Source organism: Streptomyces sp. NPDC030814 (assembly GCF_055572155.1).
Genome location: NZ_JBVIDX010000039.1, coordinates 1 through 50,827 on the forward strand (window position 1 = coordinate 1; position 50,827 = coordinate 50,827).

At 72.4% G+C, this 50,827-nt stretch carries 42 protein-coding genes and 2 pseudogenes; 24 read left to right on the plus strand and 20 right to left on the minus strand.

Annotated elements, in window-relative coordinates:
* Positions 1-115 precede the first annotated feature (115 nt).
* A complete protein-coding gene (locus ACZ43N_RS40285; RefSeq protein ID WP_468104493.1) occupies positions 116-1,417 on the minus strand; it encodes a TerD family protein in 1,302 nt (433 codons plus the stop codon).
* Between the two features lie 317 nt (positions 1,418-1,734).
* Between ACZ43N_RS40285 and ACZ43N_RS40290 the strand changes: the two genes are divergently transcribed.
* From ACZ43N_RS40290 to ACZ43N_RS40310, 5 genes are all read left to right on the plus strand, one after another.
* Positions 1,735-2,184: a DUF6643 family protein gene (locus tag ACZ43N_RS40290; RefSeq protein WP_468104495.1), complete on the plus strand. Its 450-nt coding sequence runs from the start codon at positions 1,735-1,737 to the stop codon at positions 2,182-2,184.
* Between the two features lie 54 nt (positions 2,185-2,238).
* On the plus strand, positions 2,239-3,063 hold the full coding sequence (locus ACZ43N_RS40295) for an MOSC domain-containing protein (protein WP_468104496.1): 825 nt from the start codon (positions 2,239-2,241) through the stop codon (positions 3,061-3,063).
* Positions 3,064-3,313: 250 nt separating this feature from the next.
* Positions 3,314-3,937 (plus strand): Rv1733c family protein, encoded by a 624-nt coding sequence (locus ACZ43N_RS40300; RefSeq protein WP_468104497.1) that lies wholly within the window; start codon positions 3,314-3,316, stop codon positions 3,935-3,937.
* Between the two features lie 111 nt (positions 3,938-4,048).
* Entirely contained in the window at positions 4,049-6,493 is a 2,445-nt protein-coding gene (locus ACZ43N_RS40305; protein WP_468104499.1) for a right-handed parallel beta-helix repeat-containing protein, read from the plus strand.
* 131 nt (positions 6,494-6,624) lie between these two features.
* Positions 6,625-8,130, plus strand: a complete 1,506-nt coding sequence (locus ACZ43N_RS40310) for an alpha/beta hydrolase (RefSeq protein ID WP_468104500.1) — start codon at positions 6,625-6,627, stop codon at positions 8,128-8,130.
* On the opposite strand, the gene ACZ43N_RS40315 is transcribed toward ACZ43N_RS40310, so the two are convergent.
* Entirely contained in the window at positions 8,091-10,571 is a 2,481-nt protein-coding gene (locus tag ACZ43N_RS40315; protein WP_468104502.1) for a hypothetical protein, read from the minus strand. The genes ACZ43N_RS40310 and ACZ43N_RS40315 overlap by 40 nt on opposite strands.
* 290 nt (positions 10,572-10,861) lie before the next feature.
* Here ACZ43N_RS40315 and ACZ43N_RS40320 point away from each other — a divergent pair, with 290 nt between their 5' ends.
* Positions 10,862-11,689, plus strand: coding sequence for a DeoR/GlpR family DNA-binding transcription regulator (locus ACZ43N_RS40320; protein WP_468104504.1), 828 nt, complete (start codon positions 10,862-10,864; stop codon positions 11,687-11,689).
* A gap of 74 nt (positions 11,690-11,763) precedes the next feature.
* On the opposite strand, the gene cds1 is transcribed toward ACZ43N_RS40320, so the two are convergent.
* Positions 11,764-12,897: an L-cysteine desulfhydrase Cds1 gene (gene cds1, locus ACZ43N_RS40325; RefSeq protein ID WP_468104506.1), complete on the minus strand. Its 1,134-nt coding sequence runs from the start codon at positions 12,895-12,897 to the stop codon at positions 11,764-11,766.
* 358 nt (positions 12,898-13,255) lie between these two features.
* Between cds1 and ACZ43N_RS40330 the strand changes: the two genes are divergently transcribed.
* Positions 13,256-13,579 carry a hypothetical protein gene (locus tag ACZ43N_RS40330; protein ID WP_468104508.1) on the plus strand — a complete coding sequence of 108 codons (324 nt, stop codon included), beginning with the start codon at positions 13,256-13,258 and terminating at the stop codon, positions 13,577-13,579.
* 272 nt (positions 13,580-13,851) lie between these two features.
* Positions 13,852-14,385 carry an ATP-binding protein gene (locus ACZ43N_RS40335; protein ID WP_468104509.1) on the plus strand — a complete coding sequence of 178 codons (534 nt, stop codon included), beginning with the start codon at positions 13,852-13,854 and terminating at the stop codon, positions 14,383-14,385.
* A gap of 65 nt (positions 14,386-14,450) precedes the next feature.
* Here ACZ43N_RS40335 and ACZ43N_RS40340 read toward each other — a convergent pair whose 3' ends face one another.
* From ACZ43N_RS40340 to ACZ43N_RS40350, 3 genes are all read right to left on the minus strand, one after another.
* Positions 14,451-14,759 (minus strand): SHOCT domain-containing protein, encoded by a 309-nt coding sequence (locus tag ACZ43N_RS40340; RefSeq protein WP_468104511.1) that lies wholly within the window; start codon positions 14,757-14,759, stop codon positions 14,451-14,453.
* Positions 14,760-14,945: 186 nt separating this feature from the next.
* A complete protein-coding gene (locus tag ACZ43N_RS40345; RefSeq protein WP_468104512.1) occupies positions 14,946-16,193 on the minus strand; it encodes an ROK family protein in 1,248 nt (415 codons plus the stop codon).
* Between the two features lie 51 nt (positions 16,194-16,244).
* The gene (locus tag ACZ43N_RS40350) at positions 16,245-16,919 is read right to left on the minus strand and encodes an alpha-ketoglutarate-dependent dioxygenase AlkB family protein (protein WP_468104514.1); all 675 of its coding nucleotides are present in this window, start codon (positions 16,917-16,919) and stop codon (positions 16,245-16,247) included.
* 67 nt (positions 16,920-16,986) lie between these two features.
* On the opposite strand from ACZ43N_RS40350, the gene ACZ43N_RS40355 reads away from it, so the two are divergent.
* A complete protein-coding gene (locus ACZ43N_RS40355) occupies positions 16,987-18,141 on the plus strand; it encodes a methyltransferase (protein ID WP_468104516.1) in 1,155 nt (384 codons plus the stop codon).
* Between the two features lie 36 nt (positions 18,142-18,177).
* Here ACZ43N_RS40355 and ACZ43N_RS40360 read toward each other — a convergent pair whose 3' ends face one another.
* The 3 genes from ACZ43N_RS40360 to ACZ43N_RS40370 all read right to left on the minus strand — a co-directional run bounded on the left by ACZ43N_RS40360 (position 18,178) and on the right by ACZ43N_RS40370 (position 21,005).
* A complete protein-coding gene (locus ACZ43N_RS40360; RefSeq protein ID WP_468104518.1) occupies positions 18,178-18,951 on the minus strand; it encodes an AraC family transcriptional regulator in 774 nt (257 codons plus the stop codon).
* Between the two features lie 122 nt (positions 18,952-19,073).
* Positions 19,074-19,934: a class II fructose-bisphosphate aldolase gene (locus tag ACZ43N_RS40365; protein ID WP_468104519.1), complete on the minus strand. Its 861-nt coding sequence runs from the start codon at positions 19,932-19,934 to the stop codon at positions 19,074-19,076.
* Between the two features lie 183 nt (positions 19,935-20,117).
* Positions 20,118-21,005, minus strand: a complete 888-nt coding sequence (locus ACZ43N_RS40370; RefSeq protein WP_468104521.1) for an SIS domain-containing protein — start codon at positions 21,003-21,005, stop codon at positions 20,118-20,120.
* Positions 21,006-21,150: 145 nt separating this feature from the next.
* Here ACZ43N_RS40370 and ACZ43N_RS40375 point away from each other — a divergent pair, with 145 nt between their 5' ends.
* Positions 21,151-21,930 carry a DeoR/GlpR family DNA-binding transcription regulator gene (locus ACZ43N_RS40375; protein WP_468104523.1) on the plus strand — a complete coding sequence of 260 codons (780 nt, stop codon included), beginning with the start codon at positions 21,151-21,153 and terminating at the stop codon, positions 21,928-21,930.
* Between the two features lie 148 nt (positions 21,931-22,078).
* On the opposite strand, the gene ACZ43N_RS40380 is transcribed toward ACZ43N_RS40375, so the two are convergent.
* The gene (locus tag ACZ43N_RS40380) at positions 22,079-23,074 is read right to left on the minus strand and encodes an Lrp/AsnC family transcriptional regulator (protein WP_468104525.1); all 996 of its coding nucleotides are present in this window, start codon (positions 23,072-23,074) and stop codon (positions 22,079-22,081) included.
* Positions 23,075-23,294: 220 nt separating this feature from the next.
* On the opposite strand from ACZ43N_RS40380, the gene ACZ43N_RS40385 reads away from it, so the two are divergent.
* Together ACZ43N_RS40385 and ACZ43N_RS40390 are read left to right on the plus strand one after the other, a co-directional pair.
* Positions 23,295-24,626, plus strand: coding sequence for an Nramp family divalent metal transporter (locus ACZ43N_RS40385; protein ID WP_468104527.1), 1,332 nt, complete (start codon positions 23,295-23,297; stop codon positions 24,624-24,626).
* A gap of 146 nt (positions 24,627-24,772) precedes the next feature.
* A complete protein-coding gene (locus ACZ43N_RS40390) occupies positions 24,773-26,215 on the plus strand; it encodes an amidase (RefSeq protein WP_468104558.1) in 1,443 nt (480 codons plus the stop codon).
* 106 nt (positions 26,216-26,321) lie between these two features.
* On the opposite strand, the gene ACZ43N_RS40395 is transcribed toward ACZ43N_RS40390, so the two are convergent.
* The gene (locus tag ACZ43N_RS40395; RefSeq protein WP_468104529.1) at positions 26,322-27,296 is read right to left on the minus strand and encodes a hypothetical protein; all 975 of its coding nucleotides are present in this window, start codon (positions 27,294-27,296) and stop codon (positions 26,322-26,324) included.
* Between the two features lie 222 nt (positions 27,297-27,518).
* On the opposite strand from ACZ43N_RS40395, the gene ACZ43N_RS40400 reads away from it, so the two are divergent.
* The 6 genes and pseudogenes from ACZ43N_RS40400 to ACZ43N_RS40425 all read left to right on the plus strand — a co-directional run bounded on the left by ACZ43N_RS40400 (position 27,519) and on the right by ACZ43N_RS40425 (position 34,648).
* Positions 27,519-29,783, plus strand: coding sequence for a heavy metal translocating P-type ATPase (locus tag ACZ43N_RS40400; RefSeq protein ID WP_468104531.1), 2,265 nt, complete (start codon positions 27,519-27,521; stop codon positions 29,781-29,783).
* Between the two features lie 1,002 nt (positions 29,784-30,785).
* Positions 30,786-31,034, plus strand: a complete 249-nt coding sequence (locus ACZ43N_RS40405) for a hypothetical protein (protein WP_468104532.1) — start codon at positions 30,786-30,788, stop codon at positions 31,032-31,034.
* 195 nt (positions 31,035-31,229) lie between these two features.
* Positions 31,230-32,427, plus strand: a pseudogene (locus ACZ43N_RS40410) (MFS transporter).
* 178 nt (positions 32,428-32,605) lie between these two features.
* Positions 32,606-32,797: a putative ATP-grasp-modified RiPP gene (gene tgmA, locus ACZ43N_RS40415; protein WP_468104534.1), complete on the plus strand. Its 192-nt coding sequence runs from the start codon at positions 32,606-32,608 to the stop codon at positions 32,795-32,797.
* Between the two features lie 16 nt (positions 32,798-32,813).
* Entirely contained in the window at positions 32,814-33,797 is a 984-nt protein-coding gene (tgmB, locus tag ACZ43N_RS40420; protein ID WP_468104536.1) for an ATP-grasp ribosomal peptide maturase, read from the plus strand.
* Positions 33,798-33,883: 86 nt separating this feature from the next.
* A complete protein-coding gene (locus ACZ43N_RS40425) occupies positions 33,884-34,648 on the plus strand; it encodes a maleylpyruvate isomerase family mycothiol-dependent enzyme (protein ID WP_468104538.1) in 765 nt (254 codons plus the stop codon).
* Between the two features lie 10 nt (positions 34,649-34,658).
* Here the strand turns inward: ACZ43N_RS40425 and ACZ43N_RS40430 are convergent, their stop codons facing one another.
* Entirely contained in the window at positions 34,659-35,324 is a 666-nt protein-coding gene (locus tag ACZ43N_RS40430; protein ID WP_468104540.1) for a response regulator, read from the minus strand.
* The gene (locus ACZ43N_RS40435) at positions 35,321-36,580 is read right to left on the minus strand and encodes a sensor histidine kinase (protein WP_468104541.1); all 1,260 of its coding nucleotides are present in this window, start codon (positions 36,578-36,580) and stop codon (positions 35,321-35,323) included. The genes ACZ43N_RS40430 and ACZ43N_RS40435 overlap by 4 nt, the downstream gene beginning before the upstream one ends.
* A 168-nt stretch (positions 36,581-36,748) precedes the next feature.
* Between ACZ43N_RS40435 and ACZ43N_RS40440 the strand changes: the two are divergent.
* A pseudogene (locus tag ACZ43N_RS40440) lies at positions 36,749-37,201 on the plus strand (IS200/IS605 family accessory protein TnpB-related protein); the annotation flags it as partial.
* A 62-nt stretch (positions 37,202-37,263) separates the two neighbouring features.
* On the opposite strand, the gene ACZ43N_RS40445 reads toward ACZ43N_RS40440, so the two are convergent.
* Complete coding sequence (locus ACZ43N_RS40445; protein ID WP_468104543.1) at positions 37,264-37,956, minus strand: TetR/AcrR family transcriptional regulator; 693 nt, start codon at positions 37,954-37,956, stop codon at positions 37,264-37,266.
* Between the two features lie 197 nt (positions 37,957-38,153).
* Here ACZ43N_RS40445 and ACZ43N_RS40450 point away from each other — a divergent pair, with 197 nt between their 5' ends.
* Entirely contained in the window at positions 38,154-38,603 is a 450-nt protein-coding gene (locus ACZ43N_RS40450; protein WP_468104544.1) for a nitroreductase family deazaflavin-dependent oxidoreductase, read from the plus strand.
* A 100-nt stretch (positions 38,604-38,703) separates the two neighbouring features.
* Here ACZ43N_RS40450 and ACZ43N_RS40455 read toward each other — a convergent pair whose 3' ends face one another.
* A complete protein-coding gene (locus ACZ43N_RS40455) occupies positions 38,704-39,909 on the minus strand; it encodes a geranylgeranyl reductase family protein (protein WP_468104545.1) in 1,206 nt (401 codons plus the stop codon).
* Between the two features lie 182 nt (positions 39,910-40,091).
* Between ACZ43N_RS40455 and ACZ43N_RS40460 the strand changes: the two genes are divergently transcribed.
* Entirely contained in the window at positions 40,092-41,447 is a 1,356-nt protein-coding gene (locus tag ACZ43N_RS40460) for a M20/M25/M40 family metallo-hydrolase (protein WP_468104546.1), read from the plus strand.
* Between the two features lie 99 nt (positions 41,448-41,546).
* On the opposite strand, the gene ACZ43N_RS40465 is transcribed toward ACZ43N_RS40460, so the two are convergent.
* The 3 genes from ACZ43N_RS40465 to ACZ43N_RS40475 all read right to left on the minus strand — a co-directional run bounded on the left by ACZ43N_RS40465 (position 41,547) and on the right by ACZ43N_RS40475 (position 44,186).
* Positions 41,547-42,584: an NUDIX hydrolase gene (locus tag ACZ43N_RS40465; protein ID WP_468104547.1), complete on the minus strand. Its 1,038-nt coding sequence runs from the start codon at positions 42,582-42,584 to the stop codon at positions 41,547-41,549.
* A 167-nt stretch (positions 42,585-42,751) separates the two neighbouring features.
* The gene (locus tag ACZ43N_RS40470) at positions 42,752-42,997 is read right to left on the minus strand and encodes a hypothetical protein (protein ID WP_468104548.1); all 246 of its coding nucleotides are present in this window, start codon (positions 42,995-42,997) and stop codon (positions 42,752-42,754) included.
* 256 nt (positions 42,998-43,253) lie between these two features.
* Positions 43,254-44,186 carry an ROK family protein gene (locus tag ACZ43N_RS40475; RefSeq protein WP_468104549.1) on the minus strand — a complete coding sequence of 311 codons (933 nt, stop codon included), beginning with the start codon at positions 44,184-44,186 and terminating at the stop codon, positions 43,254-43,256.
* A 314-nt stretch (positions 44,187-44,500) separates the two neighbouring features.
* On the opposite strand from ACZ43N_RS40475, the gene ACZ43N_RS40480 reads away from it, so the two are divergent.
* Positions 44,501-45,550 carry a LacI family DNA-binding transcriptional regulator gene (locus ACZ43N_RS40480; RefSeq protein WP_468104550.1) on the plus strand — a complete coding sequence of 350 codons (1,050 nt, stop codon included), beginning with the start codon at positions 44,501-44,503 and terminating at the stop codon, positions 45,548-45,550.
* Positions 45,551-45,553: 3 nt separating this feature from the next.
* Positions 45,554-46,390, plus strand: a complete 837-nt coding sequence (locus tag ACZ43N_RS40485; protein ID WP_468104552.1) for a hypothetical protein — start codon at positions 45,554-45,556, stop codon at positions 46,388-46,390.
* Here ACZ43N_RS40485 and ACZ43N_RS40490 read toward each other — a convergent pair.
* The gene (locus ACZ43N_RS40490; RefSeq protein ID WP_468104553.1) at positions 46,336-48,189 is read right to left on the minus strand and encodes a serine/threonine-protein kinase; all 1,854 of its coding nucleotides are present in this window, start codon (positions 48,187-48,189) and stop codon (positions 46,336-46,338) included. The two genes, ACZ43N_RS40485 and ACZ43N_RS40490, sit on opposite strands and share 55 nt — an antisense overlap.
* Positions 48,190-48,304: 115 nt before the next feature.
* Positions 48,305-49,609: a DUF6986 family protein gene (locus ACZ43N_RS40495; protein ID WP_468104555.1), complete on the minus strand. Its 1,305-nt coding sequence runs from the start codon at positions 49,607-49,609 to the stop codon at positions 48,305-48,307.
* Between the two features lie 189 nt (positions 49,610-49,798).
* On the opposite strand from ACZ43N_RS40495, the gene ACZ43N_RS40500 reads away from it, so the two are divergent.
* Positions 49,799-50,704, plus strand: coding sequence for an endonuclease/exonuclease/phosphatase family protein (locus ACZ43N_RS40500; RefSeq protein ID WP_468104556.1), 906 nt, complete (start codon positions 49,799-49,801; stop codon positions 50,702-50,704).
* Positions 50,705-50,827: the final 123 nt, after the last annotated feature.

Below are 50,827 nucleotides of genomic sequence, written 5' to 3' on the forward strand. Positions count from 1 at the left end.
TGTCGCAATCCACACCAGGCCAGAAGGCCCTCACCCATTTCAAGATCGGTCAGCCGTGAGCCCTGTCACCGTCCACAACCTCCCGGGACAGAACAACTAGCCCCATCCGGGGCGGCTACTTCCTGCCGGGTGTCCAGTTCATGCCCCACCCGTAGGCGTAGTCGACCGTGCGCTGGGGGCTGACGCCGCGCTCGGGGACGAGGTAGCGGGCCTCGCGCCGGACGATGAGGTCGCCGCCCTGGTTGGTGATCAGGGCGAGGGCGCAGACGGTGGAGGGGACGGTGCACTCGTCGAGGGAGAAGTCGACGGGCGCCCCGTGCTGGGGCTGGAGCGTGACCGTGGCATGGAGGTCGGCGAAGGAGCGGGCGCCCTCGTAGATGGTCACGAAGATGAGGATGCGCCGGAAGGCGTTCTTGTGGTCGAGGTTGATGGTGAGGTTCTCACCGCTCGTGACGGCGCCGGTCCGGTCGTCGCCGTCGAGGTGGATGAACGGGGGCCGGTGCAGCGCCCCGAAGGCGTTGCCGAGCGCCTGGACGACGCCCTTGCTGCCGTCGGACAGTTCGAACAGGGCGCACAGGTCGAGGTCGAGGTCCGCGTGCATGGCGACGGCCCGGCCCAGTTTGCTGCCCCAGCCGGTGAACTGCTTGCGCACCTCCCAGTTGAGGTTGACGCGCATGGCGCCGGAGGTTCCGCCCTGCTTGGTCAGCGAGACCGCCGGCGTCTCCTTGGTGAGCGTGACCTTGGTGAGGCGCACGGGAGCGGGTGGCGTCGCGGGCGGGGCCGGGGGCGCGGGCAGCACCGGAGGTGGCACGGTGACGGGCGGGGACACCGGCGTCGGAGGGGAGACGGGCGCCGGAGGTGATACGGGCGCCTGCGGAGCCGCGGCGTGCTGGGGTTCGTCCACGGTGATGCCGAAGTCGGTGGCGAGCCCTTCGAGCCCGCTGCTGTAGCCCTGGCCGACGGCACGGAACTTCCAGGCGCCCTGCCGGCGGTAGAACTCACCGAGCACGAAGGCCGTCTCGACACCGGCGTCGGCGCTGTCGAAGCGCGCGACCTCGGTGCCCGCCCGCTCGTCGAGCACGCGAATGTACAGACCGGGCACCTGCCCGAAGGTTCCGCCGTCGGCCGACGCGGCGAGGACCACGGTCTCGACGGCGGGCTCCACGCGCGCGAGGTCGACGTGCAGCGAGTCGGTCACCTGTCCGCCGGTGTCCCGTTTGCCCTCGTGCCGGACGGCGCCGGAGGAGTGCGCGGGCTGGTTGTAGAAGACGAAGTCCGCGTCGGAGCGGACCTTTCCACCAGCCAGCAGCAGCGCCGAGGCGTCGGCGTCCGGCACGCCGGGGCCGGAACGCCAGCCCAATTCCACGCGTAGTGCGGTCGTCGGCACCGCGACGTTCGATCCTTTCGGCATTGACATGTCCGCCCCCATCAGAAGGTCACCCCGGAGGGTCATCGCCAGGCCGCGTCCCACGCAGTCCGCCCGAACCGTCCGGCCCGCTTGTCGGCGCCAAACCTATTCCCCCGGCGCCCGAACCCCCAGAAGCCGTAGCGAAAGATCAGTGGCCAACCTCCGGTAACCCGCTCGAAAGTCGGCCTTTACACGATCGCAGTGCTTTTCGCTGCCCTTTTTCGCCGAGTTCGCTCGCATTGGGGATCCAGCGTCACTGCCGACACGGAAAACAACCCTCTTATCGGTCTCCCCAACCAGCACATCGTGGGCTTAACTTATGTGCCATGACCTCCCCCCGCTCCACCTACGGCGGCGGTTACTACTCCGCCTCGTCCTTCGCGGACACCCCGATCTACGACTCCCTCGTTGCCGAGCGGGGAACCCCTCAGATCGCGCCGATCCGAGTCCCCGCCGCCTACGACACGCCGGGCAGCAATCTGCCCGCGCTCCCGTCGGCGCTCCCCGCGCTGCCGGCGGGCCCCTCCCACCCCTCCCCCGCCTACGGCTATCCGCAGGCCCAGCAGCCGTCGCCGCTGCAGCAGGCGCCGACCGCGTACATCCCGCAGCAGGCGGCGGGTCCGCGTGGTTACCCCGGCGCCCAGCCTCCGCAGCAGCAGCGCCCGATGGGCGCCGGCACGGGATACGAGGCCATGCGCCCCGCCGCCCCGCGCCCGGCCCCCACGGCCCCGTACCAGCAGGATCCGTACAACGGCCAGCAGTACCGCGGGTACTGAGCCGGCTGGAACATTCCGCGTGGGGCTGTCACCGCCTTTTGGCAGGATGACCCCATGGGGAATCCGTCACTGCACTCGATCCACGTCCACCCGCTGAAGGCGGCCAGGGGCTTCGCCCCCGAGGAGGCCGTCGTGGAGCCCTGGGGTCTGGCGGGCGACCGCCGCTGGGTGCTGGTCGACGACTCGGGCAAGGTCATCACGCAACGTCAGCATCCGCGCATGGCGTTGGCCGCCGCCGGGCTGGAGCCCGGCGGCGGCCTCTTGCTGTCCGCGCCCGACTGTGAACCGCTCACCGTCCCCGTGCCCCAGCCCGATTCGACGACCACGGTGGAGATCTGGCGGGACAAGGTCGAGGCGGTCCCCGCCGACCCCGCCGCGCACGCCTGGTTCACCGCCTACCTGGGCGTCCCGGTACGCCTGGTCCACCTGGACGACCCCGCGACCCGCCGCCCCATCGACCCCGACTACGCCCGCCCCGGCGAGACGGTCAGCTTCGCCGACGGCTACCCCCTGTTGCTCACCACCCTCGCCTCGCTCGACGCGCTCAACTCGCTCATCGGCCGGGGCGACCACCCAGAGGAGGGCCCCCTGCCCATGAGCCGTTTCCGGCCGAACCTGGTGGTGGACGGCACACAGGCGTGGGCCGAGGACGACTGGCGGCGCGTCGCCGTCGGCGACGTCACCTTCCGGGTCGCCAAGATGTGCGGGCGATGCGTGGTGACCACCACCGACCAGGACACCGCCGAACGCGGCCGGGAACCGCTGCGCACCCTCGCACGGCACCGGCGGTTCGGCGACAAGCTGGCCTTCGGGCAGAACCTGGTTCCGGAATCCGGCGGCACGGTTCGGCTCGGCGATCCGGTGCGCGTGCTCGAATAGCCCCGCGCGTCAAGGGTGTTCACGCGTCGGGATCCAAGCGGACGTGTGGGAGTACCATCCACCTTGAAAATTCAACATCTGGATTCGGTTGACGGTCCGGGGAACACAGGCGGCCGGCCCAACCGTTGGGCCTCTGTGAGAAGTTCATGAGAAGGCCGGTCGAAGAGGTGATTTCGCTCTCTCTTCACCGGTACCGCACATGGGGGTCCCCGCTGGGGGTTATCACGGACGCGGAAGGGGGCGTGGGACAGTGCGGGCAATCGGCGGGCTGGGGGCGGTCGGCGGACTGTGGCGTTGGCGCCACAATCCCCTGCGCCGGACGACCGACCTCGTCGAGGCATGGGTGGCGTTCGCGGCCCTCCTGCTGATCGTCGTCGTCGCCCCGCTCGTCGGCGCCGTCGTCGGAACCACCGCACAGAGCTCCCTGCAGCAGTCCGTACGGGAACAGCGGGCGGCCCGGCACCTGGTGGCGGCCACCGTCGTCAGGAGAATCGCCGGCTCCCCCCTCGATCCCGACCCCGAGACGGCGACCTCCCGCGACCGGCACAGCCGCGTGGTCGCCGACTGGACCGGCCCGGACGGCACCGACCGGCACGGCACGGTCGTGGCCGGCCTCAAGGACCCGCAGCCCGGCGACCGCTTCGCGCTGTGGACGGACGCCCGGGGCCGCACGGTCGGCCGGCCGCTCGACAGCGCGACCGCGACGACGCACGCCGTACTGGCCGGATTCGGTTCGACGGTGCTGGCCGCGGGCCTCATCGAGGGCTGCAGACGGCTGATCGTCTGGCGCATGGTCCGCCACCGGTACGCGTGTTGGGACCAGGCATGGGACAAGGCGGGGCCGGACTGGGGCAGGACGGGCACGGGCAGCTGACGGCCTTGCGACTCCGGTCAACTCCTCCTGCCCGCGCACGCTACGGTGGACCGACCAGCCGAACTGTTCGGCATCGACCCGCGTTCCACGAGGTGGGGGCACAGCAACGCCATGGCACAGGGCACGGTCCAGGTGACGCACACCGGTACATCGCGGTGGCGGCGCCGCACGGGTGAGTACACATCGCTCGCCGCGGCCCTGGAGGCCGCGAGCGACGGCGATGTGCTCACCGTCGCTCCCGGTACGTACCGGGAGAACCTCGTCGTGCAGCGAGGGGTTACGCTGCGCGGCCCGGAGGGATCGCCCGGCTCCGTGCGGATCGCGCCCGTGGACGGGGTACCGCTGACGGTCTCCGCCTCGGCCGTGGTGCAGGACCTGCATGTGGAGGGCCAGGACGCGGCGGCGCCTGCGCTGCTCGTCGAGGACGGCACACCCGAGCTGATGGACCTCAGGATCGTGACCCGCTCCGCGGTCGGCATCGAGGTGCGCGGCAGCGCGCGCCCGACGGTGCGGCGGTGCACGGTCGACAACCCGGCCGGGATCGGTATCGCCGTGGTCGACGGCGGCGGCGGGGTGTTCGAGGAGTGCGAGGTCGTCGCGGCCGGGCAGGCCGGTGTCGCGGTGCGCGGCGGCGGCCATCCGCGGCTCGACCGGTGCCGGGTGCACCACGCCTCCGGCTCGGGCCTGACCGCGACCGGCGAGAACTCCGCGCTGGAAGCCGTCGGTTGCGAGATCTACGAGGTCCGGGGCAGCGGCGTCCAGATCACCGGGCGGGCCACCGCCCATCTCACCGACTGCGATGTGCACCGTACGACCGCGGACGGCGTCACGCTCGACACGGACGCCGTGCTCACCCTGGCGGACTGCCGCATCCACGACATCCCGGAAAACGCGGTGGATCTGCGCTCCCGCTCCGTGCTCACGCTGACCCGCACCACGGTGCGGCAGTTCGGGCGCAACGGGTTGTCGGTGTGGGACCCGGGCACCCGCGTGGACGCCAACCAGTGCGAGATCTTCGACAGCACGGGCGACTATCCGGCCGTCTGGGTCAGTGACGGGGCCACAGCGGTCCTGGAGTCCTGCCGGGTGCACGACGTACCGGACGCCCTGTTCGTCCTGGACCGGGGGTCGCGCGCGGACGTCGTGGACAGCGATCTGTCGCAGGTGCGCAACACGGCCGTGTCGGTGAGCGACGGCGCCACCGCACAGCTCGACGACTGCCGGATCCGGGACGCGGCGACGGGCGCCTGGTTCCGCGACCACGGCAGCGGCGGCACCCTCAACGGCTGCACCCTCGACGGCACCCAGACCGGCGTGATCGTCACCAAGGGCGCGGACCCCACCATTGAGCGCTGCACCGTCACCTCGCCCGCCGAGGCGGGCTTCTATGTCTCGGCCGAGGGCCGCGGCAGCTTCCTCGACTGCCGGGTGACCGGCAGCGGCGGCTACGGCTTCCACATCATCGACGGCTGCCGCGCGACGCTGCGCAAGTGCCGTACGGAGCGCTGCGCGCGCGGCGGTTACGAGTTCGCGGAGGGCGGCCCCGGCACCGCCGGCAGCGGGCCCGTGGTCGAGGACTGCACCAGCGACGAGAGCGGCGGCGTGCGGCCCCCGGTGGCGCACGAGACCGTCACCGAGACCGCGCCCCGCTCCCCCGGTCTGCTGGGCTCCATTCCGGGCCAGCGCACCACCGAACCGCAGCCGCCGGCGCTCACCACGCCCGCCACGGAGCCCGAACAGCCGGCCCGGACCTCCAAGGCCGTGCTGGGTGAACTGGACGCGCTGGTCGGTCTGGACAGCGTCAAGCGCGAGGTGCGCGCCCTCACGGACATGATCGAGGTGGGCCGCCGCCGCCAACAGGCCGGGCTCAAGGCCGCGTCGGTCAAGCGGCATCTGGTGTTCACCGGCTCCCCGGGGACCGGCAAGACCACCGTCGCCCGTCTCTACGGCGAGATCCTGGCCTCCCTCGGCGTCCTGGAGAAGGGCCACCTCGTCGAGGTGTCCCGCGTGGACCTCGTGGGCGAGCACATCGGATCGACCGCCATCCGCACCCAGGAGGCGTTCGAGCGGGCCCGTGGCGGGGTGCTGTTCATCGACGAGGCGTACGCGCTGTCTCCCGAGGACTCCGGGCGTGACTTCGGCAAGGAGGCCATCGACACACTGGTGAAGCTGATGGAGGACCACCGGGACGCGGTCGTGGTGATCGTCGCGGGCTACACGGCCGAGATGGAGCGCTTCCTCACCGTCAACCCCGGTGTGGCGTCCCGCTTCTCCCGCACGATCACCTTCGACGACTACATGCCGGAGGAGCTGCTGCGCATCGTGGAGCAGCAGGCGGAGGAGCACGAGTACCGGCTGGCGCCGGGCGCGGGCGAGGCGCTGCTGAAGTACTTCACGGCGCTCCCGAAGGGGCCCGCCTTCGGCAACGGCCGTACCGCGCGGCAGACCTTCGAGGCGATGGTGGAACGGCACGCGAGCCGGGTCGCCCAGGTCGACGAACCCAGCACCGACGACCTGACGTTGCTGTACGCGGAGGATCTGCCGGACCCGGCGTAGCGGAGCCCCGGCGCGTGGCGTGGTGCTGTCGGAGCGCGTCCCCCTGAGGTGAGCCCCAGGGGGAAAACCCCACCACCGGTGTGGTGCCGGCCGGATGGGGCCGGAGCGCTCCGGCCGACAGCATGATCCCCATGACGCATCGCACTCGACGAGCCCTGGTCCTCGCCCTGTCCGTCTCGGCCGCGGCCACCACGCTGACCGCCGTCGCCGGCCCGGCGGCCGGCGCGCCCCCCGCCCCGCCGACGCTCACCTGGCGCCCCTGCGCACAACCCACCGGCCCCGCCGGGCAGGAGTGCGCCACGCTGCCCGTACCGCTCGACTACCGGGACCCGGACGGCCCGCAGCTCGCCCTCGCCGTCTCCCGGCTGCGCAGTGAGCATCCCGAGGGACGGCGCGGCACCCTGCTGATGATCCCGGGCGGACCGGGCGGTTCGGGTGTCCGGCGTCTGGCCCAGCAGGGGCAGGCGCTGCGCGGGCAGCTCGGGGGCGCGTACGACATCGTCAGCCTGGACCCGCGTGGTGTGGGCGGCAGCACACGGGCGAGCTGCCGTCTCCCCGCCGAGGACCGGCACCTGGTGACGCTGCGGGCCTGGCCCGCGCCCGACGGCGGCATCGGCGAGAACGTCGCCCGGGCCCGGCGTACCGCCGAGGCGTGCGCGACGAACGGCGGGGCCGTGCTGCGCAGCCTCACCACCGCCAACGAGGTGCGCGACATCGACCGTTTCCGGTGGGCCCTGGGCGAGGAGCGGCTGTCGGCGTACGGGGTGTCGTACGGGACGTACGTGGGGGCCGTCTACGCGCAGAAATACCCGGAGCGGACCGATCGTTGGGTCCTGGACAGCAACGACGACCCTGATCCGCGCCGGGTCGCCCGGCGCTGGCTGGAGAACATGGCGCGGGGTGCGGAGGACCGGTTCCCGGACTTCGCCGCCTGGGCCGCCGACCCGGCCCGCGCGCCGGGGGGCCTGCGGCTCGCCGAGCGGCCGGAGGACGTTCGGCCGCTGTTCCTGTCCCTGGCGGCCGAACTGGACCGGACGCCACGGGAGACGACCACGCGGGGGGTGCCGCTCACGGGCAACAGGCTGCGCCAGGCCATGCAGCTCGCCCTCTACAACGACACGTCCTTCGACGATCTGGCCCTGCTGGTACGGCAGGCCGGTGACCCGAAGGCGACGCCGGTCCTGCCGCCCGATCTGGCCGGGCCGCTGAGCGACGAGGACGCGGCGGCCGTCATGGCGGTGATCTGCAACGACGTGCGCTGGCCGGCGTCGGTGCCGGCGCGCGAGCGGGCGGTGGCCGAGCACCGCGTCCGGTATCCGCTCACGGCCGGGATGCCGGTGAACATCACCCCGTGCTCCTTCTGGAAGGACCGGCCCGCCGAGAAGCCGACCCGGATCACCGACGACGGCCCTTCCAACATCCTGATGATCCAGAACCGGCGGGACCCGGCGACGCCCCACGTCGGCGCGTTGCGGATGCGGGCGGCCCTCGGTGACCGGGCGCGGCTCGTCACCGTGGAGCGCGGCGGTCACGGCGTCTACCTGGGAACGGGCAACGCGTGCGGCGACCGGACGGTGACCACGTTCCTGCTCACGGGTCAGCGGCCCGGGCGGGACGTGTCCTGCCCGGACGAATGATCCGGGCCCGGAATCGTGCCGTCGGCCGCCGTCGTGTGCCGGCCTTCGCGGGGGCCCGGTACGTCGGGGCCGATACGGGCCAGCAGCCGCTGCCGCTCGACGGCGAAGGCCGGGTCCGCCTGGTAGTCGGAGTGGCCGAGGATCGGGGCGGGCAGGGGGTGGCCGGCGGTGCGGCCGTACGCGAGGGGGTCCTTGAAGGGCTCGGCGTCCACCTCCGGCCCGCACCGGCCCGGCAGCCGTACTGGGCCGCCGATGGGGTCGGTGAGGCGGTACAGGTTGCGCCAGCAGTCGACCTCGCGGTGCAGGGAGACAAGGGACTCGGGGCCGAAGTGTGCCGGGAACCAGCGCCCGTACAGTCGCTCCAGGGGTGAGCCGTACGTCAGCAGCGCGACCCGGCTGCGGACCGACGGGGTCAGCTGCCAGGCGGCGGCCGCGGCGAGGACGCTGCCCTGGGAGTGTCCGGAGATGACCAGCCGTCCGCCCGTGGCCCGCGTCCAGGTGGCCATCCGCCAGGTGAGGTCGGGCACGGCGCGCTCGGCGTAGCAGGGCGGTGCGAAGGGGTGCGCGGCGCGCGGCCAGAAGGTGCCGACGTCCCAGAGGATGCCGATCGTGCGGCGTGCGGAGGCGTCCTTGTAGGCGCGGCGGCCCCAGGTGACGAAGAGCAGGACGCCGACGCCGATCAGCCAGGACCCGAGGGCCTGCGCGGTCTGGGCCGCTCCCGCCACGAAGGCGTAGGAGTCCCGTGCCGCCCGTGCCGGCGGCTGCCCCGTGGCGATCGCGCCGGCCAGGGCCGCGGCGCCGAGCAGGAGCGTCACGGTGGAGATGATGCCGATGACGCGGGGTGCGCGGTCGGTGAGGGCGGCCATGGCACGGGCGCGGGCGATCCGCCGGGTCCGGGCGGCGTCGCGGGGCTCGGGACCGTCGTCCGGGCCGCTGTCGCGCCGTCGTGCCGCGTCCCCCAGGCCGTACTCCTCCTCCACCGCCGCTGTCTCCTCGCGCCGCAGTACCCGGGTGCGGCGGGCCAGCCAGCCGAGCAGGGTCACCACCACCAGCAGCAGGGGCGGGATGACGGAGGCCTGCCAGGTGAGGAGGATCGGCGGCCCGGGGAGGGCGTCGCCGGTGCCGCCGAGCCAGTCGGCGACGCGCTGGGCGACTCCGGCGGACATGACACCGCCGAGGGCGCAGGCCAGCATCGCGACGGCGGGGCCGCCCAGGCCGTACAGCGCGGTCCGCGGGTCGGGGCGGGAGCGGTAGAGGACACGGGCGACCACGCCGAGACAGATGACGAGGACGCCCTGGACCAGGGTGATCCCGCCGAATGTCAGGTCACCCGGCAGCCTGCCCGCCGACCTCCAGCCGGGGCGTGACCAGCCGGCGTACACCACGGCGAGGGCGAACACGACGATCGAGACCGCGGGCAGGCCGCGTACCAGGTGGCCGTCGAGTTCCCGGTCCAGGCGCTTCTCGGAGCGGCCCCTGCGGCACACCACCCACACCACGACGACGGCGAGCAGGGCGAGTGTCGCGTTGAACATCCACCCCAGCAGTTCCAGGACGGCTGGGCCGCCCGGTCGGCGGTCCTCGCGGGCGGCGGACGTGCCGACGGCCGCGGCGACCGTCAGGAAACCGGCCGCCGTGTGGGCGGCACGGAGCCGGGCCACGAGGCGGCGCCCGTACCAGAAGCCGGGGCGGCCGAGCGCGACGGGCTCGGCATCGTCCTCGGCGGGGCGGCCGTCGGCGCGGTCGATGGGACGCTGCGATTCGTACTCGCTCCAGGTGCGGTGGGACAGGTACCACAGGAGCGCGGTCAGGGCGGCGGGCACCAGGGCGGCCAGGGCGAGGCGGCGGCCAGGGCTGCTCCACCAGCCCTGGCGGGAGAGATCGGGGGAGAGGAAGCCGAGCCAGGTGTGCGCCTCGGCGCACGCGCGTGTGCCCGCGCACTGCCAGGCGGTCAGGTCGAGGGCGACCTCGCAGGCCGCGGCCACGAGCAGCACGGTGAGGGTCAGGCCGGTGAGGCGCACCAGGAGGCCGTGGAGACGTATCGTCCGCCGTCTGTTCCGGGCGGTGGGGCGCATCCAGTGGGCGAGGTTGACGACCATGAACGGCAGCAGCAACAGCCACAGGGCGCGGGAGCCGTTCCCGGAGGTGAGGTTGCACCAGACGTAGGCCTCGGGCACGGGTCTGCCGCGGTGGTCGGCCGGGCGGGCCTCAGCGTCGGCGTCGTCGATGCGGCGGAAGACGGCCGCGGTGTCGTCGCCGGTGACGCGGACGGTGCGTGGGTCGTCGAGCATGCGTTCGGGGGTAGTGCCGCCTACGCCGTGGACGAGCAGTTCGAGGGCGGTGCCGTCGTCGGAACCGGGCCGGCCGGTGGCGCTCTGCCCGCCCGCCGTGGAATGTCCGGGATGTTCGCTGTGCTCGGCATGCTCCGTTGCACGATCCACTGGTCCGCTTCCCCCGTGATGCGCCGCAAGGCAGGTGTGATGTGCAGGCACAGATGATCGCCGCTGAGCGGTGCTCGTACACCTGTGGGCACCGAATCTCCCCGATCCGTGTGATAGTGACGGGCGCGAGAGGCCGATACGGGCTGCTCGCGCGCGTGGAGGTAGTGGCGCGACCAGTGGTGTGGCGTGCGAATATGGGACGTCCTCGGGACGGGGGGCGGGGGAATGTCCGTGTCGGAGGGGGTATGGGAGCGTGTCGGGCGTGATGGGGCGAAAGGACCGGAGCGAGCGTGAGTGAGAATCAGAACCTCCTCGCGGAGCAGCGGCGTGCCCTGATCCTCGACGAGGTGCGTCGCAGAGGCGGGGTGCGGGTCAACGAGCTGACCCGGAAGCTGGGCGTTTCGGACATGACGGTCCGCCGTGACCTGGACGCACTCGCCCGCCAGGGCGCCGTGGAGAAGGTGCACGGCGGCGCGGTGCCGGTGGCCGAGGCGAGTACGCACGAGCCTGGTTTCGAGGCGAAGTCCGGGCTGGAGCTGAGCGCCAAGGAGGACATCGCGCTGGCCGCCGCCGAGTTGGTGGCACCGGGTTCGGCGATCGCCCTGTCGGGTGGCACGACGACGTACGCGCTCGCGCACCGGCTCGTGGACGTGCCGGACCTCACCGTGGTCACGAACTCGGTGCGGGTCGCCGACGTCTTCCACGCCGCGCAGCGCACGACGGGCCCTCGGCAGGGGGCGGCGACGGTCGTACTCACCGGTGGGGTACGGACACCGTCCGACTCGCTCGTGGGGCCGGTGGCCGATCAGGCGATCGCGGCGCTCCACTTCGATGTGCTGTTCCTCGGTGTGCACGGGATATCGGTCGAGGCTGGGCTGTCCACGCCGAACCTGGCGGAGGCCGAGACCAACCGCCGGCTCGTGCAGTCGGCGCGGCGGGTCGTCGTGGTGGCCGACCACACGAAGTGGGGGACGGTCGGATTGAGTTCGTTCGCCGCGCTGGAGCAGGTGGACACGCTGGTGACGGACGCGGGGCTGGCCCCGCAGGCGCGGGCCGAGATCTCCGAGCACCTGCGGCGCCTGGTGGTGGCCGGGGAGGACGAGGACGGCGACCTCTGAGGACGCCGGTCACGGTCCCGTTGACGGCGTCGCTCCGGGACCGCAGGTCGGCTGCGGCGGTCGCGTCGCCCGCGTCACTGAGGGGGTGCTGCCCACACCCCGGTCTCCAGGAGGGACTCGATGGCCGTCGCGTACGGGGCGATGTCCAGGCCCTGCTCCCTCAGCCACTCGTCGGAGTAGTACTTGTCGAGGTAGCGGTCGCCGGGGTCGCACAGGAGGGTGACGACGCTGCCCTGCCGGCCCTCCGCGACCATCTCGGCGATGATCTTGAGGGCGCTCCACAGGCCCGTTCCGGTGGAGCCGCCGGCCCTGCGGCCGATGGCCTGTTCCAGGGCCCGTACGGCGGCGACACTGGCGGCGTCGGGGACCTTCATCATGCGGTCGATGGCGCCGGGGACGAAGCTGGGCTCCATACGGGGGCGGCCGATGCCCTCGATGCGGGAGCCGCAGTCGCAGGTGACGTCGGGGTCACCGGTGGTCCAGCCCTCGAAGAAGCAGGAGTTCTCGGGGTCGGCGACACAGATACGGGTGTCGTACTGCATGTAGTGGACGTAGCGCGCGATGGTCGCGGAGGTGCCGCCGGTGCCGGCGGTGGCGACGATCCAGGCGGGCTCGGGGAAGCGCTCCAACTCCAGTTGGCGGAAGACGGATTCGGCGATGTTGTTGTTGCCGCGCCAGTCCGTTGCCCGTTCGGCGTAGGTGAACTGGTCCATGTAGTGGCCGCCGGTCTCCACCGCGAGGCGGGCCGACTCCTCGTACATCTTCCGTGAGTCGTCCACGAAGTGACAGCGACCGCCATGGAACTCGATGAGGCGGATCTTCTCGGCGCTGGTCGTGCGTGGCATGACGGCGATGAAGGGGACGCCGATCAGTTTGGCGAAGTACGCCTCCGAGACGGCGGTGGAGCCGCTGGACGCCTCGATGACGGGGCGGCCCGGCCGGATCCATCCGTTGCACAGACCGTAGAGGAAGAGGGAACGGGCGAGGCGGTGCTTGAGGCTGCCGGTGGGGTGGGTCGACTCGTCCTTGAGATACAGGTCGATGCCCCATTGCTCGGGCAGCGGGAAGCGCAGCAGATGGGTGTCGGCGGAACGGTTGGCGTCGGCCTGGACACGGCGGACGGCTTCCTTGAGCCAGGTCCGGTACTGGGGGTCGCTGTGGTCGACGTCGAGGGTCGCGCCAGGGCGAGTGGTCTGGGGGGTGCTCACGGCGTGCTCCTCACAGGGTGCGCCGACGGCGTGTCGCGGCGTCGGACGTCCCGATGATAAACACCTTCCGCACGCTTCTCACCTGCATAAACATGCCTTTGAGCAACCCAAAGGCACTCCTGTGGCGGCAGTGCGCGGGGCGCATGGGGGGCGCATGCCGCGCGTGCGCCGGAACCCCGCCCCCGTCCCACCGTGCGCACTGGTGCTCCACGGCTGGGACGTGCAGACTTCACCGCACGGGCCTGGTCGGTTCCCTCGGGGGAGTGGCGCGGCGAAACGCGCCGTCCGGGCACACTGGATCACGGTCCCGTACGGATCACGACAGAGGACAGCCGAAGCGCATGAGGGGGCGGGGCACATGGCGGAGCCGGAGTTCACGGCCACGGGCGTGCGGATCGGGAAGAGGCTGCGGCAGCTCACCCGGGCGGGCCAGGTCAGGATCGAGGACGGCCGGCTTCAGTTGCTGACCAGTTACGGCAGCGAGATCGACAGCGCCCCGGTGCAGGCGGTGCGCGCCTCGAAGCCCTGGTTCGCCCACGAGGACCGGGCGTTGGCCGATGTCAACGGCACCCGCTACACCCTCACTCTGAACGAGCACGACCCGGCTCCGGGGAAGCCCGGCCCGCCTTCGGCCCGGCGGTTCATCGAGGCGGTGCGCAAGGCGGCGGGGCGCAGCGGCTGACGGACCGCGAGTTGCGGGACCCAACCCCCTGGGTCACGCTGGTCTCACGTAACTCTGGGTTTACCGGCGATAACGCTGCGAACCAGCCCGCCGGCCACGACAGCGGGCGGCGATCGGTACGCAGCCACCCCACGAGCAGACGGCAGCCCCAGGCGGCCGTCCACCAGGCGGCAGTCGTAGGCGGCCGCCCCACAGCAGGCGGCGTTCTTCGCCCAGCCACCTCGCTGGATCCGTACTCCGATCTTCCGGACTCACATCGGGGAGTCGCAGCCGTGATCAGCCAGCAAAGCAGGCACTGCACGGTGGAGCTCCAAGCCCTGCCGTCGCGGATCGGCCAGGTCCGCAGAATCGTATCTGCGCAATTGCGCTACTGGCATCTGGATCCCTTGATAGAGCGGGCCGCGCTCGGTGTGACCGAGCTGCTGTCCAATGTCCACCGGCACGCGGAGCCGGACAAGTTGTGCACCGTGGAGATGGAGTTGCTCCTCGGCCGGCTCACGGTCTCGGTGCAGGACAACGACCCCCGCCTCCCGGTCGTCCAGGACGCGGAGCTCTTCGCCACCAGTGGACGTGGGCTCGCGATGGTCGCCGCGGTGAGTGAGAGCTGGGGTGTCCGGCCGCACGGCGAGTCGGGGAAGGTCGTGTGGTTCACGCTGCCGGTCTCCTCTGCCGCGGTGCCGAAGATCTCGCCGTACGACGTCGGGCAGCCCCAGCCGCAACTGCAGCCGTGCGACACCGGTCGTCGGCCCGCCGCGCTCGGGCGCAGGCCCGAACACGCTCCCGCCCGGTCCGCCGTCGCAGGCTGACCGGGCGGTGACCCCTCTCCTCGTACGGCACGTCCGTGCGTCGGTCGGTGGCCCCGGCCTGTGACTCACTCGCCCTTGCCCGACCGTCCGAACTGCTCGTCCAGGACGGACAGTCGGCGCCAGTACTCGTCCTCGTCGATCTCGCCGGAGGCGAAACGGCGGCCGAGCAACGCGATCGGTGAGTCACTGGAAGGGCGGCGGTCGCCGTACGGGGCGAAGCCGGCCGCCATCGGCCGCCAGGGGACTCGGCGTCCGCGCCAGACGGTGCGGCGCAACAGGGTGACGGCCGCTACGAGGACCGCCGCCCAGATCAGGGGGAAGAGGAGGACCCAGGGGCCGGGGCCGCCGCCGTTCCAGTGCGCGAGGGTCTGCATCTCGAACTCATCTCCTTGGACCACGTCTTCTGCCGATGAGTCGAGCCTCGCGCGGGCAGGGGGTGCAGGTCGTCGTACGGGCGGCGGCAGTGGGTGTACCGCCCGCGGAGTACGGCGGTACGGGACACCGAGGTTGGTCTCGGCGGGCATGCGGGAGGCCCCGCCCCGCCGCTCCACCGGGTCCGCTCAGGTCAGGGCTGCCAGGGGGTCGTCCAGGACCGGTTGCCAGGCCAGTTCGGCAGCGCCCACCAGGCTGTTGTGGTCCAGAGTGCACGGGAGGACGGGAACCACTCCGCTCCGGCGGCCCCAGAGACTGCGGTCGGCGACGACGGTGCGCAGACGGTCGGGATCGGTGTCGAGGAGCGTGCGGTGCAGGCCGCCGAGGATGATGCGGTCGGGGTTGAGGATGTTGACCAGGCCGGCGAGGCCCAGGCCCAGCCGGTCGATGAGGGACTCGGTGGCGGCCCGGACCGCCGGGTCGGCGTACTCGGTGCGAATCAGGTCGTTGGCCTGCTGGAGGAGGGAGACCACGGGTCCGGGGTCGCGGCCGGCCGCGGTGAGGAAGGCCAGCGGGTCGGCCTCGACGTCCAGGCAGCCGCGGCTGCCGCAGTGGCAGGGACGGCCCTCGGGGTTGACGGTGAGGTGACCGACCTCCAGGGCGAGGCCGGAACTGCCGGTGTGCAGGCGGCCGTCGAGGACCAGCGCACCGCCGACGCCCCGGTGCCCGGTTGCGACGCAGAGGAGATGGCGGGCGCCCCTGCCCGCGCCGTGGCGGTGTTCGGCCAGCGCGGCGAGGTTGACGTCGTTGGCCGCGAAGGCGGGGCCCTCGATGCCGGCCGCCCGTACCCGTTCCGAGAAGATCTCGCGGACCGGGGCGCCGGCCGGCCAGGCCAGGTGGAGGGGGTTGAGCGCCAGACCCGCCGGTTCGGCCATGGCGGACGGTACGGCGAGGCCCGCGCCCACGCATCGCCGGCCGGTCTCGCGGAGCAGGTCCGCGCCCGCCTCGACGACCGACCCGAGCACCTTCGCCGGGTCCGCGTCGACGGTCTCGCAGCCGGGGGCGGTCGCGACGATCCGGCCGCCGAGTCCCACCAGGGCGGCCCGCCATCCGTCGGCGTGCACCTGGGCGGCGAGCGCGACGGGGCCTTCCTCGGCGACCTCCAGACGGTGCGAGGGGCGGCCCTGGGAACCGGCGGCGGCGCCCGGGTGCGCGTCGACCCGGATCAGTCCCAGCGCCTCCAGTTCGGCGGCCACGGCACCCGCCGTGGCCCTGGTGACGCCGAGCTCGGCGGTGAGCACGGCCCTCGTCGGTGCCCGCCCGGTGTGCACGAGTTCGAGCGCCGGACCCAGCGCCCCCCTCCCCCGGTCCAGCCGAGTCCGAGTCGTCGTCGGTGTCCCTTCGCCCGCCGCCTTGGGGGCCGCCTTGCCGTCCATGAGGGCGAGTCTCCCATGATCCGTACCGGTGCGGGTCCCGCCGAGTCGACCTCAGCCACCGCCGAAGCCGCTCACCCGGAGGGTGATGTTGAGCCGCCCGGCCAGGCCCAGCACGGGCGGCGCCGTCCCCGGGTACACGCGGGGCACCCCGTGGTACGCCTGCCGGGACGGACCACCGAACACGAAGAGATCACCGCTGCGCAGCTCCACGTCCGTGTACGGCCGTGCCCGCGACTCCCGGTTTCCGAAGCGGAAGACACAGGTGTCGCCGAGGCTCAGCGACACGACCGGCGCGTCCGACTGCTCGTCGCTGTCGCGGTGCATGCCCATCCGGGCGTCCGCGTCGTAGAAGTTGATCAGGGCGATGTCGTACGGGTCCGCCGCCCTGCCGGGGTTCCCCGCCCGGGTGGTGCCGAAGGCGTCCGCGACCGCGCGTCGCGCCAGGTCGTCCAGCCAGTCCGGGAACGGCTTCACGGGGGCGCCGTCGCCGTCGACCACCGTGCGGGCGTAGCCGTACGGGTACCAGTGGTGGCCGAGGCAGACCTGGCGTGCGGTCATCGTGCCGCCGCCGGGGGTGTGGACCGTGCGGAGGCCCGCGGGTGGGCGGGCCCACTCGCGGCAGGCCGCCAGCAGCCGCCGCTGGCGCTCCATGCCCAGCCAGTCCGGGACGTGGACCGCGCCCGGCGCGATCTCCGTAGGGCCGCGGGGGAACAGCTCGGCGTCCATGGGTCCATCATCACGCACCCCGCTCGGGACACGGCCTGAGCTGCGGCTCGGTTAGCCTGGGCACACGATGAGCGACCGAATGACCGCGCCCTGGGGCGAGTACGCCCTGGCCCGCTTCCCCGAGGACCCTCGTGACCGGCTGCGCGCGTGGGACGCGTCCGACGCGTATCTGCTGCGCCACCTCGCGGCGAGCGGGACGCCGCTGGACGGGACGGTCGTGGTGGTCGGTGACCGCTGGGGCGCGCTGACCACGGCGCTCGCCGGGCACCGGCCGACCCAGATCACCGACTCCTACCTGAGCCGCGAGGCCACCCGGGCGAATCTGACGCGCAACGGGGCCGACCCTCAGACGGTACGGCTGCTCACCACCCAGGAACCTCCTCCGGACCGGATCGACGTGCTGCTCGTGCGGGTTCCCAAGAGCCTGGCGCTCCTGGAGGACCAGTTGCACCGGCTGGCGCCGGCCCTGCACGAGGGGACGGTCGTCGTCGGCACCGGGATGGTCAAGGAGATCCACACCTCGACGCTGAAGCTGTTCGAGCGGATCCTCGGGCCGACCCGCACCTCGCTCGCCGAGCAGAAGGCGCGGCTGATCCTCTGTACGCCGGACGCCGGCGTCATACGGGCCCGCGGGGCCGACCCGTGGCCGTACACCTATCAACTGCCGGATGACATCGGCTCGTTGGCCGGGCGTTCCGTCGTCAGTCACGCGGGGGTGTTCTGCGCCGACCGGCTCGACATCGGCACCCGGTTCTTCCTCGGGCATCTGCCGCGGAGCCGCGGTGGGGGGCGTGTGGTGGATCTGGGGTGCGGCAACGGGGTGGTCGGTACGGCGGTCGCGCTGGCCGACCCGGATGCCGAGGTGGTGTTCGTCGACGAGTCGTACCAGGCGGTGGCCTCGGCGGAGGCGACGTACCGGGCGAACGCCGACGGCAAGGCCGAGTTCCTCGTCGGGGACGGGATGGCGGGATTCGCGCCCGGCAGCGTGGACCTGGTCCTCAACAACCCGCCGTTCCACTCCCACCAGGCGACGACCGACGCCACGGCCTGGCGGATGTTCACCGGGGCGCGGCGTGCGCTGCGGCCGGGCGGCGAGCTGTGGGTCGTCGGGAACCGCCATCTGGGGTATCACGTGAAGCTGCGGCGGATCTTCGGCAACAGCCGGCTTGTGGCCGGCGACGCGAAGTTCGTCGTGCTGAAGGCGGTCAAGCGGGGTTCGTGACGGGGAGGGTGCGCGTCCGTGGTGGTCGGCGGACCGTCACGGGGCGACTCCGCGCAGGGCCCGCGGGGAGGCGCCCAGTTCCCGGCGGCATGCCTTGTTGAAGGCCTGAAGGTCGGGGATGCCTATGGAGGCGGCGACGGCGGGGATGGAGAGGGTCGTGGCGCGCAGCAGATGGTGGGCGCGTTCGAGTCTGCGGCGGCGGATGTAGCCGACGACCGTGCTGCCCGTCTCCGCGCGGAACAGCCGGGTCAGGTGGTTGTGGGAGACACCGGCCGCCCGGGCCACCTCCGGAATGGAGAGCGGCGCCGCGAGGTGGGCCTCGATGTGGGCGATGGCCGTGATGACCGCCGGGTGCGGGCCGGTGTCCGCCGCGGCGGGCGGGGTGAGCTGGGCGACCCGCCACAGGGTGGCCCAGATCTCGGCCCTGGTGCGCTCGGGCTCGCTCGGGGCGGCGGCCACCGCCTGGAGCAACAGGTCCGTCAGGGCCGGGAGTTCAGGGCCTGCGTCCTGGACGACGGGGACCGTGCGGAGCGTGCCCGTCGGGGCGATGCGCAGGTGGGCGTAGAGGTGTTCCGAGCGGCCCCGGTAGCGGTAGCGGACCGTGGTGCCGGGCGGGACGAGGCTGACCCGGCCGGGGCGGATGGCGTGGACGGTGCCGTCGACGGTCAGCTCGGCCTCGTACTGGTAGAGGTGCAGTTGCCACAACTCGGGGAGCCGGAACACGTCCGTGCGCCCGGCCACCCCGTGCACTCCGACTCCGATGCCCGCGACGACGGGCGGCTCACTGAGGTGGATCTCCGTCTCCCGCATGACGGAAAAGTATCAGTGACGACCGTCACATTTCCCGCCCGGGCGACTCGGCCAGCAGGACTTCTCCATGTCACTGCCGGGCGACCCGGCTCACGGGCCGGTCGCGCATCGCCGCCGGTGCCTCACTGCGAGGACCCGGCCAGAACGCCGATCAGGCGTGCCACCGTCTCCGTCATCGCCGTGCGGCCCACCGCCAGGTAGCTGCGGGGGTCCACCGCCTCGGGGCGTGCGGTCAGGAAGTCGCGGATCGCTCCCGTCAGCGCGATGTTGAGGGCGGTGCCGATGTTGACCTTGATGATGCCGCCGGTGACGGCCGCCCGTAGTTCGTCGTCGGGGACGCCCGAGGAGCCGTGCAGGACGAGGGGGACGTCGAGGGCGCCGGAGAGCCGCTTGAGGAGGGTGTGGTCGAGGGCGGCGGTCCGGGTGGTCATGGCGTGCGCGCTGCCGATGGCCACGGCGAGCGCGTCCACACCGGAATCGGCCACGAAGGAGCGGGCCTCGTCGGGGTCGGTGCGGGCGCCGGGGGCATGCGCGTCCAGCGGCGGCAGCCCGTTCTTGCCCCCGACCTGGCCCAACTCGGCCTCGATCCAGAGCCCTCGGGCGTGCGCCCAGTCCACGGCGGCGCGGGTGGCGGCGAGGTTCTCGGCGTACGGCAGGCGCGACGCGTCGTACATCACCGAGCTGAAGCCGGCGTCGGGTGCCCGGCGCAGCAGGTCGTCGCTCTGGATGTGGTCCAGGTGGAGCGCAACGGGCACGGCCGCCCGCTCGGCCACGGCGGTGGCGGCGCGGGCCAGGGGGAGGAGCTCCCCGCCGTGGAACCCGACCGCGTTCTCGCTGACCTGGAGGACGACGGGCGCGTCGACGGACTCGGCGCCAGCGACGACGGCCTCGGCGTGTTCCAGGGTGATGATGTTGAACGCGGCCACGGCGGCGTGCGCGGCGGCCGCCCGCGTGATCAGCTCACCGGTTGTGGCGAGGGGCACAACTCCTCCTGGGCGCTCGGCGGTTGAGGCTGCGAACGCGGGTCACGCAGGCGCGCAGGTCACGCGGTCCGCACGGGTCACGTATACGCATGGGTCAAGCGGTCCGCGTGGACTCCCGGGTCCGCATGGTGACGGGGTCCGCAGGCGGCGATGGGTCCGTGTCGTTCACGCGTCGCGGGCCCGTCACGTGGTCGGGTCGAGGATCACCGAGCGGGTGAGGTGGCGCGGTCGGTCCGGGTCGAGGCCGCGGGCGGCGGCCACGGCGACGGCGAGGCGTTGGGCGCGGACGAGTTCGGCCAGGGGGTCGAGCCGGCCGGCCACCCATGTCCCGCCGGTCCGGCGGACCTGCTCGGCCAGCCCTTCGGGCGCCTCGCCGAACATCCACGTCGCCGTACCCCGTGTGGTGACGCTGATGGGGCCGTGCCGGTACTCCATCGCCGGGTAGGACTCGCTCCACGCCAGCGCCGCCTCGCGCATCTTGAGCGCGGCCTCGTGGGCGAGCCCCACGGTCCAGCCCCGGCCGAGGAAGGTGAACTGCGAGCTGTCGACGGCGCCTTCGGGCAACGGGGTCTCCAGCGCCGTGCGGGCGTCGGTCAGTGACTCGTCGGTGGGGAGACCCAGATGGGCGCGCAGCAGGGTGAGCGCCGTGGTGGCGAAGCGGGTCTGGACGACCGATTTCTCGTCGGCGAAGTCCAGCACGACGAGATCGTCGGCGGCCGTCATCACCGGCGTGTCCGGGTCCGCTGTGATCGCGGTGGTGCGGGTGCGTCCCCGGAGCGCGCCCAGCAGGTCGAGCACCTCGGTGGTGGTGCCGGACCGGGTGAGGGCGACGACGCGGTCGTAGGCACGGCCGTGGGGGAACTCGGAGGCCGCGAAGGCGTCCGTCTCGCCGTGTCCCGCGCGCTCGCGCAGTGCGGCGGCGGTCTGGGCCATGAAGTACGACGTGCCGCAGCCGACGAGCGCCACCCGCTCCCCCGTCGCCGGCAGGGTCCCGGCGCAGGACACCGCTTCGGCGGCGGCGCGGGCCCAGCACTCGGGTTGGCTGTTCAGTTCGTCCTCGACGTGGTTCATGCGGTCACCCTCCCCTGCAGACGACGAGTCCATGCGCGCATGTGCAAGATAGAGCCTTGTTTCGAACATCTTCAAGCATTGAGGCGGTGTCGTCTGCGCTAGGGTCGTGTGAAGATCACGTCCGGACGGAGAGGTGGGGTGCGCCATGTCCCGCGACGCCCGCTGGCAGGCGCTGCTCGAACTGCTCGTGGAGCGGGGGCGGCTCGACGTCGAGGAGGCGGCCGCCGAGCTGGGGGTGTCGGCGGCGACCATCCGGCGCGACTTCGACCAGCTGGCGGAACAGCAGATGCTCGTCCGGACCCGGGGCGGGGCGGTCGTGCACGGGGTCTCGTACGAGCTGCCGCTGCGCTACAAGACGGCCCGGCGTGCCACCGAGAAGCAGCGCATCGCCAAGGCGGTGGCGGATCTGGTCGCGCCCGGTGAGGCGGTGGGCCTGACCGGCGGCACAACCACCACGGAGGTCGCGCGGGCGCTGGCCGCGCGGGGCGATCTGGCGTGCGGGGCGCCCGCGCTGACCGTGGTCACCAACGCGCTGAACATCGCGGGCGAGCTCGCCGTGCGACCCCAGTTCAAGATCGTGGTGACGGGCGGGGTGGCCCGTGCGCAGTCGTACGAGCTCGTCGGGCCGCTCGCGGACGGGGTGCTCGGGCAGATCACCCTGGATGTGGCGGTGCTCGGCGTGGTCGCCTTCGACGTCGTGCACGGTGCGGCCGCGCACGACGAGGCGGAGGCCGCGGTGAACCGGCTGTTGTGCGAGCGCGCGGAGCGGGTCGTCGTCGCGGCCGACTCCAGCAAGCTGGGGCGGCGGGCGTTCGCGTGGATCTGCGCGGCCGGGTCGGTGGACACGCTGGTCACGGACGCGGCGGCGGAGCCGGACACGGTGCGGCGGTTCGAGGAGGCGGGGCTTCGGGTCGTCGTGGTCTGAGTGGGCCGCGGGCGGCCGGCGGAGGCCGGTCGCGCTGCCCGGCCGTCCCGGACGGCCGGGCGGCAGCATCGATCACGCAGCCCGGCACGAACGGCACGGTGTGACGGTCGGTCCTCGACCTGGCCTCTCGGACGGTCCCGGGAGGCGGTCAGTCCCGCAGCCACGGGGCCGGCATGCCGCCGCGTTTCAGTGTGGTGAGGACCAGGGAGACATCCACGGACTGCACGTCGGCGAGCCAGGGGGAACGGGTGACGAAGTGATGGAGCGCCGACTCGTCGGGGAACGCCGTCAGCAGGAGGAACTGGCGTTCCCCTGTGACGAAGCTGGCGTAGCGGACGTGCGCGGACCGCGCGAGGACGGTGCTGACGACCTCCGCCCGTGACGGCGGGGTCCGCAACCAGATGACCGCCTCCACCGGCAGGCCGAGCACGGACGGTTCGAGCACGGCGCGAATGCGGACCCGGCCCGCCCGCCGCAGGGCGCTCAGCCGGCGACGCGCGGTGGCTTCCGACACCCCGGCGAAGCGCGCGAGTTCGTCGTGGGTACGGCGGCCGTCCTCGGCGAGAGCGTGCAGGAGGAGCCGGTCGGCACGGGCGAGTTCGGTCGGTGGTTCGCCCGGCGGCAGCGGGTCGACGGCCGACGGCGTCGCGGGGGCCCCGTCCCGGAGCGCCGCGATCTCGGCGGGAGTGAGCAGACCGGCGTGCCACTCGCGGATGGTGCGGACGTGGCGCAGGACGGGGAAAATGAAGGTCTCCTCCATGCCCGGCAGGCCGGGGAGTTCGTCCATCGCCAGGCCCGCGAGGCGTTCGCGGGGGCAGAGCACCTCCGCGACGCACTGTGGGGTGCCGGTCAGGACGTGCGCGAAGACGCAGTCGGGCCGGCGTGCCAGCGCCGTCGCGGCCAGGCGCTCCCTGCCGGGTGCGCAGCGCACCCCGACGACCGTGCTGCGTCCGCGTACCGCCATGGCGCCGATCCGTACCAGGCCGGACTCCAGCAGCCGGGTTCCCCGGCGGACGACGGTGCGCTCGGGCTCGTCGAGGGCCGCCGCGATGCGGTGCCAGGAGGCCCTGCCGTCGATCTGGAGGGCGCTGATGATGCGGCGGTCCAGTGAATCCGTCACGGGGCCGGTCGGCGGTGAGTCCATCGGACCCACACTATGGCCGATTCCGTCATTTCCGCAGGAGTTGTTGTTCCCTTCCGTCACCATGGCCCAGCCTGCCGTGAAGCGGAACCGCAAGGACCGCATGGCCCCGCCGTCGTACGGGCGCTCCTCCCCAGGGCGTGTGCACGGCCTTCCCCCCTCCCCCGGCACCCGCACCGAGCCGCACGAACCCATGACTCCCGTGACTCCCCGACGTACGGAGATGGTTGACGTGACCGCGACCTCAGGAAGTCCCCCTCGGTCCCCCGCAGCCGGGCCCGCCGACTCCGTGCACACCGGGCGCCCCGCCACTCGGCGGGGTTGGCAGGCCCTGCTCGGGCCCGGCCTGGTACTGGCCGCCACGAGTGTGGGGGCGGGTGACATGGTGACGTCGCTCGCGGGCGCCGCCGGGTACGGGATGGCCCTGATGTGGGCGATCGTCATCGGTGTCGTCCTCAAGTACGCGCTCACCGAGGCGGTGGGCCGGCTGTACCTGGCCACCGGACAGACAGTGATCAGGAGTCTGAGGTCGGCCGCCCGCTGGCTGCCGTGGGCGTTCATCGCGTTCGTCCTGGTCATCGGGCTGCTGTACGGGGCGGCCCTCAGTTCGGTGGCGTCCCTGGCGCTGACCACGCTGTTCCCGGCGCTGCCCCTGCGGCCCGTGGCCGTCGCGATCGCGGTGGTGTCTGCGGCGATCGTGTACGTCGGCCGGTACACCCTGTTCGAGCGAGTGATGAGTTTCTTCATGCTCGCCAAGTTCCTCGGCATGGCCGTGCTGGCGGTGGCCACCCTCGTCGGCGCGGACGATCTGCCCGGTCTGCTCGGCACCCTGCGTCCGAGGCTGCCGGAGGGGGACGTGGTGACCGTGCTCGCGCTGATCGGCGGGGTGGGCGGCACGGCCGGGATCGCGTCGTACAGCTACTGGGTGCGGGAGAAGGGCTGGGCGGACCGGAGCCGACTACGTGTCATGCGGGCCGATTCCGCGGTGAGTTACGCGGTCACCTTCCTCTTCGTGCTGTGCACGACGGTGGTGGGCACGGGCCTGCTGTACGGCACCGGCGGCAGCATCACCGGCGGGGAGGGCCTGGCGGCGCTCGCGGACCCGCTCGGGGCCGACCTGGGTTCGGTGGCGCGGGTGCTGTTCCTGGGGACGTTCTTCCTGGTGACGCTGAGCGCCCTCGTGGGCGGCTTCAACGGCCTGAGCTATCTGCTCGCCGACGCGCTGCGGACGCTGCGGGGCGTCCCGGACGCCGAGGCCGAGCGGCACATCGCCCAGCACAGCCGTCCCTTCCGGGTCTTCGTGCTCTACTGCGCCGTCACCGCGGTCGTCGTGACCTTCCTGGGGCGGCCGGTGCCGCTGGTGCTCACCTACGCCGCCGTCGGCTCGCTGATCCTGCCGTTGCTGTCCGGCGCGCTGCTTGTCCTGCTCAACTGCCGGGTCGTGGACCCGGCGTATCGGAACGGATGCACCTCGAACACGCTGCTGGGCGGCTCCTTCGTCCTCTTCGGCCTGCTCGCCGTCGTCCAGCTCAAGGACTCCCTGGGAGGGGCGTGAACCACCTCGTGAACCACTCCGTCGACCGCTCCGTCGACCACCCGGCGAAGCACTCCGCGTGCCCGCCGGGGGACGTGGCGCCCGTGCCCGACGCGCCTTCCGTGCTCGCCGCGGGACCGGCGTGCGCCGTCGGCCTCGGGGACGACGTGCCGCCCGCCGACGACCTGTGCTTCCGGACCGCCTACGAGCTGACGGTGGCCCTCGCACGTCGCGAGGTGTCCGCGCGGGAGGTGATGGCCGCCCACCTGGAGCGGATCGAGCGCGTCAACCCGACGGTGAACGCCATCGTCACCCTGGACGCCGACCGGGCGCTGGAGCGGGCGGCCGAGGCGGACGAACGCCTGGCGACGGGGCGGCCGGTCGGCCCGCTGCACGGGCTGCCCGTGGCGCACAAGGACCTGCACGACACGGCGGGGCTGCGGACGACATACGGCTCGCCGGTCTTCGCCGACCACGTGCCGGGCCGGGACCATCTCGTCGTCCAGCGGCTGCGGGAGGCCGGTGCCCTCACCCTCGGCAAGACCAACGTCCCGGAACTGGGCCTGGGTTCGCACACCGTGAACCCCGTCTTCGGGGCCACCCGCAACCCGTACGACCTGTCCCGCAGCGCGGGCGGCAGCAGCGGTGGCGCCGGGGCGGCGCTCGCCTGCGGGATGCAGCCCATCGCCGACGGCAGCGACACCGGGGGGTCGCTGCGCAACCCCGCCTCCTTCAACAACGTGGTCGGGCTGCGCCCGTCGCCCGGCCGGGTACCGTCCTGGCCCGACCGGGCGCCGTGGGGTCAGTTGTCGGTGAAGGGGCCGATGGCCCGGACGGTGGCGGACGTCGCGCTCACCATGTCGGTGCTGGCGGGTCCCGATCCGCGCGACCCCCGGTCCCTGGACACGCCCGGTTCCACCTTCGCCTGGCAACTCGGCGGTGACATCGCCGGGTTGCGGGTGGCGTGGTCGCCCGATCTGGGCGGAGCGGTGCCCGTCGATCCGGAGGTACGGGACGCGCTGGCTCCGGCGGCCGAGGTGTTCGCCGCGTTGGGCTGCGAGGTCGAGGAGGCCTGCCCGGACCTGTCGGGCGGGGACGAGGTGTTCCTCGCCCAGCGTGCCTGGCAGGTGGAACTCGTCTACGGGGCGCTGCTCGACGAGCACCGGGAGCGGCTGGCCCCGGACGTGGTGTGGAACATCGAGGAGGGCCGCAGGCTCACCGGTCCGGATCTGGGGCGGGCGCAGGCACTGCACAGCGCGCTCTTCCACCGGGTCCGCGTGTTCTTCGAGAGGTACGACCTGCTGTTGCTGCCGGTCAGCCAGGTCGCGCCGTTCGAGATCGGCCTGACGTACCCGACGGTCGTCGACGGCACCCCGATGGAGACCTACCTCGACTGGATGCGCTCGGCGTACCTGATCTCCGTCACCGGCTGCCCGGCGCTGTCCGTCCCCGCGGGTTTCACGCAGCGGGGGTTGCCGGTGGGGTTGCAGGTGGTGGGCCCGCACCGGCAGGACTGGTCGGTGCTGAAGGCGGGGCACGCCTTCGAGCGGGCGACCCGGGTCGGGGAGCGGCGCCCCCCTGTGGTGGCGGGGCGGGGCGTCCAGGGCTGATGTTCGAGATCCCGCCCGGGCGGCAGGGCGCGACGCGGAGGCGAGGGAAACCGTAGCCGCGTGGACGGCCACGCACCACGTCGGGCCGCCCGGGAGACCGCCGCCCTCAGTGCCCGTGGTCGGCCGAAGCGCCGTGCGTCGTGCCAGCGCCGTTCGGGTCCTCCGGGGCAGCCGCGCCTGGGGCACGGACGGTGAACGCGGCGGTGCGGACCTTCCCTTCGTGCTTGAAGTCGAGGAAGAGGCGGTAGGTGCCGACGCTGGGCGCGGTGGCCGTGAAGGAGATGCCGGGGCCGGGCTCGGTCGCGCCGTCGCCGGGTTCGCCGCCCGGGTGGACGTGCAGGTAGGCGAGGTCACCGGAGCGCAGGGCGACCAGGTGGCCGTAGGCGCCGAGGTAGGGCTGAAGGTCGGTGACGGGGCTGCCGTTCCGGGAGACGGTGAGCTTCAGCTCGCTCGCGGTGCCCGGGCGCAGTCCGCCGTCCAGCTCGACCTCGTATCCCTCGACGGTGGCGGTGGTGTCCGGCTTCGGGAGCCGCTGCGGCTCGTAGCCGCCCGAGGCCGCCAGGTCCGCGCCGAGCGTGAGGTTCTTGGCGCCCTTCCGCGCCGGGGTGAAGTCGGCGAAGACACGGTAACCGCCCGCCCTGGGCAGATCGACGGGGGTGCTCCAGGTGCCGTCGGCCGCGCGGGCGGGGTGCAGGTGGCGGTAGGTCACCAGGTCGCGTGAGGCGACGATGAGGTGCAGTTCCTTGTCGTGCTCGCGCTGGTACGAGGTGACGGCGAGGCCGTCGTCGTCGCGGATGACGAAGCGCAGATCGGTGCGCTTGCCCGCGGTGACGGCCGTGGTGCGCAGGTCGAGGGTGTAGCCGCCCTCGGAGATCTGCAGGCCGCCGGCCGGGGGTGACTCGTGCCGCCCGGCGTGGCCGCCGCCCTCGTCGGGCTTCGGCGACGTCGCGCTGTGCCTGTCGTGGCGCGGCGGCGCGGCATCCGCGACGACGGGCTCGACGCCCCTGCCCACCCCGTAGGCGGTGCCGAAGGTCGCGGCCAGCGCGGCGGCGAACGCGGTGATCCTCAGTCCGGTGTTCATGGCCGTCTCCTCGGAATTCGGAGGTGTCTCGATGCAGCTCACGATACCCCCATGGGGTATACAGTCAAGTGCTCGGGAGAACTTGCGGGAAATACCCCTGGGGGGTATACAGACTGTATTGCCAAGGCACCCCCGGCCCGTATCCGGGGGTCATCGCTCCGCGGGTCCCCTCACATGGGCCCAGCAGCGGCCGACTCCCACGACGTACGAGGAGCAGCAGCCATGACCACCACCGCGCCCGGTGCGACCACCGAGGTCGAGCTCCTGATCGGCGGCATGACCTGCGCCTCCTGCGCGGTGCGTGTCGAGAAGAAGCTGAACCGCATGGACGGCGTCACCGCCACGGTCAACTACGCCACCGAGAAGGCGAAGGTCAGCCACGCCGACGGCATCTCCGTGAGTGATCTGATCGCCACGGTCGAGGCGACCGGCTACACGGCACGGGAGCCGGAGCCACCACGGCCCGACACGCACGAGGAGCGGGAGCCGGTCGACGACGAACTGCGAACGCTCGGACAGCGGTTGGTCACGGCGGTCGTGCTGGCCGTCCCCGTGATCGCGATGGCCATGGTTCCCGCGCTCCAGTTCGAGTACTGGCAGTGGCTGTCGCTGACGCTGGCGGCGCCCGTGGTGACCTATGCGGGGTGGCCGTTCCACCGGGCGGCCTGGACGAACGCCCGGCACGGCGCCGCCACCATGGACACCCTCATCTCCATCGGCACGCTGGCCGCGTTCGGCTGGTCGCTGTGGGCGCTGTTCCTCGGGACGGCGGGCACACCGGGGATGACCCACCCCTTCGAGCTGACCATCGCCCGTGGCGACGGCTCGGGAAGCATCTATCTGGAGGCAGCGGCCGGGGTGACGGCGTTCATCCTGGCAGGGCGGTACTTCGAGGCCCGCTCCAAGCGGAAGGCGGGCGCCGCCCTGCGCGCCCTGCTGGAACTGGGCGCGAAGGACGTCACCCTGCTACACCCCGACGGTAGCGAACGGACCGTGCCCACCGCCGAGTTGACGGTCGGCGACCGCTTCCTCGTGCGCCCGGGCGAGAAGATCGCCACGGACGGCACAGTGATCGAGGGCTCCTCCGCGGTGGACGCGTCCATGCTCACCGGCGAGTCCGTGCCGATGGAGGTCTCCCCCGGCGACTCGGTCACCGGGGCCACCGTGAACGCGGGCGGCCGTCTCGTCGTCGAGGCCACCCGGGTCGGTGCCGACACCCAGCTCTCCCGGATGGCCAGGCTGGTCGAGGACGCACAGAACGGGAAGGCCGCGGCCCAGCGGCTCGCCGACCGGATCTCCGCCGTGTTCGTCCCGGTCGTGATCGCCCTTGCCCTGGGCACCCTGGGCTTCTGGCTCGGCAACGGCGCGTCGCTCACGGCCGCGTTCACCGCCGCCGTCGCCGTACTGATCATCGCCTGCCCCTGCGCCCTGGGCCTGGCCACACCGACCGCCCTGCTGGTCGGCACAGGACGCGGCGCCCAGCTGGGCATCCTGATCAAGGGCCCCGAGGTGCTGGAGTCCACCCGCAGGGCCGACACCGTCGTCCTCGACAAGACGGGCACCGTCACCACCGGCCGGATGACCCTGCTGGCCGTCCACACCGCGGACGGCACGGACGAGGCCGATGTCCTGCGGCTGGCGGGCGCCCTGGAGCACTCCTCCGAGCACCCGATCGCCCGTGCCGTCGCCGTCGGCGCGCTGGAGAAGCTCGGCTCGCTGCCCATACCGGAGGACTTCGCGAACGCACCCGGCCTCGGCGTCCAGGGAGTCGTCGACGGCCACGCCGTCCTCGTCGGCCGGGAGCGGCTGCTGGCCGAGTGGACGCTGGAGCTGCCCGAGGAGCTCCGGCGGGCCGGCGCGGGGGCCGAGGCGGCCGGGCGTACGGCCGTGGCGGTCGCCTGGGACGGCGAGGCACGGGCGGTACTGGAGGTCGCCGACGCGGTGAAGGAGACCAGCGCCGAGGCGATCGCCGGGCTGCGCGAGCTCGGCCTCACTCCGATCCTGCTCACCGGCGACAACAGGGCCGTGGCCGAGTCGGTCGCCCGTGAGGTCGGTATCGCCGCCGAGGACGTCATCGCCGAGGTAATGCCCGAGGACAAGGTCGACGTCGTCAAACGGCTCCAGGCCGAGGGCCGTTCGGTCGCGATGGTCGGCGACGGCGTCAACGACGCGGCCGCGCTCGCCCAGGCCGACCTGGGGCTGGCCATGGGCACCGGCACGGACGCGGCGATCGAGGCCGGCGACCTCACCCTCGTCCGGGGCGATCTGCGCGCCGCGGTCGACGCCATCCGTCTCGCCCGCCGGACCCTGGGCACGATCCGGTCCAACCTGTTCTGGGCGTTCGCCTACAACGTGGCCGCCCTGCCGCTCGCCGCGGCCGGCCTGCTCAACCCGATGATCGCGGGAGCCGCCATGGCGTTCTCGTCGGTGTTCGTCGTGGGCAACTCCCTGCGTCTGCGCAGGTTCATGGCCGCCGACCGGGGGTGAGGGAGGCCGGTGGGTCCAGGGCCGCCGACCGGGGGTGAGGGAGGCCGGTGGCTCCCACCACGCACACGCCTCGCCGGGCGGCCCCGTCTCACCCGTCCCGGCGGGGCGCGACGTCATGGCGCGCCACTGTCCGGCCGGCCTGGAAAAGGGCGGCACAGGCCCGCGGCCGACTCGGCGCACCGCGACCGCCCCTCGCCGAAAGTGGCGGCGAACGCCGCCCCCGATCCACCCCGGTTCGGATATCCCGGCTAAATCGATGAGCGCCTCCCGGCCCACTCCTCCGACACAACGGGACGGTCACGCGAACGCTTCACGGAGGGTGTACCGACGAACACCATTGATGACGAGACGGACTTCACACCTCCGGACCTTGACCCGCCTATTCCCTTGAGATTATCGAGGCGCTGTCGGCGCACATCCGTCGCTCACGCCACAAGAAATCTTTCGAGAAGGCCGGTGAGTAATTCCTGGCGGAAAAGGGATCCCTCCTGAAGGCGGAACGAAGGGGCGCGCCCGGGAGCGGACCGATCCGTTTCGGTCGGCGGTCGTAGTGCTTGCGCAGCGAAGCGAGAAGCGTGGACCCGGCGCCCCCAAAGCGCAGTTCATCACTCCGGTCACGCTGATGGTCCGGTGACGCAGAGCTACCGAGGCCAGGTGGGCAAGCCCTCACTCTCCACCCGGCGGCGCCGCTCATCGGCCGGCGACGGCGCTCAGGGCCCCCGTGATGGATTCCGCGGCGTCTCGGCGTGAAGCTTCTTCTCATCGGTGCCACCGGCGCCCTCGGCACGGCCGTGCACAAGACGCTGACCAGCCGCGGTCATGAAGGCCTCACCGTGGAACGCTGCGGCGGTGACCTGTGCTGCGATGTCACCGACCCGGCGCAGCGCTGGTGCGGCAAGGCATATCCCGCATCGCCGAGCACGGCTCCCCTCACCCTCCTACCGGCCTGCTGGCCCGCGTGGCCATCCCCACCGGCGCCGCGGCCTCCAGGCCAACGGCTCGGTGAAGGCGTTCGTCCGCGCCACCGCCATCGCCACCGAGATCGCCCCGCAGCGCATCAACGCGATCAGACCCACCGTCTCCACCGAGAGCCTCGCCGACTACGGCGGCTGCGGCGACTACTTGCCCGGCATGGCTCCGGTCGACCTCGCCGACGTCGTGCAGGCATACCTCGGCTCCGTCGAGAGCGCCCAGACGGGCAGGTCTACGCCGTGCAGACCGGGTGGTAGTCCCGCCCCTGAACTCCCGTGACGACATCAGATTCGTGGGCGGCCGCCCACCTCGCCGACTTCCCGCTCTCTTCCTCGGGCTTCCCACAGCCCTTGCGCCCGTGATGGCGCGCCCGTGACTGGCGCGCCCCTCACCCGCTCGCCCAGCCATGCCGGCCCCGCGCCCGCGCCGCCGCCCGCTCCGGCCCTCCCCACCCACCCACACACGCGGCGCGTCGTGCCGAGCAGCGACCTCACCCGGCTCGGACTCGCCATCACGCCTTCTTCGCCCTGGACGGATTCGTCTTCGCCGGATGGGTCGTCCGGATTCCCGCCGTGGACGAGCAGACGGGCGCGTCGCCCGGAGCGCTGGGGCCGGCCCTGCTGGGCGTGTCCGCCGGAGCGGTGGTCACGATGATGCTGACGGGACGGCTGTGCCGCCGCTTCGGCAGCCATCCCTGACGGTCGCCGACGCGGACCTGGTGTCGCTGAGCGTGGCTCTGCCGCCACTGACCCAACTCGGCAGTCGCGCTGGGCGCCGTCCTGCTGATCTTCGGCGCGGCCTTCGGCGGGATCAACGTCGCCTCACCAGTGCTGCCACGGACCTGGTGGCCGCACTGCGGCGGCCCGTCATGCCGAGCTTCCACGCCGCTTTCAGCCTCGGCGGCATGGTCGGGACGGCCCTATGGGCGGGCTGGTCTCGGGATCGCTGTCCGCGACCCGTCATCTGCTCGGCATCACCGTGATCGGCCTGCTGCTGACCGCCGCCGCGGGACGCACCCTGCTGCGCCACGACCCCCCGGCGCCGCCCGAACGTCTGGCCACCCCCGCGGACGGCACACCCGCCGAGTCGAACGGCCCTCGCGGCCCCGAAGGCGGCCACGGCCGTTCGAGCACCGCGGCCTCGTGGTCGTCTTCGGCCTGATCGCCCTGTGCACGGCGTACGGCGAGGGCGCGCCGGCCGACTGGGGCGCCCTGCACCTGGAAGAGGACCTGGACGCCTCCCCCGGCGTCGCGGCGGTCGGCTACTCCTGCTGCGCGTTCGCCATGACCATCGGGCGGCTGACCGGCACGACCCTGCTCGAACGCCTGGGCAGGACCCGCGTGCTCGTGGTCGGTGGCGCCACCGCCACGGCCGGCATACTGCTCGGCTCCCTCGCTCCGTCGGTGCGGGCGACGCTGCGCGGCTTCGCGATCACCGGTCTGGGCCTCGCCGACGTCTTCCCCGTAGCCATCGAGCGCGTCGGCGCCCTCGCCGGGCCGACGGGGTGGCCCCCGCCTCCACGCTCGGTTACCACGGCATGCTCCTCGGCCCGCCCGCGATCGGCTTCATGGCCGAATGGCACTCCCTTCCCGCCGCGCCCACCAGCGTCGCGGCACTCACCGTGTTCGCCTCCGCCATCGCGTTCGTCACACGCCACGCAACGCCGAAATGACCACTCACCGTTGCCATTTGACGCCTCGCGGTGCAAGTAGAAATTGCCGACAAGATGAGGCAACCATTCAGTCGTTCGATTCGTATAACTCCCTGGAGGCACAGCGACCCGGCCGAGCAGAGTGCGGCCGGAGCGTCACCATCCGTTTTTCCGGATGGTCCCGAACCAAGGAGAAACGATGCGACTGTTCGTACTCAACTACGCTCGCACCAGTGAGCAGTTGGAGTTCAGCGCTCCGTACACCTACGACTCCGGGCTGCAGTTGAACGTGCTCCCCGACGGGCGGATCGCCGCCCACGATCAGGCTCTGATGCGGGAATTGGGGGCCACCACGTCCACGGCGGGCTCGAAGACACACTTCGACGACTGAACGCGGATTACCACAGATGACGGTGCTGATCCTGACGTGCGAACAGGATGTGACGGCAGACCTGGTGGTGGCCCGACTGAACACGACCGGTGTACCGGTGGTCCGCCTGGACCCTGCCGACCTGCCCGGTGGTGTCGCGCTCTCCGGTGAGTACGTCCACGGCGCCTTCCGCGGACATCTGTCCGCCGGGGGGCGCCTGGTCAGCATGAGCGGGCTGCGGTCGATCTGGCTGCGCAGGCCGGGAGTTCCCGCCAGCCGGGTGGCCGAGCCGTCCGGCTGGCTGACCGAGGAGTCCTCGCAGGCCCTGTACGGCATGCTGCGCGCCACGGGCGCCCGGTGGATGAACGACCCGGACGCGGCCCGGCGCGCCCGCCACAAGCCCTGGCAGCTCCGGCACGCCCAGCAGGTCGGGCTGCCCGTGCCGGCCACGCTCATCACCACCTTCCCGCAGGCCGCCCGGGACTTCGCCGAGCGCTTCCCGGACCTGGTGGTGAAGCCGGTATCCGGCACCCACCCGCAGGAACCGCCCAGGACGGTCCCCACCACCCGTGTCGCGCCCGGCACGGACTTCTCCGCGGTCGCCTTCGGTCCGACGCTGCTGCAACGCCGGATCGCCAAGAGCGCGGACGTCCGCCTCACCGCGGTCGGCGACCACATGCTGGCCGCCCGTAAGCCGGTCCACCCGGACGCCCACCCCGACGAGGTGGACGTCCGCTACGCCGTCTCCGACGCCCCCTGGCAGCCGGTCGACGTACCGGCCCGCACGGCCACCGCCGTACGCGCCTACCTCCGTGACGCGGGACTCGCCTACGGAGCCTTCGACTTCGCGGAGGACGCCGACGGAATCTGGTGGTTCCTGGAGTGCAACCAGTCGGGCCAGTTCGGCTTCGTGGAGATGGACACCGGCCAGCCGATCGCCGAGAGCGTCGCCGACTGGCTCACCCACCGGAAACCGGAGCGGGAGGCCCACCGGGAGGATCGGCTACGGGCGACACCCTGACAGCAGACAGCAGCCCTCTGTCGGCTGACGGCGAACCCGCGATATCGGCCCTCCTTCGACCACACTCCATCCGGCAGACTCACGCCATGGACACTGCCGAGCACATGAGAACGCTGGACGAGGAGGGCCGACTGCTGGCCGCGGCCGCACGGGAGGCCGGCACCGGCGCCGAGGTCCCGACCTGCCCCGGCTGGCGGGTACGGGACCTGCTGCGGCACACGGGGACCGTGCACCGGTGGGCGGCGGGCTTCGTCGCCGACGGACACCCCGCGCCGCGTCCGCCCGGGGCGGAGCCCGACCTGGACGGGGAGTCCCTCCTCGCCTGGTACGAGGAGGGGCACCGCGGACTGGTCGACACCCTGCGTGCCGCCCCGGCCGACGTCGCGTGCTGGAGCTTCCTGTCCGCGCCGTCCCCGCTGGCCTTCTGGGCCCGCCGCCAGGCCCATGAGACGACCGTGCACCGCGCCGACGCGGAATCCGCGCTCGGCGGCGCGCCCACCGAACCGGCGCCGGCCCTCGCCGTCGACGGCATCGACGAACTGCTGCTCGCCTTCCACACCCGCCCGAAGAGCCGGGTACGCACCGACAAGCCCCGCGTCCTGCGGGTAAGGGCGACGGACACGGACGTCGTCTGGACCATGCGCCTGACCCAGGAACCGCCCGTCACCGCCCGCACCGAAGCGTCCGCCGTCCAGGACGCGGAGGCGGACTCGGACACGGACTGCGAGATCGCGGGCCCGGCGGCACAGCTGTACCTCTCCCTCTGGAACCGGCTGCCGTTCCCGTCCGTCACGGGCGACCCCTCACTCGCCGCACTGTGGCGGGAGAACTCAGGCATCGTCATGGGTTAGGGCTCTGCCTTCAGCCCAGCCAGCCCGGCCGTACCAGCCCTGACTCGTAGGCCAGCACGACGAGTTGAGCCCGGTCACGGGCGCCCAGTTTGACCATGGTGCGGCTGACATGGGTCTTGGCGGTCAACGGGCTGACGACGAGGCGCCGGGCGATCTCGTCGTTCGTCAGGCCGATACCGACGAGGGCCATCACCTCCCTCTCCCGCTCGGTGAGCCGGGCGAGGGAGGCCGCGGCCGCGGGCTCCTTGGAGCGGGCCGCGAACTCCGAGATCAACCTCCGCGTGACACCGGGCGAGAGCAACGCGTCACCGTCGACCGCCGCCCGCACCGCGCGGACCAGTTCCTCCGGCTCGGTGTCCTTCACCAGGAAACCCGACGCTCCGGAACGGATCGCCTCGAAGACGTACTCGTCGAGTTCGAAGGTGGTCAGCATGACGACCTTGACCCCTTCGAGCCCCTTGTCGTCGGTGATGCGCCGGGTCGCCCCCAGTCCGTCCAGCAGAGGCATGCGGATGTCCATCAGGACCACATCGGGCCGCAGTTCGCGTGCCTTCCGCAGTGCCTCCTCGCCGTCGGCGGCCTCCCCGGTCACCTCGATGTCGGGTTGCGCGTCGAGCAGGGCCTTGAACCCCGCCCGCACCAAGGACTGGTCGTCGGCGAGCAGTACGCGGATCACCGGTCCTCCTCGGTCTCGCGGGGCGCCCTCACCGGCAGTACGGCGAGTACCCGGAACCCCCCGTCGGCGCGCGGCCCCGCCTCGATCGTCCCACCCAGCGCCGCGGCCCGCTCCCGCATCCCGACGAGTCCGTTCCCGCTGCCACCGGCGTCGGTGCCGGTCGCGGGCCCGTCGTCGTCGATCCTCAACCGCAGCTCACCGCCCGCGTGATCGAGGCGCACGCGCGCGTGCCGCGCTCCGGAGTGCCGTACGACGTTGGTGAGGGCCTCCTGGACGATCCGGAACGCGGCCAGGTCGGTGCCCGGCGGCAGGACGGGCGCCTCGCCCTCGACGTCGACGATCAGACCCGCGTCCGCCGCCTGCGCGACGAGTTCGGGGAGCCGGGCGAGCCCTGGCGCGGGGTCGCGTGGCGCGTCGCCGGGCGTCCGGAGGGTGCCGAGGACCTGGCGTACCTCGCCCAGTGCCTCCTTGCTGGCCGCCTTGATGGTGGTGAGCGCGGAACGCGCCTGTTCCGGGTCGGAGTCCAGGAGGGCGAGGCCGACGCCCGCCTGCACATTGATCACCGAGATGCTGTGGGCGAGGACGTCGTGCAGTTCGCGGGCGATCCGCAGCCGTTCCTCGTCCGCGCGCCGCCGGGCGGCCTGAGCCCGCTCGGCCCGTTCGCGGGCCCACTGCTCACGCCGCACCCGTGCCAGCTCCGAGAGCGCGAGGATCGCCACGCCCCAGGCCACGACGACACCCTCCTGGCCCCAGCTCGCGGCAGCGTCCCCGCCGGGTGGCAGCCACTCGTAAAGCCAGTGCGCCACCAGGACGTGCCCTGCCCACAGCGCGCCCATCGCCGTCCAGGCGGCCTCGCGGTGCCCGGCGACGACCGCGCTGAAGCAGCCCACGGCGACGGTGAGGAAGACCGGCCCGTACGGGTAGCCGGCGCCAAGGTAGACCATGGCGGTCGCGGCCGTCCCGAAGGCGACGAGAACCGGCCGCCGCCAACGCCACAGCAACATGAGGGCGCCCAGCAGCAGCAGGACGCGGGCGAACGGGTCCAGGAGGGCGCGCTCGCCTTGCTGCATGTCGGCTGCGGCGTTCGAGCCGACCAGCACGAAGACGGTCAACGCCAGGGTGGAGCGCCAGGGCCAGCGGGGTCGCGACGCGTCACCGTCCGGGCGGTTCCACCACGGCGGCTCCCTGTGCCACCGGTGCCGGGACACCCCGCCCCGCCCTGGGGAACCGCCCGCCTCCGCACCCTGCTCTGCCATGACGGCCACGCTAGTGCTGTGACCCGACCTGGGCGTCACCCGAGCGAGGTGATCACACCTACTCCCCGAGAAGTACGCCGTACCGTCCCGACCGGCGGAGGTTGGGAACTGCTCAGGGTTGACTGCGCACAAGCACGTTCCACCCCATATGAGTGAGTGCCCGGGCTGCTTCCCTCAGGCCTGCCCGTCGCCAGGCTGCGGGCCCGGCTGGTGTCGATGGCCGCCCAACTCGGCATCACCGTCGTCGCCGTCGACCCCGCCTACACCAGCCGCTGGGGCGCCCGGCACTGGAAGAAGCCCCTCACCAGCACGAACCGCAACACCACCCGCCACGACACGGCCGCCGTGGCGATCGGCAGGCGCGCCCTCGGACACCCGGTCCGGCGACGGACGGCACCGCCCTCGCACGACCGGAGTGATCGTGCGGGGCATCGGACCGTCCAGGCCCCACCGGGTGTCCGGGGGCGTGAGGGACCCCGCCCCCGTGTTCCCGGACCACGGACACGATCCGTGCCGCCCGGACGCGGAGCGAAAGCGGGCGACCAGGACACCCCACACCGTTCGGGGCGTCCGGCTGAGCATGAGTTCTGGCAACAGGACTCACTCCCGGTCAGTCTTTAGGAGCGGTTTCTGCGCCGCGACGACGGACTCCCCGGGGTGCCTCAACGCTCCGTCGCGCCGGACTACGGATACACGAGGCCCACGTGATGGGCGAGCCGGCCCGCCGCATGGCGGAAGAATGTGCCCCGGTCCTCGACCACCTGGTGGAACTGCCCGAACACCTCGAAGCTGACCAGCCCGAACAGCTGCGCCCACGCCTCGATCAGCACCACGACCACCTCCGGCGGCAGATCGGGGGCGAGATCCTCGGCCATGCGTCGCGCCTCTGACCGTAGCTCGGCGGGCAGCTTCGCCTGGGCGACGCCCCTGCCCTGGTGGGCGTCCCGCACGATCCCGATCAGCAGCAGCCCGACCCGCGCAGCGGCCGGCACCGTCGTGGCGGGCGCGGTGTAGCCGGGCACGGGCGAGCCGTAGATCAACGCGTACTCGTGCGGCCGCGCCAACGCCCACTCCCGCACCGCCTCGCACACCGCGACCCACTGGCACGTCGGGCTCTCGCCCCTGACCTTGGCGTACGCGGCCTCGGCGGCTTCACCGAGGGAGTCATAGGCGTCGATGATCAGCGCGGTGAGCAGGTCGTCACGGCTCGGGAAGTACCGGTACAGCGCCGAGGAGACCATGCCCAGCTCGCGGGCGACGGCGCGCAGCGACAGCTTGGCCGCGCCCTCGGCGGCGAGCTGTCTGCGCGCCTCGTCCTTGATCGCGGCGGTGACTTCAGTCCGGGCGCGGGCACGGGCTCCTTGTGTGGTGCTCATGGGCAGCAGTGTGCCACAGCGGCAGAGCACTGCCCACAATCAAGAGCAGTGAGCACAAACAAGAGCGATGAGCGCAAAAAAGAGCAGTGCTCTTGCTTCGAAGCACCCCTCTCGTGCACACTGCTCTAAAGCGAGAGCAGTGCTCTCTAATTCGCTCGCCGACGTGAACCGGCACAGTCCGAACTCTGGAGGGACCCATGTCATCGACCCACTACATCAAGGTCAGCCCCGTCGACCGCGCCGTCAACAGCCTCATCGGCTGGCTCGCCCGCCGAGGTGTCAGCCTCGTGGGTACGGCCGAGCTCTCCGTGCGCGGCCGCAAGAGCGGCGAGTGGCGGCGCCTGCCGGTCAACCCGCTGCCGTATGACGGCGGCCCGTACCTCGTATCGGCGCGCGGCCACTCCGAGTGGGTCCGGAACATGCGGGCAGCGGGCGGCGGCCGGCTCCAGGTGGGGCGCCGTGTGCAGGAGTTCACGGCGGTCGAGCTGCCCGACGAGGAGAAGCCGGTGATCCTGCGGACCTATCTCAAGAAGTGGGGCTGGGAGGTGGGCCGCTTCTTCGGTGACGTCACCGCCGACTCCACCGACGAGGAACTCCTCGCCGCCGCCCCGAAGCACCCCGTCTTCCGGATCACCGTCAAGAAGTGACCGGCCGAGGCGCCGACCGGGACCACCGAGCCGCCCCCGGCCACGAATCCCCCGTCCCTGCCCACGCCCAGCTCCAGCCCCAGCCTCGGCCCCAGCCCGCCTAACGGTCGAAGGCCGTCAGTGCGCGCTGGGCGATCGGGTGGGTGCGGACGATCTCGCCCAGGGACGTCGAGCCGCGCGTGATGCCGACGAAGGCACGCCACGCGGGCCGGAAGCCGGTGAGCGCCGCGTGGAACAGGCCGGGCCGCCGCTCGAAGGCGATCAGCAGCCGCTTTCCGACGCTCATCTCGACGCCGAGGCCGGCCTTCACGGCGAACGCGTAGTTCAGCGCCTGCCGCCGGGTGTCCACCGCGTCGTGTGCCTCGGCGATACGGACCGCCCACTCCCCCGCGAGCCGCCCCGAGCGCAACGCGAACGAGATCCCCTCGCGCGTCCACGGCTCCAGCAGTCCCGCCGCGTCCCCGCACACCAGCACCCGTCCCCGGGACAGCGGCGAGTCGTCGGCGCGGCAGCGCGTCAAGTGCCCGGAGGAGATGCTGGGTTCGAAGCCGGCGAGACCGAGCCGTCCGATGAAGTCCTCCAAGTACCGCTTCGTGGCGGCGCCTTCACCGCGCGCGGAGATGACGCCCACCGTCAGCGTGTCGCCCTTGGGGAAGACCCAGCCGTAACTGCCGGGCATGGGGCCCCAGTCGATCAGGACGCGTCCCTTCCAGTCCTCGGCGACGGTCTCCGGGACGGGGATCTCCGCCTCCAGGCCGAGGTCGACCTGGTCCAGCTTCACACCGACGTGCGCCCCTATGCGGCTGGCGCTGCCGTCGGCGCCGACCACGGCCCGTGCCAGGAGCGTCTCGCCGCCCTGGAGGACGACGGCGACCGTGCGCCGGTCCGGTACGGCCGAGCCGTGCTGCTCGACGCGGGTGACCGTGACGCCCGTACGCAGTTCGGCACCTGCCTTCTGCGCGTGCTCGACGAGTTGCTGGTCGAACTCGGGCCGGTTGATGAGCCCGAAGAGCATCTGCTTGGACTTGCGCGTACGGGAGTAGCGGCCGTCGAGGGAGAAGGTGACCGCGTGCACGCGGTCCTTGAAGGGCAGTTCGAAGCCGGGCGGCAGCGCGTCGCGCGAGGGGCCGATGATGCCGCCGCCGCAGGTCTTGTACCGGGGCAGTTCGGCCTTCTCCAGCAACAGGACGCTGCGTCCCGCGACCGCCGCCGCGTAGGCGGCCGAAGCCCCCGCGGGGCCCGCGCCCACCACGACCACGTCCCACACCCGCTGCACGCCGTCCGCCGAAGAGTTCTCGCTGCTCACGATGGTCTACTGCTCCCGATCCAGCCGCCTGCCGCACCTGTCCCCCGCATCCTACGGCGGTCGTCACCCAGGGTCGTTGTGGGAGGATCGGCAGCGCGTGCGCCCTACACCGATACACCGGGTCCGCGCGTACGCACGCACACCCACAGAAGCACAACGTCGCACCCACGAGGAGCGTGCCCATGTCGTCGAACCCGGTCGCCGAGACCGTCGCCTCGCTGATGCCCAGGGCGAAGGAGGAGCTCACCGAGCTGGTGGCCTTCAAGTCGGTGGCGGACTTCGACCAGTTCCCGAGGAGCGAGAGCGAGGGCGCGGCGCGCTGGGTCGCGGACGCGCTGCGCGCCGAGGGCTTCCAGGACGTGGCCCTGCTCGACACCCCGGACGGCACCCAGTCCGTGTACGGCTGTCTGCCGGGGCCGGAGGGCGCGAAGACGGTCCTGCTGTACGCGCACTACGACGTGCAGCCGCCGCTGGACGAGACCGCCTGGCTCTCGCCGCCGTTCGAGCTGACCGAGCGCGACGGGCGCTGGTACGGGCGCGGTGCCGCCGACTGCAAGGGTGGCGTGATCATGCATCTGCTGGCGCTGCGGGCACTCAAGGCGAACGGCGGCGTCCCGGTCACCGTCAAGCTGATCGCCGAGGGGTCGGAGGAGATGGGCACCGGCGGTCTCCAGCAGTACGCCGAACAGCACCCCGAGTTGCTCGCGGCCGACACCGTCGTCATCGGCGACGCCGGCAACTTCCGCGCAGGGCTGCCGACGGTCACCGCGTCCCTGCGCGGCATGATCCTCATGCGGGTCCGGATCGACGCCCTGGAGGGCAATCTGCACTCCGGCCAGTTCGGTGGCGCGGCGCCCGACGCGCTGGCCGCGCTGATCCGCGTCCTGGACTCGCTGCGCTCCGCCGACGGCACGACGACGGTCGACGGGCTCACGGGCGAGGGCACCTGGGACGGCCTGCAGTACGACGACGAGCGGTTCCGTCAGGACGCCAAGGTGCTCGACGGAGTGGAGCTGGTCGGCTCCGGCACCGTCGCCGACCGGATCTGGGCCCGTCCCGCGGCCACCGTGCTCGGCATCGACGCCCCTCCGGTGGTCGGGGCGACCCCGTCGATCCAGGCGAGCGCCCGCGCACTGATCGGACTGCGCGTCCCGCCGGGCGTGGACGTCCAGGAGGCGATGAAGCTGCTGGAGGCCCATCTCGTGGCGCACACCCCGTGGGGTGCCCGGGTGAGCTGCGAGCCGATCGGCCACGGGCAGGCGTTCCGCGCCGACACCTCCAGCCCGGCGTACGAGGCGATGGCGGCGGCCATGGCCGTCGCCTACCCGGGCCATGAGATGCAGTACGCGGGCCACGGCGGCTCCATCCCGTTGTGCAACACCCTCGCCGCCCTCTACCCGCGGGCCGAGATCCTGCTCATCGGCCTCAGCGAGCCCGAGGCGCAGATCCACGCGGTGAACGAGAGCGTGTCACCGGACGAGCTGGAGCGCATGGCGGTGACGGAGGCACTGTTCCTGACGAACTACGCGGCGAGCTGAGCGGACGAGGCACCCCCGGTAGGCACCCCCGGCGCGGCATGGCGCCCACCCGGGGGCACGGGACGCGTCTTCAGGTACCCGGCACGGCAGGGGCGGCCGTCACACGGGCGCTCCCGCCTCCAGGTACAGCGCAGCGCCCCGCTCCCGGGCCCGCAGTGCCCATCGCAGGCGCGCGTAGCGGACCGGCGGCAGCAGGTCCGCTGCCTCCTCCTCCGTGACGAAGCGCCAGTCGCGCAGCTCGGGGCCGGGCAGTACGGGCCGCTGGGACCCTGCCGCATCGAGGCGGCCGCCGTCGAAGAGGAGGCGCAGTCCCCCGTAGCCGGGGGGCGAGGGGGACTCCCAGTCGACGACGAGCAGCCGGGGTGTCTCGTCGAGGTGTATGCCTGTCTCCTCGACGACCTCGCGCATGCCCGCGCGGGCCGGCGCCTCGCCGGGCTCCACGACACCGCCGGGGAACTCCCAGCCGGGCTTGTAGGTCGGGTCGACGAGCAGGACCCGGTCGTCGTCGTCGAACATCAGCACTCCGGCGGCCACGGTCTCCGCGGTCGGCTCGGGGGTCTGCACGATGTCGCACGCGGGTATGTTCCCGTCGCGTACGGCGTCGGCGATGCGCCGTGCGGTCTCGTACGGAGTGAGGGCGCTCGTGTCGACGAGGTGGGCGTCGGCGGTGAGCCATCCGCCGAGGGCGGCGCGGTAGGGCGCGATGTGGTCGTACGCCCATTGCCGCATCCGCATCTCGCCGTCGGGGAGGTCCGGCGGTATGTCCCGCCCTGCTATGCGCTCCCGCAGTATCGTTTCGGCCGGTGCCAGGAGCAGATGCCGGACGGGTATGCGGCGGGCGGCGAGGCCGCCGAAGATCTCGTCGCGGTACTCCTGGCGGAGCAGGGTCATGGGGACCACGAGGGTGCCGCCCAGTTCGGCGAGCAGCGCGGCGGCGGTGTCGACCACCAGCCGCCGCCAGGTCGGCAGGTCCTGGAAGTCACCGACCTCGGCGAGGCGCTTGGCCGGCAGCATGTGCGTCAGTGCGCCGCCGATGACCTCGGGGTCGAAGAGCGTGCTGTTCGGGATCAGGTCGATCAGTTCCCGTGCGGTGGTGGTCTTCCCCGCACCGAACGCACCGTTGATCCAGACGATCACGGTTCCCCCTCTTCTGTTGACCCCCTGAGGCTTGCCCTCCACCACACCAAGGAAACCAGCCGCTGAGGAGGAGGTGAAATACACGGTGGCGGGTTCCCCACCGCGTGGGAACCCGCCACCGTGTCGTGCGAGGCGGATGGGAATCTCCGCCGATGTCGGCGCAGGCGTCAGCGCCCCTTGACGGCCTTGCCGTGCTGGCCCGAGGCACCTCCCAGTGCGTCGTCGCCGACCGCCAGGCCCTCTTCGGCGGCCGTCCCGCCTACCGAGTCGAGGGTTCCCTCGACGTCCAGTTCGCTCAGCCCGTCGGCCTTGCCGAGGGCGTCGGCGGCCTCGAGACCGTGCGACGGCGTGATGGCCGCGACGACGAAACCGGTGGCGAGGGAGGCGATGGCGAGCATGCTGCGCTTCTTCATGCCCGCTCAACGCGGGAGGGCGGTACGGGGTCACGGTCACCCCGGAGTTTCGCCCGGGCGAACGCACGCCGGCCAGGACCCCCGCGAGTGGATCACTCCGGCCGTCGCCGCCGTCCCCCAGGGGACCCGGCACGTTTTTGCAGCAGGTCCCATGGACGCCGCCCCAGCCACCGGATGCCGGGCCACCGGCCCGCACTCGGCCGCCGACGCAGCACTCAGCCATCGCGTCAGTACCCCGCGGGTGACCGCCCGCAGGTCACCGCCCCCGTGCCAGCGCCGCGGCGGCCGCTCCCACCAGGCCCGCGTCCCTGCCCATCTCGGCCGGGGCGACGGTCAGGTGCTGAACGAACGACAGGGTCGCGTAGTCCTTGAGGGCGGCGCGGAGAGGGGCGAACAGGAGGTCGCCGGCGCCCGCGACGCCGCCGCCGATGACGGCGATGTCGATCTCGACGAGGGTGGCGGTGGCGGCGATACCGGCCGCGAGGGCCTGCGCGGCACGTTCGAAGGAGGCCACGGCGACGCGATCGCCCGCGCGTGCCGCGGCGGCGACCGCGGCGGCGGAGGTGTCGCCGCCGGGCCCCGGCCGCCAGCCGTTCTCCAGCGCGCGGCGGGCGATGTTGGGGCCGCTGGCGATCCTTTCGACACAGCCACGGGCACCGCACGGACAGGGGTCGCCGTCGAGATCGACGCTGATGTGCCCGATGTGACCGGCGTTGCCGGTGGGACCTGCGTGCAGTCGTCCGCCGAGGACGAGGCCGCCGCCGACGCCCGTGGACACCACCATGCACAGCGCGTTGTCATGGCCGCGCGCGGCGCCCTGCCAGTGTTCGGCGGCGGTGATGGCCACCCCGTCGCCGATCAGCTCGACGGGCAGCCCGCCGGTGGCGGCCCGCACCCGGTCGACCAGCGGGAACCCCCGCCAGCCGGGGATGTTGACGGGGCTCACCGTGCCGGCGGAGGCGTCCACCGGGCCTGCGCTGCCGATCCCGACGACCGTGGCGGCATCCCACTGCGGGGCGGCGGTCAGCTCACCGAGGACCTCCTCGACGGCCCGCATCACGGTGTCGCCGTCCTCCTGTGCGGGCGTCGGGCGCTGCGCGCGCACCAGGATCCGGCCGTGGCCGTCCACCAGCGCCCCGGCGATCTTGGTGCCGCCCATGTCGAGCGCGGCCACGAGGTCGGTGTGCATCAGTGTCAGTTCTCCCGCTCCGAGTCTCCTCCCGGGCACCCGGATCCAGCTGCGCCCGGATCTCCGGCCGGAAAAACGGGCAGCACGACGCTCGCCTGGTGGGGGGCGCCGGCCAGAGAATGCGATAGACAGTCTCCCCCGGGCGTGACAACGTTGTCCAGGCTCTATGCTCGTCGCCACATCCTCAACAGCCGCACAAATCCGACACGCACCACCAACGACACCGCGGGAAACCCTCGCCACGAGGGCATCGTGGACCGCGGGACACGGCACCACCGGCCACGCACAGGGACAACAGGACAGGACAGGACAGAGTGCCCGAGACCGCCCGCAGCACCGCCCGCCGGCCAGAGAACCGCTACGGAAACCGCCCGACGATGAAGGACGTCGCCGCCCGGGCCGGGGTGGGTCTGAAGACCGTCTCGCGGGTGGTGAACGGCGAGCCGGGCGTCACCCCGGACACCGAGCGCCGCGTGCAGGAGGCGATCGACGCACTCGGCTTCCGGCGCAACGACAGTGCGCGGGTGCTGCGCAAAGGCCGTACGGCGAGCATCGGCCTGGTGCTGGAGGACCTCGCCGACCCGTTCTACGGCCCGCTCAGCCGGGCGGTGGAGGAGGTCTCCCGCGCCCACGGCTCGCTGCTCATCAACGGCTCGAGCGCCGAGGACCCGGACCGCGAGCAGGAGTTGGCGCTGGCGCTGTGCGCGCGCCGCGTCGACGGGCTGGTGATCATCCCGGCCGGTGACGACCACCGCTATCTGGAGCCCGAGATCAGGGCGGGCGTCGCCACGGTGTTCGTGGACCGTCCGGCCGGCCGGATCGACGCCGACGTGGTGCTGTCGGACAGCTTCGGCGGCGCCCGCGACGGTGTCGCCCACCTCATCGCGCACGGGCACCGCCGGATCGGGTTCATCGGCGACATGCCCCGCATCCACACGGCCGCCGAGCGGCTGCGCGGTTACCGGGCGGCCATGGAGGACGCGGGCATACCGGTCGAGGACACCTGGATGTCGCTGGGCGTCACCGACCCGGGGCGGGTGCGCAGGGCCGCCGAGGAGATGCTGTCCGGCCCCGCCCCGGTGACGGCGGTCTTCGCCGGCAACAACCGGGTCACGGTCACGGTCGTCCGGGTCCTCGCCGAGCACCCCCGGCGGGTCGCCCTCGTCGGGTTCGACGACTTCGAGCTGGCCGATCTGCTCCAGCCGGGCATCACGGTGATCGCCCAGGACCCCGCACGGCTGGGCCGGACAGCCGCCGAGCGGCTCTTCCAGCAGCTCGACGGTTCCCTCGTCGCCCCGGAGCGCATCGAGCTCCCGACTCGGCTGATCGCCCGCGGCTCGGGCGAACTGGCCCCCGCGGACTGAGCCTTGGCACCCGACGGCCCCCGTACGCTGGAGGCGCTCGGCCTCGACGTCGCGCCCCGTGAGGACCCGCTGAGCTATCCGGGATCCTGGCCCGAGGAGTCCGCGCTCCTGGACGGCAACCGCATGTTGCCCTTGGACGCGCTGCGCTTCGAGGACCGTGTCCCCGTGCTCTCGGTCGGCTCCAACGCCTGTCCCGCGCAGCTCGTGCACAAGATGGCGGAGCACGGTGTGGAGTGCCGTGTCCCCATGGTCAAGGCCAGGGTGACGGGCATCGGGATCGGTGTCTCCGCCCATGTCAGCCTGCTCGGCTACCTGTCCGCGTCGCCCTTCCGCTCCCCCGGATCCACCCGTGAACTGTTCATCACATGGCTCGACGAGGCGCAGCTCGCCGTGATCGACACCAGCGAGGGCGCCGACTCACCGACGGGGAACTTCCACCGGGCCGCCCTCCCCGCCGCCGACTTCCGCGTCGAGCTGGAGTCGGGCGAGGTCCTGGACACCGCCTGGATCTACGTGAACCGGTGGGGCGTCCTGCGCGACGGCGGCCCGGAGCCGCGTCCGCATCCCGGCCGGCAGCACCCGCTGATCACCGAACTCCTCGCGGTGTCCGCCGAGTTGCGTGAGCTGTTCGGCACGACGCCCGACGAGTTCTGCTCCCGGGCCCGCGGTGACCGCGCCCGGTGCGCCCGGGGACGGCAGTTGTTCGCCGAGAAGGGGTGGACGACGGTCTCCGGCCTTGAGCGGTACGCACGGCCGCATCCCGGCTCGCGGTCGTGGACGGACTCTCAGCAGAGCGGGAGGCCGGGCACCGGGGCGTCGTTGTCGCCGCCCTTGATGTAGACGTCGCTGACGAACACGTCGGTGTTGCCGCTGTCGTCGTCGGTCTTGGCCCACCAGACGTTGGTCCACTCGCCGGAGGTCTCGCGACGGCCGAGGTTCTGCTGGCAGTAGAAGTAGTTGGTGCCCGCCTTGAGGACGCCGACCTCGGTGCCGGCGGCGTTGTAGGACTTGGCGGTCGCCCACACGGTGCAGTTGTACTTGCCGCCGCCGATCGCGTGGCACACCGGTTCCTCCGCGGTACCGCCTCCGGTGGTCCCGCCGGTCGTACCGCCGCCGGTGGAGCCGCCGGAAGTGTCCGAGCCGCCCGAACCGCCGCCTGTCGCCCCACCGTCGGTGCTCTTCGACGGGGAGTCGGACGGCGCCGCCCGCTTGTCGTCGTCCTCCTTGGGCTTCTCGCTCGGGTCCGCGGTCTTCGCGTCGTCCTTCTTCCTGCCCTTGGAGTCGTCGGAGGAGTCGACCGTGCCCCGGCTGCGGCCCTCGGAGGGCGTGGCGCCGGTGGAGGCGGTGGGCGCGGGCCGGGCGCCCGTCCCTGTGTCGTCGTCGCCGTTCACGAGTGCGATCGTGGCGCCGGTGACGGCGAGGACCACGACGACGGCCAGGGCGGCGAGCAGGGCACGCCCCTTGCTGCGACGGGGGTCGCCGGGGGTGGACACCGTGGTGACGGTCCCGGCGGGGGCCTGGGGCTGCGCCCCGGAGCCGGGGCCGCCGACCGACGGCGACGCTCCGGTTCCGGCCCCCGGTATCGCCTGAGGCGGACCGAGGGCCGCGCCGGAACCCGCACCCGCACCCGCACCCGCACCCGCACCCGGTGCACCGGAGCCGCCGCTCGCGCCCGCCGTGGGCGGACCGAAGCCCGGGGGCACTGAGGGAACGCTTCGCTCGGTCTCCTGTCTCGGCGGCGCGGTCGGGCCCGCGCCTGGCGTGGTCGGCGCGTCGGGCGCTTCACCGGAGGCCACGGCTTCCAGCAGCGCCCGGGCCCGGGCCGCGTCGGGGCGGTGCTCCGGGCTCTTGTCCATCAGCTGGAGCAGAACGGGCGCGAGGGGGCCGGAGCGCCTGGGTTCCGGGAGTGGTTCGGCCACGATCGCGGTGAGGGTCGACCAGGTCGACGTACGGCGGAACGGGGAGGTGCCCTCGACGGCCGCGTACAGGGTGGCGCCGAGCGCCCAGACGTCGGAGGCGGGGCCGGGGTCGTTGCCCTGGGCGCGCTCGGGGGCGAGGTAGTCGAGGGAGCCGACGAGTTCGCCGCTGCGGGTCAGACGCGTGGCGGAGCCGTCGTTCGGGTCCTCCATGGTGGCGATGCCGAAGTCGGTGAGGACGACGCGGCCGGAGCGGTCGAGGAGGATGTTGCCGGGCTTGACGTCGCGGTGGAGTACGCCGACCTGGTGGGCGGCGGCCAGTGCGTCCATGACCTTGGCGCCGATGGCGGCCGCCTCACGCGGGTCGAGGAGACCCCGGTCGCGCAGGACGTCGTCCAGGGAGGGACCGTCGACCAGTTCCATCACGATCAGGGGGCGGCCGTCGACCTCGGCGACATCGTGCACGGCGATGACCCCGGGGTGCCGGACACGGGCGGCGGCCCGGGCCTCGCGCTGCATCCGGAGCCCCAGATCGGCTAGTTCGGGCGCGTCGACGTCCGTGAAGGTGCGCAGCTCCTTGACGGCGACCTCGCGGTGGAGCACCTCGTCCACGGCCCGCCAGACGACGCCCATCCCCCCGCGTCCGAGCTGCCGCACGATCCGGTACCGCCCCGCGAGGAGCCGTCCGGCACCGTCTCCCTGTTCGTTCGCCCCCGAAGACACCTGTGCCCCGTTCCTGTGAACACGTCAATGAGTGGGCGTACAGCCTACGGTGCCTTCGGGGACGGCTCGGACCAGCGGCGACGGCTGTCACAGGACCACTACACGACCGGCCGGTTCAGTGGCCGGAAATGGTCGGGTCCGCCCGGCGGGACGCGGCGAAGCCCTCCAGGTCGGCCCGGGTCAGTCCCGTTGCCCCGGACACCTCGTCGGCGTCGAGGGCACCGCAGTCGAGACCGCGCAGCAGATAGCCGCTGAGGGCCTTGGCGGTGGCGGGTTCGTCCATGACGTCGCCGCCCGCGCGGTTGGCGTAGCGGGCGAGGCGGGCGGCGGCCTGTTCGTACCCTTCGCGGTAGAAGGCGAAGACGGCCGCGTAGCGGGTGGGGATGTGGCCGGGGTGCATGTCCCAGCCCTGGTAGTAGGCGCGGGCCAGGGCGCGGCGGGTGAGGCCGTAGTGGAGGCGCCAGGCCTCGTGGACCTTCTCCGTCGTCCCGACCGGCAGGACGTTGGTGGAGCCGTCCGAGACGCGTACGCCGGTGCCGGCCGCGGCGACCTGCATGATCGCCTTGGCGTGGTCGGCGGCGGGGTGGTCACTGGCCTGGTGCGCGGCGGAGACACCGAGGCAGGCGCTGTAGTCGAAGGTGCCGTAGTGCAGCCCGGTGGCGCGGCCCTCGGCGGCGCCGATCATACGGGCGACGGTGGCGGTGCCGTCGGCGGCGAGGATGGCCTGGCTGGTCTCGATCTGGATCTCGAAGCCGATCCGGCCGGGTGCGAGGCCGCGCGTCTTCTCGAAGGCCTCCAGCAGGCGGACCATGGCGGTGACCTGCTCGGCGTATGTCACCTTGGGCAGGGTCAGGACCAGGCCGTCGGGCAGGCCGCCGGCGTCCAGCAGGCCGGTGAGGAAGATGTCGAGGGTGCGGATGCCCCGGTCACGCACGGGCGCCTCCATGCACTTCATGCGGATGCCCATGTACGGGGCGGCCGTGCCCTTCGCGCAGGCCTCCGCGACGAGCCGGGCGGCGCGGGCTGCGGCCTCGTCCTCCTCGGCGTCGGGGCGCGGCCCGTAGCCGTCCTCGAAGTCGACGCGGAGGTCTTCAATCGGCTCTCGCTCCAGCTTGGCGCGGACGCGGTCGTACACGGCTCCGGCGAGGTGGTCGGGAAGGCCGAGGGCGGCGGCGAAGGAGGCGGCGTCCGGGGCGTGCTCGTCGAGGGCTGCGAGGGCCTGGTCACCCCAGGTGCGGATGGTGTCGGCGGCGAACACGTCACCGGGGACGTAGACGGTGTGCACCGGCTGGCGGGTGCCGGGGTCGCCTGGGTAGCGGCGTTCCAGTTCCGCGTCGACGGGGGCGAGGGAGGCGCTGATCTCCTCGCTGACGGCGCCGGCGAGACTCGTCGCCGCCTTCTCCTGCCGACCCTGCCCCATCCCGACCTCCGTTTTCCACTCTACGGAATCAGTGATCCGCATGACGAAGCTAATCGCGGATCTTCCCGCGGGTCAACACTGCCCCGTCGTGTGATTTCCCATGGTTCTCCCTGGTCACCGTCATCCCCACGGCCTTCTTCCGTATTCATTCGGCAAGCTTCATCCTGACTCCCAAGGGGAGGAGATCGCGTGCCCAACGAGGCCGGAGTGACACGCCGCCAGGGACTCAAGTCCGCGGCGGTGGCCGCCATCGCAGCACCTTTGCTCACCACGGCGGGCTCCACACAGCCCGCTACCGCCGGCGAGTACGCGGGCGCGCTGAACGTCATGACGTTCAATGTGCGCTTCGCGACCGTCGTCGACGACACGCCCCGCTGGTCGGCCCGCCGTCCGGTGATGCGTGCGCTGCTGCGACGTGAGCGGCCCCACCTCATCGGCACCCAGGAGGGCCTCTACCAGCAGCTGCGCATGATCGAGAAGGATCTCGGCGGGCACTACGACTGGATCGGCACCGGTCGTGGGGGCGGCAGCAGGGACGAGTTCATGGCGATCTTCTACGACACCCGCCGACTGGAGCCGATCGAGTTCGACCACTTCTGGCTGTCGGACACCCCGTACACGATCGCGTCCAACACCTGGGGCGCTGACTGGCTGCGCATGGTGACCTGGGTCCGCTTCGCCGATCTCGCCGACGGGGGGCGGGAGTTCTACGCCCTCAACACCCATCTGGACAGCGTCAGCCAGTACGCCCGCGAGCGGTCCGTCGGACTCATCGGCAAGACGATCGCCGGATGGGATCGATCGCTGCCGGTCATCGTCACCGGCGACTTCAACGCGGCCGCACACGACAACCGGGTCTACGACCGGATGCTGGACATCGGTCTCGTGGACGCCTGGGACGCGGCGGCCTCACGCAGCGAGGCCTACGCCACCTATCACGGCTACCGGGGGCTCAGACCGGACGGGCGGCGGATCGACTGGATTCTCACCTCACCCGGGGTGACCGCCAACTGGGCCGCGATGAACACCTTCTCGATGGACGGGCTGTACCCGAGCGACCATCTGCCCGTGCAGGCCTCGCTGACCCTGGGATGAGCGAAGGCCCCCGCGACCGTTCGTGCGGGACGCTGTTGGTTTATTCGGGGGCTCGCGTGACGTCGGCCTTCAAGACCCGGTTGTGGTCTTGAAGGCCGACGTTGTTGTGTGGGGTGGATGTCG

Coding starts and splice junctions, on each gene's coding strand:
- tgmB (WP_468104536.1), top strand. CDS start 32,814: ATGACGGTGCTGATCCTGACGTGCGAACAGGATGTGACGGCAGACCTG.
- ACZ43N_RS40295 (WP_468104496.1), top strand. CDS start 2,239: ATGGGGAATCCGTCACTGCACTCGATCCACGTCCACCCGCTGAAGGCG.
- tgmA (WP_468104534.1), top strand. CDS start 32,606: ATGCGACTGTTCGTACTCAACTACGCTCGCACCAGTGAGCAGTTGGAG.
- ACZ43N_RS40385 (WP_468104527.1), top strand. CDS start 23,295: ATGGTTGACGTGACCGCGACCTCAGGAAGTCCCCCTCGGTCCCCCGCA.
- ACZ43N_RS40375 (WP_468104523.1), top strand. CDS start 21,151: ATGTCCCGCGACGCCCGCTGGCAGGCGCTGCTCGAACTGCTCGTGGAG.
- ACZ43N_RS40380 (WP_468104525.1), bottom strand. CDS start 23,074: ATGGACTCACCGCCGACCGGCCCCGTGACGGATTCACTGGACCGCCGC.
- ACZ43N_RS40310 (WP_468104500.1), top strand. CDS start 6,625: ATGACGCATCGCACTCGACGAGCCCTGGTCCTCGCCCTGTCCGTCTCG.
- ACZ43N_RS40445 (WP_468104543.1), bottom strand. CDS start 37,956: ATGAGCACCACACAAGGAGCCCGTGCCCGCGCCCGGACTGAAGTCACC.
- ACZ43N_RS40330 (WP_468104508.1), top strand. CDS start 13,256: ATGGCGGAGCCGGAGTTCACGGCCACGGGCGTGCGGATCGGGAAGAGG.
- ACZ43N_RS40345 (WP_468104512.1), bottom strand. CDS start 16,193: ATGGACGGCAAGGCGGCCCCCAAGGCGGCGGGCGAAGGGACACCGACG.
- ACZ43N_RS40290 (WP_468104495.1), top strand. CDS start 1,735: ATGACCTCCCCCCGCTCCACCTACGGCGGCGGTTACTACTCCGCCTCG.
- ACZ43N_RS40425 (WP_468104538.1), top strand. CDS start 33,884: ATGGACACTGCCGAGCACATGAGAACGCTGGACGAGGAGGGCCGACTG.
- ACZ43N_RS40460 (WP_468104546.1), top strand. CDS start 40,092: ATGTCGTCGAACCCGGTCGCCGAGACCGTCGCCTCGCTGATGCCCAGG.
- ACZ43N_RS40470 (WP_468104548.1), bottom strand. CDS start 42,997: ATGAAGAAGCGCAGCATGCTCGCCATCGCCTCCCTCGCCACCGGTTTC.
- ACZ43N_RS40395 (WP_468104529.1), bottom strand. CDS start 27,296: ATGAACACCGGACTGAGGATCACCGCGTTCGCCGCCGCGCTGGCCGCG.
- ACZ43N_RS40370 (WP_468104521.1), bottom strand. CDS start 21,005: ATGAACCACGTCGAGGACGAACTGAACAGCCAACCCGAGTGCTGGGCC.
- ACZ43N_RS40495 (WP_468104555.1), bottom strand. CDS start 49,609: ATGGGGCAGGGTCGGCAGGAGAAGGCGGCGACGAGTCTCGCCGGCGCC.
- ACZ43N_RS40360 (WP_468104518.1), bottom strand. CDS start 18,951: ATGCGGGAGACGGAGATCCACCTCAGTGAGCCGCCCGTCGTCGCGGGC.
- ACZ43N_RS40400 (WP_468104531.1), top strand. CDS start 27,519: ATGACCACCACCGCGCCCGGTGCGACCACCGAGGTCGAGCTCCTGATC.
- ACZ43N_RS40285 (WP_468104493.1), bottom strand. CDS start 1,417: ATGTCAATGCCGAAAGGATCGAACGTCGCGGTGCCGACGACCGCACTA.
- ACZ43N_RS40355 (WP_468104516.1), top strand. CDS start 16,987: ATGAGCGACCGAATGACCGCGCCCTGGGGCGAGTACGCCCTGGCCCGC.
- ACZ43N_RS40475 (WP_468104549.1), bottom strand. CDS start 44,186: ATGCACACCGACCTCGTGGCCGCGCTCGACATGGGCGGCACCAAGATC.
- ACZ43N_RS40450 (WP_468104544.1), top strand. CDS start 38,154: ATGTCATCGACCCACTACATCAAGGTCAGCCCCGTCGACCGCGCCGTC.
- ACZ43N_RS40340 (WP_468104511.1), bottom strand. CDS start 14,759: ATGCAGACCCTCGCGCACTGGAACGGCGGCGGCCCCGGCCCCTGGGTC.
- ACZ43N_RS40435 (WP_468104541.1), bottom strand. CDS start 36,580: ATGGCAGAGCAGGGTGCGGAGGCGGGCGGTTCCCCAGGGCGGGGCGGG.
- ACZ43N_RS40305 (WP_468104499.1), top strand. CDS start 4,049: ATGGCACAGGGCACGGTCCAGGTGACGCACACCGGTACATCGCGGTGG.
- ACZ43N_RS40350 (WP_468104514.1), bottom strand. CDS start 16,919: ATGGACGCCGAGCTGTTCCCCCGCGGCCCTACGGAGATCGCGCCGGGC.